A 45,104-nucleotide genomic window follows, 5' to 3' on the forward strand; every position below is an offset into this window, starting at 1 on the left:
TCGAACTCGGTGCCCATGTGGATCTCGGGGACGCGGGCGGCGTAGTCACCGCTGGCGACCTGGGCGGCGGCCTGCCGCACCCGCTCGAGTGACCTGGCGATGCGCCGGGTGAGGAAGACGCTCACGACGACCGAGGTGAGGAGGGCGGCGAGCAGCGCCAGGGACAGCGAGAGTGTCCAGGCCGTGGTGAAGGCCTCCTCGGCGTGGGTGATGACCGAGGAGTCGGAGGGCTGGGCCATGAGCATGTGGTCGTGGAAGATCTCCGGGCCGATGGCCGAGGCGACCGCCCACGCGGTGCCAGCCGCGACGAGGATGACGGCGACGATCGCCGCGAGAAGCCGGGCGCCGAGGCCCCACCGGCGGCGCGGTGCGGGACTCACTGCCCGGCGCCCATCCGATACCCCACGCCGCGCACTGTCCTGACGAACTTGGGCGCGGAGGCGTCGTCACCGAGTTTGCGCCGCAGGTGGGCGATGTGGACGTCGACGAGGTGCTCATCACCCACCCAGCCCGGTCCCCACACCGTCTCGATGAGCTGACGGCGGGAGAAGGCCATGTTGGGGCGGGACGCCAGGGCCGCGAGGACGTCGAACTCGGTGCGGGTCAGCGCCACGGGCTCCCCGTCGACGAACGCCTCGCGGCCCAAGAGGTCGATGCTCAAGGGCCCGAACGACGCGCCGGCGCCGTGCGGCCCGGTGTCCTGGCGTGGGCGGCGCAGCATGGCCCGCACCCGGGCGACGAGCTCGCGTGGGCTGAAGGGCTTGGTGACGTAGTCATCGGCGCCGACCGAGAGCCCGATGAGCTTGTCGACCTCCTCCACGCGGGCGGTGAGCATGATGATGTAGCAGTCGGAGAACGTGCGCACGGTGCGGCAGACCTCGATGCCGTCGGCGCCGGGAAGCCCCAGGTCGAGGACGATCACGCCCGGGTGCCACTGCCGGGCCCGGGCGATCGCGTCGCTGCCGTCCCCGGTGACCTGAACCTCGAAGCCGTGCCGTTCCAGGTAGCCGGCGACCAGTCGGGCCAGTGGGGCTTCGTCATCGACGACGAGCACGCGGGGCAGGTTCACATCAGTAGGGGCCGAAGTCATGTCCCTCATTCTCACAGCCGGCGTGGCCATCGGTACCAGGCTCGCGGCACAAGCGCCTGCCAGGGCAGCTACTCGACGCGCGAGTTGCCCTGGACACCAGACGCGACAGGGCGTGAGCATCACGGCTGCTCTCGCGCCCGGGTGCATGTCCCAGCGTCAGGAGGGTTGGAACGCCCAGTGCCAGGGCTCGCGCGGGGTGTCCTCGACGAACCCGAACCGTGCGGCGTTTGTGCGCATCCATGCCTGCGCTGATGCGTCCAGGTCCAGGTCCACGGCCATTCCCCAGCCGTGCTGGCTAGTGCCCGGCTTGGCGCCCAGGCCGCCCTGCGAGTACAGGTCCTTGCGCCGCACGACGTCGACCTGCACGTCGTAGGAGCGGTAGGAGTCGGTGACGCCGATGGCTACGCCCTCGGCCGCAGCTGCCGACAGGAGCCTCTCGAACGACTGGGCGGTGGGCGCCCAGAGTCGGTGGCCGGTGGCGCCCACCGGTTCGAGAGCCTCACGGGGGATGCGGCCGTTGCCGTAGGCCGCGAGATCGACCGGCACGCCGTCAGCGTTGACCTGGAACCGAGACCCTCCAAGGTTGGAGGTGCCGGCAGCCGAAGTCGGGGCAGTGTCGGCGACGGCGCTGGCAAGGACCTCGGAGAATGGCCGTGCCAGAGCCTGCGCCTGGCCGTACGCGCGGGACCGAGATCAGGCTGAGGGTCGCCTCGATCTGTGCCATGCGCTGAGAGATGGCGAGGATCCCGTCCATCGATGCTCCGTTCGTCGCCTACTGCTTCTATCGACGTCAATCACGTTTTCATTAGCGAAAGCCAGCCTCCAATCGCACTGCCCGGGGGCAGGTAACGCCGCTATTACGCCGTTACCGTGGTGGATGACCTGGTGATGGGAGCCGGATACCGCTCCGAGAGCAAGGCAGCCGGCGCGCTGGGGTTATGCAGCGTTGAGCTGCGCGCCCAAGGCGGCCATCGCGTGGTCCAGCGCGGGGTCGTGGCCGGGTCGAGCGCGAAGAGGTGCCCACCGAGCCGCTGAAAACCGAGGGACTACCACGCGGGAGCCAGGGCCTGCGCGGCTGCCTCCCAGAAGTCGTCCGCACGTCCCCATCCCCGAACTGCTACCGCAGCTCGAACGGCGAGAGGCGTGGAGCGCGACGAGCGCCACACTCCCGCCGAGCTGACGCCCACGGGTGTTCGCGGCCGTTGGCTACGGCCTGATCGCGGACCGCGGTGATGTAGTCCTCCACGCTCATGCCGATGGCGTCAGCGTCGGGCCTGCAGGGCGACTCGGGCGGCCCGGAAGTCCTAGAGAAACGCGGTGGTGGCCCGCTCGGCGAAATAGACGGTGCGCCCGATGGTGTCGAAGCGCGGCCGCGCCGGTCGGGCAGCTCCGCAGGGAGCGGTCCGACGTGCTCGTTGACGCGCACGGCCAGGATCTCGCCCGAGCGGGTGTAACGCTCCTGGGCGACGCGCCACCCGTCCTGTCCGGCGTGCGGAACGAGATAGAGCCCCGGTGCGGGGACAAACCCGGGCACGTGGAGCGGTGCTCACGCCGCCGGGGAGCCGTCGATGAAGGCCAAGGCGGCGCCGATGACCTCGGCGCTCTTGAGGTCGCGCACCGCGGAAACGGGGGTCGTCTCCCCGAGGCGCGGGTTGGCGCCTACCAGCCAGGTCAGGGCGACGTCAGGCCCTTCCGCCTGCGCCATAAGGTGCCAGACGCGGTAGCCCAGTCGCAGCTGGTTGACGGTCTTCAGACGCGGCTCGGGGCCGTCGGGGCGGGCCACCTGGCGGGCTGGCCCCGGTCTTTGGTGCCGGTCATCGCCTGCACGACCGAGGTGCCCACGTTCTCGTTGAGTATCCGCACCAGGTCGTGGATGTCGAGCCTGGTGGCGTCGGCGTGCGTGGCAACCACATTGGATTTCATGCCGAAACTACGCGCGAAGCGACCTAAAAACCACTGCGAATCTGTCCACAAACCCGGGAAAGTCGCAAGCCTGATGGCTGCTCATCCCGCGCTTCAAGGGCCAGCCAGGCGGTCCCGACGAGCCATCGGTGGGTTACAGCTGGCGACCGCCGCGGCTGGGGGCACCGCGGGTGGGCGGGTGGTCCCGCCGACGTTAACGGCCCTGCTGCTGTCGCCGGGGAGAGCCTCTCGCGAGCTTGGGCGAGGCGCTCCGCAGAAGCGAGCTCGGGTTCATGCTTATGATCCGACGCCGTGACGAGGACTCGCCCGTCACGTGTGGCGGCCCGCATCGTGGTTAGCGCCGCGCCTGCGGCGCTGTAATCGTCCCCCTGAGACCTTCCTCCACCTGTGGCCCAAGAGGGTCGGTGGTGGTGATGGACCAGCGGTCCCGGTAGCGGGCGACGACTCGCGCATCCAGCGCCCGCCACCGTGTGTGACGCTCGTTTTCGGTTCCTGTCGCGTGGCTCCTTCGTCTCGGTGGCGAGAATCAGTTGCGGTGTCACCAGGTTTGCGGCGTGGGCGGACTACGACACCGAAGTGAAGGTTCAATGAAGAGATCGGGAGGTTGTCACTTCGGGCGCTGAACCGAACGTAACGTGGTGCTCAGACTGAACCGCCCGTGAGATCTTGCCCGGCCTTCTGCGGCCGTGCTGTGTCCGCAGAAGGAGCTTCTTGAGCGTGCCTCACATGCCAGCGCAGGGACTGCGTCCTACTCGTCGTGAGTTGCGCCAGGCGAGCCAGCAGGTGACTGGAGGGGCGGCAGGCGCCGCAGTGGCGGTCGAGCATCCGCGCAGGCGGGACCTGCACCGCGGTTCCGACACGAGTCGTGCGCAGGCCGTGAGGTCCGAGCCGCCACAGCGAGTACGCAGGAAGGACCTGCGTACTCGTCGCCGGCCCGTTCGGCGGCGCGGTGCGCTGACGTCACTTGCCTCGGCTTTGGGTGCTGTGGCATTCGTGGCTGCTCCAGTGAGCGTGTCATCCCCCCAGGCCGAGGTGGTCATCCCCGATACCGTCGTTGTGCCTGCGGAGATAAGTGCCCTGGATGCTCTTCACGGTGCAGCGGACCGTTTCGCGCTGGAGTCGGCCAGTGCTACTTCGGCAATACTCGATCGGCCCGCCGAGCGAGAGATGGCGGCGGCGGTCCGAGCCTCGCGCGCCGCAGAGCGGTCACTCCTAGCGGCAGACGGCAGCCCCACCGCCAATGGCATGGCCGCGGCGCTAGTGCCTGCACGCCAACGGGTTGTCATGCCGTTGGCCGAAGGCAATTACCGGATCACCTCGAGGTATGGCGCGCGGCAGAACCCGTTCGGCGGGGGCGCGCAGTTCCATTACGGCGTCGACCTGGCAGCGCCCCTGGGTACCCCTATCCACGCCGTCGCCGACGGCGTCGTGACCTATGTCGGGCAGGGACGCGCGGGCCGGTCGAGCATGCTCATCATCATCGAGCACGAGATCGAGGATCAGATGGTGTACACCTGGTACAACCACATGTACGCCTCTGGCCTCTACGTCGAGCCCGGGCAAGCCGTCGAAGCGGGCCAGGTGATCGCGGGGGTGGGTAACAACGGGAACTCCACCGGCCCGCACCTGCATCTTGAGGTCCACACCGACGACCAGCTCTCCACGGTGAACCCCCTCACCTGGCTCCAGGAACAGGGAGCCGTCGACGTCGGCCAGCTGTAACAGGTAAGCCGTCTGCCCCGCGATCTATCCGGAGGGTCTGCTGCACGGATAGGTGACATCTGATCTGTGATGCCGAACGGTGCCACCGGAAGGATGTGCACGGTGCCGAAGCCGTACCCCAAGGAATTCCGCGACGACGTCGTTCGTGTCGCGAGGAACGGTGAGCCGGGCGTCCACCGGAAGCAGACCGCTGCCGACTTCGGCATCAGCGAGTCGTACTATCGGTCTCCCGGGCCGTCGAGCTCCTGGGCGATCTCATCCTCAGGTACAAGTCCACGACCCCCGCGGGGCCAGCGTTGATGACTCATCCGGGCGCTGACCCCTGACCCGCGCGGCGACCCTAGATGGACGGCGCGGGCTTCGGAGAACTCAGGGCTCGGTAGAGTGGTCAATGGTGGGTGCGCTGCCCACCGAGACCACGACGTTAGCGTCAGGGTCTCGCCACCTCCGTCTTGGCGGGGGAGCGCACACGGCCCGATTCCCCCATGGTTCCCCCACAGCCCCCCGGCTAACGGCGAACCTGCAGGTGAGGGTTGGTTCGAAGAGTTCAACGTCTGACCCCTCGGCGAGAGGCGGTAGCCCCTCTCCCGCCGAGAGCGGAGTCGTTGCCGCCCCCTCGCGCCGAGAGCGGAGTTGTTGTCAGCCCCGCTCTCGCCGAGAGCGGAGTTGTTGCTGGCCCCCATCTCGCCGAGAGCGGAGATGTTGCCGGCCCCCATCTCGCCGAGAGCGGAGTTGTGTCGGGACTGCTTTCCGGGGGCCGGCCGCTGCCGGCGGGCCGCGTCTCGGCTACAGGTCCCGAACCCAGTCCTGACCCACGAGCTCGACGCCGAACCGGTCGTGCCGCTGCACGGCGGACAGCGTGAAGCCGGCGGCCTCGTAGATGCGGCGCGCCGACACGAGGACGTCATTGGTCCAGAGCGTCATCCGGCGGTAGCCGCGCGCCCGGGCGAAGTCGATGCACGTGTCGACCAGCCGGGTCCCGACGCGGTGTCCCCGGGCAGCGGGGTCGACGAGAAGGAGGCGGAGCTTGGCCGTCTCGTCGTCGGCGGCGACGCAGAACACGCACCCGACCCGCCGCCCGTCGAGCTCCGCGATCCACGCAGCCTCCCGGCGGGGGGCGCGGCCCTCGGCGTAGGCAGCGACGATGCCCGCCACGAGGACCTCGAAGGCGGTGTCCCAGCCGAACTCCTCGGCGTAGAGCTCGCCGTGGGCCATCACGACCCAACCCAGGTCACCCGGTCGGTTTAGCGGACGGATCTCGACCCGGTCGCCGACGGGCGCCCCGCGAACAGCGTCGTCCATGGCTCCTCCTTCGGGTATGCACCGTAGACCTCCGTGTCCGGTGAGTCATCAGCCCACATGAGAGATCGCCCGCCGTCGATCTGCGGCGGCCCGACCGACGACCCCGCGGCCCGGCTCGGGCACGATTGGGGAGTGGACCGCCCCTTGCTCATGCTCGATGTCGACGGCGTCCTCAACCCGTACGGTGCGTCTCACCCGCCGTCGAGCTATGCGGACCACCACATGTTCCCCGGTGAGGAGCCGGTCCGCGTGAACCCCGAGCACGGGGTGTGGATCACCAAGGCCAGCAGCGTCCTGGACGTCGCATGGGCCAGCAGCTGGAACGACGACGCCAACACGCTCCTCGTCCCCCTGCTGCAGATGGCCCCGTTGCTGGTGGTGCGCATGCCGCCACCGCCCTTCGAGCCCAAGGAGAAGGTGCCGGCCATTGCTGCCTACGCGCAGCAGCGGCCGGTGGCGTGGATCGACGACCTGCACACACCCGAAGCCCACCGCTGGGCCACGGGCCGCGGCGTGCCGACCCTGCTGATCACCATCGACCCGGCGATCGGGCTCACCCGCGACTCCATCGACCGCGTCATCGCCTGGGCCACAGCCAGCACCCGATGAGTCCGCGGACGCGGCAGCTGCTTCCGCACCTTCCCACGAGAGCCGGATTGTATGCACGCTCCCTCGCCGAGAGGCAGGCCGCTGCCGGCGCTACGCTCGCGAGCATGACGTTCAACGAGGGTGTCCGCGCGGACTCGGGCCGGGTCCGTACCTCACGTGGAGGCGGACGCGGACTCGCCATCGGCGGTGGGCTCGGCGGTGGCGGACTCGTCCTCGTCGTCGTCGTCATGCTCCTGACGGGGCAGAACCCCGCGAGCCTGCTCGGCGGCGGTGGTGACACGACCGGCCAGGGAGCCGAGCCCGGTATCGACCTCAGCCACTGCCAGACCGGCGCCGACGCCAACGAGCACACCGAGTGCCGGATGGTGCTGACCGCCGATGCGCTCGACGTCCACTGGGACGGCGTCATGGCCGAGCAGACCTCCCAGGACTACGTCATGCCGGGCTTCGAGATCTTCCAGGACTCCGTCGCCACGGGCTGCGGGTCCGCGACGGCCGCAGTCGGCCCCTTCTACTGCCCGCCGGACTCCTCGGTCTACCTCGACCTCGGCTTCTTCGACCAGCTCGAGACGCAGCTCGGCGCGCAGAACGCCCCGCTCGCGCAGATGTACATCGTCGCGCACGAGTGGGGCCACCACGCGCAGCACTCCCTGGGCACCATGGAGGGCGCGGACCGCACCGACACCGGCCCGAGCGGTGACGCCGTCCGGCTGGAGCTCCAGGCCGACTGCTACGCGGGCATGTTCATCGGCGACGCCGCAACAACCGTCGACCCGGACTCAGGAGAGACCTTCCTCCAGCAGCCCACCGCGGCCGAGGTACGCACCGCCCTCGACGCCGCGGCCGCCGTCGGCGACGACCGCATCCAGGAATCCGCGGGCCAGGAAGTCTCGCCCCACTCGTGGACTCACGGCTCCGCCGAGCAGCGGATGAACTGGTTCGTGACCGGCTACGAGCAGGGCACGCTCCAGGCCTGCGACACCTTCGCCGTCCAGACGCCCTGACAAGCGGCGCGCGGACAGTCCGGCCGTCGGCGGGTGTGGCGTCGCGGGTGGACACAATCCTGCTGTCGGCAGGTGTGGGGTGCGCGCGTGTGGAAACAATCCCGCTGTCGGCGGGGGAAGCGTCCGCGCGCGCGAACAACCCTGCTGTCGGCGGGGGTGTGGGGTGCGTGCGCGTCGAAACAATCCTGCTGTCGGCGGGGGTGTGGGGTGCGTGCGTGGAAACAATCCTGCTGTCGGCGGGGGAGGGGGCGGTCAGGTGCTGAAGGCGTGGGTGAAGCCGAGGTGCTTGGCGATGATGGCGAGCTGCACCTCGGTGGAGCCCTCGCCGAGCTCGAGGACCTTGGAGTCGCGGTAGTGCCGGGCGACGACGTTCTCGTTGAGGAAGCCGTTGCCGCCCCAGATCTGGCAGGCGTCGTGGGCGTTTGCGACGGCTGCCTCACTGCCGACGAGCTTGGCGAGTGAGGCCTCGCGGGTGAAGGGCATCCCGGCGTCGATCCGGCGGGCGGCCTCGTGCATCAACGAGCGGGCGGCGGCCACCCGGGCCTGCATGCGGGCGATCGTGAAGGCGGTGTGCTGGTTGTCGCCGAGTCGGCGGCCGAAGACGATGCGGCGGGTGGCGTACGCGACGGCCTGCTCGAGGCAGCCCTGGGCGGCGCCGACGCACAGCGCGGCGAAGGCCACCCGTCCCTCGTCCAGGATCGAGAGGAAGTTGGCGAACCCGCGTCCCTGCTCGCCGAGGAGGTTCTCCTCGGGGACCCGGACGTCGGTGAGGAGGAGTGGGTGGGTGTCGGAGGTGTGCCAGCCGACCTTGTCGTAGGCCGGCAGCACCGTGAGTCCTGGCGTCCCGCTGGGGACGATGATCGTCGAGAGCTCCGGGGCGTCCCTCCCGTCGCGGCCGGTGCGCCTACCGGTGACGGCGGTGACGGTGACGAGTGAGGTGATCGGGGTGCCGGAGTTGGTGATGAACTGCTTGGACCCGTTGATCACCCAGTGGCGGTCGACGAGGTCGGCGGTCGTCCGGGTGGCTCCGGCGTCGGATCCGGCCTCCGCCTCGGTCAGCCCGAAGGCGGCCAGCGCCTCACCCCGGGCGAGGGCGGGCAGGTACCGCTCCTGCTGCTCCCGGGTGCCGAAACGCAGGATCGGCATGGCCCCCAGGCCCAGACCGGCCTCGAGGGTGACCGCGATCGACTGGTCGACCCGCGCCAGCTGCTCGACGGCCACGCACAGCGAGAGGTAGTCGCTGCCCTGCCCACCGAGCTCGACGGGGATCGGCAGCCCGAACAGGCCCATCTCGCCCATCGCGGCGATGATCTCCAGCGGCAGCCGGCGCTCGGTGTCGTAGGCGTAGCTGGCGGGGGCGACGACCTCGTCGGCGAAGTCGCGGACCCGCGCGGCCAGCTCCTGGTGCTCGGGGGAGAGCAGCTCGGTGCCGGCAACGGGGGTGATCGTGCTCATGCTCACGGGGTCTCCTCGGTGGTCGAACGGGACGCCAGGCGGCGCGCATGGCGCAGGATCGGCTCGTCGACCATCCGGCCGTCGAGCTCGAACACCCCGCCACCGGCCGCTGCCGCGGCGGCCAGCACCCGGCTGGACCAGTCGGCCTCCTCCTCGGTGGGGGAGTAGGCGGACCGGATGACCGGGACCTGCGCGGGATGGATGCAGGCGGTGGCGGTGAAGCCGCTGGCGGCGGCGTCCTCCGCCTCGGCGCGCAGTCCGGCGGAGTCGGCGAGGTCGGCGTGGATCGCGTCGACCGCGGCGCGGCCGTGCGCGCGGGCGGCGAGCAGGACGGCGGACCGCGCGTGCCGGACGACGTCACGGTAGCCACCGTCGGGCCGCCGGGACGAGGCCCCGCCGAGCGAGGCGACGAGGTCCTCCCCGCCCCACATGAGCGCCACCACCGCCGGGTGGGCGGCCAGGTCCGCCGCGGCGAGCACCCCGCGAGCGGTCTCGCACAGGACGACGACGCCGGCCGCGGGCAGGTCGGCGACGAGACGGTCGACGTCCTCGCTGTGCTCGGCCTTGGGCAGCATCACCCACCGCACCTCGGTGCCCGCAAGAGCGGCGACGTCGGCGGCGACGTCCTCCGTGCCGGGAGCGTTGACGCGCACGATCGTGCGGGCCGGGTCGAGGGCGGCGCCCGCGCCTGTGGCACCGGCAGCGGCAGCGTCGATCGCGGCGGAGCCGCCCGCACCGGCCGCGCCCGCCGAGCTGCTCCCGGCCGTGCCGAGCGCATCCACCACCGCGTCCCTGGCCGACTGCTTGTGCGCCGGGCCGACGGCGTCCTCGAGGTCGAGGATGACGGCGTCGGCTCGGGCGGCCGCCTTGGCGAACCGGTCCGGCCGGTCGCCGGGACAGAAGAGCAGCGCCGGCCCGAGTGGGAACGGCTCGACGACGGCGCTCACGGTGCCTGCCGGTACATCAGCGTGGTCCGCACGGCGCGCGCGACGACATCGTCGTGCTGGTTGCGGCCGGTGTGGACCAGGGTGACCACCGCCTGGCCCGGCCGGGACTGCGAGCGGCGGACTGAGAGCACCTCCGTCTCGCTGTACAGCGTGTCGCCGATGCGCAGCGGGCGCGGGAAGGTGACCTCGCTGAAGCCGAGGTTCGCCACCAGGGTGCCCTGGCTGAGCTGGCTCACCGAGGCGCCGACGATCGTGGCGAGCGTGAACATCGAGTTGACCAGCCGCTCGCCGAACTCCGACGCCTCGCTCCAGGCGGCGTCCAGGTGCAGCGCCTGCGGGTTCATCGTCATGGTCGAGAACACCACGTTGTCCGCCTCGGTGACGGTGCGCCCGGGGCGGTGCGCGTAGACCACACCGGTCTGGAGCTCGTCGGCGTACAGGCCGCGCTGGACGACCCGGGGCTTGTGCTCAGACACCGTCCACTCCCGTCGTCGGCAGCACCTGCGCCAGCTGCTCCCCGCGCCGCACCGTCTGCCCGGTGGTGACGTGCAGGCGGAGGGACCCGGCGCTGGGCGCGCGCAGCACGTGCTCCATCTTCATCGCCTCCACCGCCAGCACCGCGTCGCCCGCCAGCACGTGGCCGCCGTCGTCGACCAGGACGGCGACGACGGTGCCGGGCATGGGCGAGTCGAGCGTGGGGGCCCGTCCGTCGTCCCCGGAGGACCGGGCGGCGACGTGGGTCACGAGCTCCCGGTCCCCGTCGTCGGTGCCGATCCAGACGGAGCGGTCCGAGCTGTGCCGGCGCAGCGGCTCTCGGAGTCCGTCGACCGTCACGGCGTCGGGGTGCAGGGAGAGGGAGAAGCACGCGCCGTCGACCCGTGCCTCGGCGTGGTCGGGCGACCCGGTGAGGCGGACGACCACAGGATCGCCCGCCGGCCCGCCGAACCGGACGACGAACGGTGCGGGGCCGCCCAGCCGCCAGCCCGAGGGGGTGTGCCACAGGTCCGTCGTCGCCCGCTGGTGGACGTCGTGCCACCGCACGAGCGCGGCAACGGCGTACTCGCGCGCCGTGACCGGGGGACGCGTGAGGCGCTCCCGGTGCCGGTCGATGAGGCCGGTGTCCATCCGTCCTGCGGCGACGTCGTCGTCGGCGAGCAGCCTGCGCAGGAACGCGGTGTTGGTGACGACCCCGAGGACGTGCGTGTCCGCCAGTGCCCGGTCGAGCCGGGCCAGCGCCTCGGCCCGGGTGGGGGCGTGGGCGACGACCTTGGCCAGCAGCGGGTCGTAGGCGCTGGACACGTGCGTGCCGTCGCGCAGCGCGTGGTCCACGCGCACCCCGGTGGGCAGCGAGAGCCCGAGCACCGTCCCGCCGGTCGGCACGAACCCCGCGTCGGGGTCCTCGGCGTAGACCCGTGCCTCGACGGCGTGCCCGACGGTCCGTACCTGGTCCTGGCCCAGACCGAGCGGCTCGCCGGCGGCGATCCGCACCTGCGCCGCGACCAGGTCGATCCCGGTGACCGCCTCGGTGACCGGGTGCTCGACCTGCAGCCGGGTGTTCATCTCCATGAAGTACGGCTCCGCGGGTGCGTCGGCGGAGACGATGAACTCCACCGTGCCGGCACCGACGTAGTCGACCGCGCGGGCGGTGGCGATCGCGGCCCGGCCGAGGTGCTCGCGCTGCTCCGCGGTGAGCAGCGGGCTGGGGGCCTCCTCGACCACCTTCTGGTGCCGGCGCTGCAGGGAGCACTCCCGCTCGCCCAGGTGCACGGTGGTCCCGTGGGCGTCGGCGAGGACCTGCACCTCGATGTGCCGTGGAGAGCTGACGAAGCGCTCGAGGAACAGGGTGTCGTCGCCGAAGGCGGCGGCCGCCTCCCGCCGTGCGGTGGCCAGCGCTGCGGGCAGGTCCGCGGGATCGTCCACCCGGTGCATGCCCTTGCCCCCACCTCCGGCGGACGGCTTGACGAGCAACGGGAAGCCCACGTCGCGGGCGCCGGCCAGCAGGGCGGCGTCGTCCAGGCCTGACTCGGCCAGCCCGGGGACCGTCGCCACCCCGCGGGCAGCGACCGCGGCACGGGCGGCGATCTTGTCGCCCATGGTCTCGATCGCCTCGGGGCTCGGACCGATGAAGACCACGCCGGCGTCGGCGCACGCGCGGGCGAAGGAGGCCCGTTCGGCGAGGAAGCCGTACCCGGGGTGCACCGCCTGGGCTCCTGCCCGCCGCGCTGCCGCGACGATCGCCGCGCCGTCGAGGTAGGAGGGGATGCGGACTGCCGCCCCGGCGGCCGTGACGTGCGGCGCCCGGGCGTCCTCGTCGGTGTGGACCGCGACCGAGGCGATGCCGAGGGTGTCCAGCGTGCGGATGACCCGCAGCGCGATCTCAGCGCGGTTGGCGACGAGCACGGAGGTGAACATCGCCGTCACATCCGGAAGACGCCGAAGCGCGGGTCGGGGAGCGGGGCGCGGGACACGACGTCCAGGGCCAGGCCCAGGACGGTGCGGGTGTCCTCCGGTGGGATCACACCGTCGTCCCACAGCCGGGCGGTGGAGTAGTACGGGTTGCCCTGGGCCTCGTACCGGGCCTTGATCGGGGCCGTGAACGCCGCCTCGTCCTCCTCGCTCCACGTGCCGCCGGCGGCCTCGATCTGGTCGCGCTTGACGGTGGCGAGCACGGAGGCGGCCTGCGACCCGCCCATGACGGACACCCGGGCGTTCGGCCACAGCCACAGGAATCGTGGGGAGAAGGCGCGCCCGCACATCGAGTAGGTGCCGGCGCCGAAGGAGCCGCCGATGACGACGGTGAGCTTGGGCACGCGGGCACACGCGACAGCGGTGACCATCTTGGCGCCGTCCTTGGCGATCCCCCCGCGCTCGTACTCCGAGCCGACCATGAAACCGGCGATGTTCTGGAGGAACACGAGCGGGATCCCGCGCTGGTCGCACAGCTGGACGAAGTGCGCCCCCTTGAGCGCCGACTCGCTGAACAGGACGCCGTTGTTGGCGACGACGCCCACCTGGTGCCCGTGGATGCGGGCGAACCCGGTGACGAGGGTGGTGCCGTAGGTCGGCTTGAACTCGGCGAGCTCGCTGCCGTCCACCAGCCGGTCGATGACCTCGTGGACGTCGTACGCCGTCGCGAGGTCCCCCGGGACCACGGTGCCGATCGACCCGGGGTCGGCCACCGGCTCGCGGACCTCCGCCCGCGCCCAGATCGGCTCCGGGCGCGGCAGCGTCGCCACGATGTCCCGGACGATCTCCAGCGCGTGCTCGTCGTCGTCGGCCAGGTGGTCCGCGACGCCGGAGACCTCGGTGTGCAGCTGCCCGCCGCCGAGCTCCTCGGCGGTGACCACCTCGCCGGTCGCGGCCTTCACCAGCGGGGGTCCGCCGAGGAAGATGGTGCCCTGCTCGCGCACGATGACGGTCTGGTCGCTCAGCGCCGGCACGTACGCCCCGCCGGCGGTGGAGGAGCCCATGACGGCGGCGATCTGCGCGATCCCCGCGGCGCTCATCCGTGCCTGGTTGTAGAAGATGCGCCCGAAGTGGTCGCGGTCGGGGAAGACCTCGTCCTGCATCGGCAGGAACGCGCCGCCGGAGTCGACGAGGTAGACGCACGGCAGCCGGTTCTGCTCCGCCACCTCCTGGGCCCGCAGGTGCTTCTTCACCGTCATCGGGAAGTAGGTGCCGCCCTTGACGGTGGCGTCGTTGGCCAGGACGAGGCAGTGCCGTCCGTGGATGAGCCCGATCCCGGTGACGATCCCCGCTGCCGGGGCCTCGTCGTCGTACATGCCGGTGGCGGCGAGCGGCGAGAGCTCGAGGAACGGGGTGCCCTCGTCGATGAGCCGGTCGATCCGGTCGCGGGGGAGCAGCTTGCCGCGGGCGAGGTGCTTCTCGCGGCTGGCGGCCGGACCTCCGGCGGCGACGGCGGCGAGCCGGGAGCGCAGGTCCTGGACGAGGGCGGTCATCGCAGCGGCGTCGCCGGCAGCGGCCGTGGTCCCGAGCACCGCTACCTCACCAGCGCGATCGCCGGGTCGGACAGGACGTCGGTGACGTCGGAGAGGAACGCCGCGGCCTCCGCGCCGTCGAGGACCCGGTGGTCGAAGGACACCGTCACGGTGACGACCTCCCGCAGCGCGACCTCGCCCCGGTGCTCCCACGGCCGGGTGCGGACCGTGCCCAGGGCCACGATGACGCTCTGGCCGGGGTTGAGGATCGGCACCCCGCCGTCGACGCCGAACACCCCGACGTTGGTCACGGTCAGGGTGGAGCCGCTGAGCTCGGTCGGGGCGAGTGTCCCCTCCCGGGCGCGGGCCGCCCGGTCGGCGATCTGCTCGGCGAGGGTGCCGGCGTCCAGGGTGTCCGCGTCGGGGACGGTGGCCACCACCAGTCCGCGGTCGGTGGCGACGGCCACCCCGAGGTGCAGGTGGCCGAACAGCTCGATCCGCCCCTCGTCGGCATCGAGGCGAGCGTTCGCCTGCGGCGTCCGTCGCGCGGCGAGGACGACGGCCCGGCAGGCCAGCGACAGGAACGTCGGGGCGGTCGCAGCGGTTGCCGCGCGCCGGGCCAGCGCCAGCGTCTCGGTGACGTCGACCGTGGAGAACACCGCGGCGTGCGGCGCGGTGAAGGCCGAGTCGGTCATCGCCCGGGCCGTGTGCTTGCGCAGGCCGGTGAGCGGGACGTACGTGGAGCCACGGTCGGGGCCGGTCTCCCGGGCAGCCGACGTGCCTCCCGCGACCGCCTCGACGTCGGTGCGCCGGATGAGGCCGTCCGGTCCCGACCCGGGCACGGTACTCAGGTCCACGCCGAGGTGGCGGGCCAGCATCCGGACCGGCGGCATCGCCCGGGGGGTGGTCTCCCCGGGGCCGGTCGTGCCGTGCCGCCGGTAGGGGACCGTCGCGAAGGCGCGTGCCCGACGACGCGGGCGGGCATCACCCGCCGCCTGCGGCCCGTAACCGACGAGCACGGCGTGCCGCTGCGTGGGTGTTTCGGCCGTGGTCGACGACGACGGCGCCGCGGCGGGGGCGGGAGCGGCGGTGGGCTCCGGGGCGGACGACGACGGCGCCGCGGCGGGGGCGGGAGCGGCGGTGGGCTCCGGGGTGGACGACGACGCCGCCTTGGCGTGGTCGGGGGCGGCGGCGGGCTCCCGGGTGGACGACGACGGCGCCTCCGCGGGGGCGGGGGCGGCCGGGCTGTCGGCGGACCCTGCGACGACGTCGAACTCGACGAGTGGTGCCCCGACCGGGACGACGTCGCCCTCCTGGGCGTGGAGCTCGAGGATGCGCCCCGCGTACGGGCTGGGGAGGTCGACCACCGCCTTGGCGGTCTCCACCTCCGCGAGGATCTGGTTGAGCTCCACTTCCTCGCCCTCGGCGACGTGCCAGGTGATGATCTCGGACTCGGTGAGGCCCTCACCGAGGTCCGGCAGCCGGAACGTGGTCATGACGCCGCCCCCAGCGAGTTCCGGCGGCCCAGGGTGTGGTCTACGGCGTCGAGGATCCGGTCGAGGTCGGGGAGGAAGGTGTCCTCCAGGCCGGCCGGCGGGTAGGGGGTGTCGTACCCGGTGACCCGCTCGGGGGCCGCCTCGAGGTGGGCGAAGCACTCCTCGACGACGGCGGTGATGACCTCCGTGGAGACCGAGCAGCTGGCCTGCGCCTCGTGCACGACGACGAGCCGGCCGGTGCGCCGCACGCTCGCCGCGACGGTGTCCCGGTCGAGGGGGGAGATCGCCCGCAGGTCGATGACCTCGACGCTGATGCCCTCGTCGCTCGCGGCGATCGCGGCGTCGAGCGCGGTTGCCACCATCGGGCCGTAGGCCACCAGGGTGACGTCGCGCCCGGGTGCCACGACGCGCGCCGTGCTGAGGTCGGCGCGGACGGACCGGTCCACCTCGCCCTTGGTCCAGTACCGGCGCTTGGGCTCGAGGAAGACCACCGGGTCGTCGCTGGCAATGGCCGCCCGCATGGTCGAGTAGGCCTCCTGGGGGCTCGCCGCCGTGACGACCCGCAGGCCGGCGGTGTGGGCGAAGTAGGCCTCGGGGGACTCCGAGTGGTGCTCGACGGCGCCGATGCCGCCGCCGTAGGGGATGCGGACGGTCAGCGGCATCCGTACCGCACCCCGGGTGCGGTAGTGCAGCCGGGCGACCTGGGTGACGAGCTGGTCGAAGCCGGGGTAGACGAACCCGTCGAACTGGATCTCGCACACCGGCCGCATGCCCCGGTAGGCCATCCCGACCGCGGTGCCGATGATCGCGGACTCGGCCAGCGGTGAGTCGATCACCCGCGACCGGCCGTACGTCGCCTGCAGGCCGTCGGTGACCCGGAAGACCCCGCCGAGCGTGCCGATGTCCTCACCGATGAGGACGACCTTCTCGTCCGCCGCCAGCGCGTCGTCGAGCGCGGCGTTCAGGGCACCGGCCAGCGTGAGGCTCACGGCTGCTCCTCGGCCAGCGACGCCGCGAAGGCCTCCTGGGCCGCGCGCTGCCGGCTGATGGTCGGGTGCTCGCCGGTGTAGACGTGGTCGAAGAGCGTCTGCGGCTCTGGGGGGGCCATCGTGGTGACCGCCTGCCGCAGCTCGGCCGCGACGGCGTCGGCGCGCACGGTCGCCTCCTCGCGGATCGAGGCGACCGGTGCACCGAGCTGCTCGAGGTGACGCTCCAGGCGCCGGACCGGGCAGCGCCGCTGCCAGCGCTCCAGCTCGGCGTCGTCGCGGTAGCGCGTGGGGTCGTCGCTCGTCGTGTGGGCGCCCATCCGGTAGGTGACCGCCTCGATGAAGGTGGGGCCGCCGCCGGCTCGCGCACGCCGGGCAGCGAGCAGGCTCGCCGCCCGGACGGCCAGGACGTCGTTGCCGTCCACCCGCAGCGCCGGGATCCCGAAGCCGGTCGGCCGCAGGGCGATCGGCACCGTCGTCTGCACCGTGACGGGCTCGGAGATGGCGTACTGGTTGTTCTGGCAGAAGAAGACGACCGGCGCGTCGAACGTGGCGGCGAAGACCATCGCCTCGTTGACGTCCCCCTCGCTGGTGGCGCCGTCCCCGAAGCAGGCGACGGCGATCTCCTGCCCGCCCTGCGCTGCCGTCGCCATCGCGTAGCCGGTGGCGTGCAGCGCCTGTGCGCCGATGATGATCTGCGGGGTGGCCATGTGCCGCTCGTGCGGGTCCCAGCCGGAGAAGGTGGTGCCGCGCCACACGCTGAGTAGCTCGCTGGGTATCACGCCGCGGCACCAGGCCAGGCCGTGCTCCCGGTAGGAGGAGAAGATGAAGTCGGTGGGGGCCAGCGCGCGGCCGAGCCCGATCTGCGCCGCCTCCTGGCCCAGCAGCGGTGGCCAGAGCCCGAGCTCGCCCTGGCGTTGCAGGGCGACGGCCTCGTGGTCGATGCGCCGGATCACCGCCATGTCGATGTACAGGTCGGTGAGCAGGTTCTCGTCGACGTCGCCGAGGTGCTCGTCGAGGGGCGGACAGGGGTGCCGGGAGCCGGTCGGGTCGAGGACCTGCAGTGGTTCCGCGAGACCGTCGACCAGCGGCTGCTCGGGGGGTGACATGGTCGTCGACATCCTCGAACCTCCATGTTCGAAAGGCGCCTCGTGAGCGCCCGAGTGGCGCGGGTGTGGCCGGTTTCGACGGTACTCCGGTAGCGCAGGAGGCGCAATGAACGCGGCGTTCGTCGAACATTATGCTCAGCAAAGGCGTGGCGGCGTGGATATGATTGGGCACCATGCGCAGCGTGGACGACACCGACCGGCGGATCCTGCTGGCGATGACCGCCAACCCCCGCTCGACGATCGTCGCGATCGCGGACGAGCTCGGGCTGGCCCGCAACACCGTGCAGGCGCGGCTGACGGCGCTGGAGGCCGGGCCCGCCCTCCAGGGGTTCGACCGCCGGCTGCACGCGGCCTCGCTGGGGTACCCGCTGACCGTCTTCATGCTCACGCAGGTGGACCAGCCGCGGCTGGAGCACGTCGTGGCGCAGCTGCGTGAGATCCCGGAGGTGGTCCAGGCGCACGGGCTCAGCGGCCCCGGAGACATCCTCGTGCGCTGCGTGTGCACGGACACCGACGACCTGTACCGGGTCAACCGGCTCGTGCTGGCCTGCGACGGCGTCATCCGCACCGAGACGTCGCTGGCCATGGGGGAGCTCATCCCGTTCCGGCTCGCCCCGGTGCTCGAGCGCGACCTGGAGCACTGACCGCACCCGCTCCCGACCGGGGTGGTGACACTCACCGCAAAAGAGGATGCGCCCCGCCGTAGACTGGACGCCGCCGTCGCAGCGAGTGCTGCGCTGCATCCCACCCACCACCACGCTTTGAGGTCTGCCTGTGATCACCGCCCACGACGTCTCGATGCGCATCGGCGCACGGGAGCTGCTCCACGAGGCGACCTTCCGCGTCGACGCCGGCATGCGGATCGGACTCGTGGGCCGCAACGGTGCGGGGAAGACCACCCTGACCAAGCTGCTCGCGGGCGAGGAGGCGACCTCCGGCGTCGTCCAGCACACCGGGACCATCACGCGGACCGGCGAGATCGGCTACCTCCCGCAGGACCCGCGCACCGGTGACCTCGACGTCCTGGCGCGTGACCGGGTGCTGTCCGCCCGCGGCATCGACGGCATCCTGCGCCGCATCCGCCGCTCGGAGGCGGACATGGCGAGCAGGACCGGGGACGCGCAGGCCAAGGCGATGGAGCGCTACGTGCGCCTCGACGCCGAGTTCACCGCCCAGGGCGGGTGGGCGGCCGAGTCCGAGGCCGCGCGGTTCACCTCGAACCTCGGCCTGCCGACGCGGGTCTTGGACCAGCCGCTGCACACGCTCTCCGGCGGCCAGCGCCGCCGGGTGGAGCTCGCGCGCATCCTGTTCTCCGGGGCGCAGACACTGCTGCTCGACGAGCCGACCAACCACCTCGACCACGACTCGATCGTCTGGCTGCGCGACTACCTCGCCTCGTTCTCCGGCGGGCTCATCGTGATCAGCCACGACGTCGAGCTGCTCCGCGACACCATCAACACCGTCTTCCACCTCGACGCGAACCGCGGTGAGCTGGACGTCTACAACCTCGGCTGGGACGCCTACCTCAAGCAGCGGGAGCAGGACGAGCGCCGTCGTCGTCGGGAGCGGCAGAACGCCGAGAAGAAGGCGTCCACGCTGATGGCCCAGGCGGAGAAGATGCGCGCCAAGGCCACCAAGGCCGTTGCCGCGCAGAACATGATCCGCCGCGCCGAGCGCATGGTCGCCGGCCTCGAGGACACCCGCCGCGCCGACAAGGTCGCCAACCTCCGCTTCCCGGACCCGGCGCCGTGCGGCAAGGTGCCGCTGACGGCCGAGGGGCTGTCCAAGTCCTACGGTTCCCTCGAGGTGTTCACCGACGTCGACCTCGCCATCGACCGCGGCTCCAAGGTCGTCGTCCTCGGGCTCAACGGTGCCGGCAAGACGACGCTGCTGCGGATCCTCGGCGGTGTCGAGGAGCCGGACACCGGCGAGGTCGTGCCCGGGCACGGGCTGAAGATCGGCTACTACGCCCAGGAGCACGAAACCCTCGACGTCGAGCGCACGGTGGTGGAGAACCTCCGGACTGCCGCGCCGGACCTCACCGACACCCAGGTGCGCTCGGTCCTCGGGTCCTTCCTCTTCTCCGGCGACGACGCGGACAAGCCCGCCAAGGTGCTGTCCGGCGGAGAGAAGACCCGCCTCGCGCTGGCCGTGCTCGTCGTCTCCTCGGCGAACGTGCTGCTCCTCGACGAGCCGACGAACAACCTCGACCCGGCCTCGCGCGAGGAGATCCTCGGCGCGCTGCGGACCTTCACCGGCGCCGTCGTCCTCGTCACCCACGACGAGGGCGCCGTCGAGGCGCTCGAGCCCGAGCGGGTGCTCCTCCTGCCCGACGGCGACGAGGACCTGTGGAGCGAGCAGTACTCCGAGCTCATCGCGCTGGCCTGACGGGGGAGGCACCGCGGCGCTGAGCGGTTGAGTAGGCCGCCGTGTGTCGCACGACGCGCCCTCACCGGGCACTTGACCGGGCAGGTCTTCCGGGACTGTCGGAGCCGAGCGGGGGTGTTGGCGCAGGTCAGGCACGGTCCGTCCGATGCGGGTTGGTCTTGTGGGACGTTCAGCACGCCCACGGGGTTCTCGTCCCGAGCGCAATCAATCGAGGATGGAGCCGCGAGATGTCGGGATGGACGACACCACAGCGCGTCTGCTGGTCGCTTCCCTCGGTGTGACCGTGACACTTGCCGCAGCACTGCTGACTCAGTTGCTGGCGGGCAGGGCCGGGCGGCAGCGTCGCCTTCGAGAGGATCGGTCTCGGTGGTTGACCGACCGCCTCGGCGTCAACACCACGAGCGGTTGCGCCACGGGCGATGCGTCGCCGTAATCTCTAGTCTCTTGCGCTCGGTACTGGCGGTCTAACGCTGGTCAACGGGCGCCCGTGAGTGCCCCGCGTCGGATGTGAGGCGTGTCGCTGACAACGTTCGTGGAACGTACTAACTTGGAGAAACGGAAGCGGGCCGCGCGGCAACGCGACCCGCTCCCAAGCCTCTAAGACGAGGCCTCACCTAGTCGCCCGGACTAGACGGTCCGCCTCACGGTCTTCCTGACCGTGGGGCGACCAGGCACGCGCACGGTGCGCGTGACCTGGATGGTGATCTTGGGCCTCTTCATCGTTCTCACCTCCTTCCCGTAGTGCTAGCGCTGGCGCTCACTTGCGGCGCTCAACGACCGTGGTGCGCGGGCTGCGGGCGGCATGCTTCTTCGTGACGTAGCGACCGCTGATCGCAGACCTGGCGCTGGTTCCCTTGCTCTTCCCCTTAGCCATGGCTCTCTACCTCCTTCCTAGGGCACCGTGCCCACGCCTTCGATCCTAAATCACAACGACGTAATTTGGTGGGATCCTCTGGTCCTGGGACCACTACCCCTAGTCCCTGTGGACACGGTGACCTACTAGATGTTGTGGATCACGGGTTATCCACAGGTGCCGGACACCTTCCCACCGTCCATCCACAGATTTGACGGGACTGCCCACAGGGGGGTAACGGAGCTGTGGGCGACGCGCGGGAGTGTCGGAGGCAGACCCGACGCGGGTGATGTCCGCCGGCACCCGATCACCCGGACGTCATCTGCCCGATCAGAGGGATCGGCCAACGGAACGTCAGCTGGCACGCCCGCCGCCCGCACACCCGGTGGGAGATGGCGACCTAACGATGTCTAGTTGCCGGAGACCCGGCCGACGACAACGAACTTGCCCCCACGTTCGCCTCAGACCGGATGACGACGACGAAACGTGCGCCATCTGCGGCGATGGACATTTCGTCGTGGGGAGCGTCCCAGGCCACGGGAGGACTATGGACCCCGATGTGGCTCCTCGACCTTCGCTTCGGGCGGCCGGTCTATTCGTCAGAGCTGACGTCTAGAGTTGCATTATGACAGACACTCAGCATACTCGGCCGCCGGCCGAGCGATTCATCGCGGCCTACGAGAGCGCTCTCGACCATCTCTCCCACCAGTATGAGGAGTCCTTTCACGGCTTTGGTGCCGTACTTCGACACGAGAAGGCCAGGAGAAATCAGGTCGTCGAGCGCAACCAAGCTGTCCTCCGTAGATTAGCTGAGCTCCGCAACGTTATTGCCCACAACCCCTCCCGTGACGGAGAGCCGATCGCGATTCCCAGGCCGCACGCGGTCGAGCAGATGGAGCGGATCGCGCAGCTGATCCAGCGCCAGCCGCCGATCAAGGACTTCATGGTTGTGAACCCGATCCGCCTCTCCCGGGACAGCACGCTGGCAGAGGTCGCGGCCACGGTGGTCGAGCTAGACATCTCGCAGATGCCGATCTACGAGGGCGACGAATATGTTGGGCTGTTCACGACGAATGCGATGGCTCGATGGCTCAGTGCTTCGATAGCCGAGGACGGGATTCTTCTGGCTGAGGACGTCACCGTCGCGAAACTTATTGAGCATGCTGAAGAGCACGAGCAAGCCGCGTTCGTGAAGCCCACGGTCCCGGCGCTCAGGGCGGCCCAGCGGATGCTGAACCCGACTGCTCCGCCCGCGCTGCTGATTTCCACTGACGGCACCGAAGCGGGCCAGTTACAGGGGATTTTCACCCGATTTGAGGTGGCCGCCGTCCTCAAGGAAGTGACAGTCCCGTTGCCTTGAGGGGACCCTTGAGGACCGCGGTTCGCAGATCTCGTTTATACAAGCTGGCTAGCCCGGATCTTTCATGGGGCGGCCGGGCTGGGTGATGACCGCGCGGGGAGCGTGGTCTGAGTCGATTCTTTCAGCGGGGTGTGACAGTGCGCCGAGTGTCGTCTCGGTTGTCGCGGGTTCCGTGGCCGGGGGCTTGCTGAAAGGTCGTCGGGACGGGAGCCTGCGGGTCAGCCGGGGGCGGGGAGGCGGCGCAGGCGCGTGATGCCGTGGACGGCGAGGTGGGCCCAGGGCGCGGTGCTGGCCAGGTGCAGGACGGTGCGCCGTGCGTGGCGGGCGATGGTGGCCGGAATGGTGAAGATCCGCAGTCGTAGTCGCTTGGGTTCCCAGCGCCGGGCCTCCACGTCGGTGAGAGCGAGCAGCTGCATCCAGGCGGTGAGTTCGGCGGCGAGAGCGACGATGGCGAGCCAGATCTGGTTCTGTGCGAAGTCGTCCAGCGGGAGCGCGCGCAGTCCGGTGTCCTTGGCGGTGCGGATGCGGTCCTCGCAGCGTGCTCGGCGGCGGTGACGGAGCTCGAGGTCGGCGAGCTGGGTGCCGGGTCCGCCGGGGCGGGTGTTGGTGGCGAAGGCGGTGATGCGGTGGCCGTCGATGTCGGTGATCCGCAGCTGAGCGCCGGGATGGGGGCGTTCTTTGCGGGCGATGACGCGCATCCCGGCGGGCCAGCCGGTCAGGTCGAGCAGGTCGGTGAGCTCGGCGACCCAGGCCCCGTCACGAATCTGGTCGTGGGCGTCATAGGCCGGGGTCCAGACGTGGTCAGGGATTACCGCGAGCAGCTCGGGGGTGTTGGCCGGCAGGGTGAACCCGACGGAGTAGGACAGGCGATGGCCGGTCATCCACTCGATGACGTCGTGGGTGCAGCCGGCGCCGTCGGTGCGGATGAGGACTTTCCTGCCCGGGCGGGTGCCGCGCCGGTAACCGGGTAGCTGACGCAGTGCGTCCTTGATGACGGTGATGTGGTCCGCGGCGGTGTTCGAGCCGGCGTTCCCGGCGCGCAGCATGAGAGCGAGGGGTTCCCCGCTGCCCTCGTGACCGTGGTCGAGGAACGCGCACAACGGGTGGAAGCCGTAGCCGCGTTTGAACGTCGCCCCGGCGCGCTCCTTGTCGGAGTGGGAGGTCACCAGGGTGGCGTCCACGTCGATGATCAGCGGCGACTTGGCGCTGATCTCGTGGTCCGGGGAGTGCTGCCCGGCCAACGCCCACGCCGCCTTTCGAGCAGCGGCTCGCGCGGTGTCGATCGCGCGCAGCGCAGCGGGGGCGTCGGTGGCCAGGGCGTCGATGGTCCGCGAAACCGTCGGGTCTGAGGCCACGGGCCCGTAGAGGTCGGGTTCGGCGCGCAGCAGCGCGACGTCCGAGAGCGTGTCTCCGCCCAGCGCCAGGCACAGCGCCAGATCCGTGATGACCTTCGCCGGGTCGTGGACCGCCAGCGGCTTGCGCCACGGCGACAGCGCCACCGACAACTCCGCTCCCAGGCCGGTGGCCGCGATGGTCTCCGTCAGCAGCACCCCGCCGGCCTGACCGATCGCCGGGACGCTGGCCGTGTCGACCTCGACACGTGGATAGACGCGGGTAGTCTTCACCTTGAAGGTGCTCCTCGAACTGATACGACTTGGATCTCGACAATCCCTATCGTCCCTGTTCAGGAGCACTTTCTACGTCACCGACACGGCACCGCCGCCGCTCCACCGTGAAAGCACCGGGCTAGCGCTGGCTGGCGCCACATCCCTCAGGGGCTCAACGGTCAGCATTTGGCGTCTCTACCTGATGCAGGTCGTCGATGATCACCGGGTAGCGCACCTACACCTCTCGCTGGCCGGCAGTCATCCGCAGGGGCCGAACAGTTGGCATTCCGCGATGCGCTTCGCGCTGCCCCGCTGCCCTTCCGGCGCTATATGGAACCGAAGCGGTCGATGGCCGCGGAAAGCGCACCGTCCGTGAGGCGTGCACGGCTGACAAGCGGACTTCGTCTGAAGTCTCATCCGCGAGCGATCACGTCCAGACCGGGGATGCAAGCGGTCTCTTAGCCGGATCCCCGGCGGGTGCGCGAGTCGCCGGCCGAGGCTCCCGGACCGCACACGGGACGGAAACCGCACCAGGGCTGTGCAGCGATGGCCGTCCCGCCACGTCCTGCATGGCGGTGGGGATCGTGAGGTTCGGCGACGGGAACCAGGCTTGGACGGCCCGCTCGGCACACTGCCATGAGCTTGCCGTTCTCTGGCAAGCTCATGGGCGAGGTCGCCCCGCGCGTCTCGTTGCCGGCGGGCATGAGCGGGAGACGGCGTCCCGCTGGCGTCCTGGCATGATGCACCTCATGGATCCTCAGCTGCTAGCGACCGCCCTAGGTGGTGTAATCGCAGCTGCTGCCGGCGCGGGAACTTCTGTAATGCTAGCTCGACAACGGCATGTGCATGAACGGCGGGAGAAGCGATACGACGACGTGAAGTCGGCGTACGTGCAGTTCTACTCGACTATGCGCAGGATCGTCGGTAAGGCCGAACTGGATGCGTATTACGAGGGGGGCACGTACGCGGATCGGGACGGCGGCACTGACCCCATCACCCACCTCCTCGCCGGTGCCGATGCCGATGCTGCACTGGCTCACTTGCGCCTGTTCGCTGATCAAGCGCTGTACGCGGCGGGGCGGGAGTGGCTCGACGCGTACTACGCCCGTTTCTGGAATGAAGGCAGGACGAAGTCCCCGCGCGACATCCATGCCGCCGAAGACCACTTCGTGACGGAAGGCAAACGGGCGCTCGGCGTCACCACGTAGCACCGCTACGGACATCCTGCGGGCTCACGGCAAGGCGCCGGCGAATGCGGAGTCACCGAAGCCTCCGTCGAGGATCCACCTAAACCTCAAGGATGTTGGTGTCGTTTCTCAGCCTGATCGGAGCTGACGTTACGGTTAGCCATGAAGGCAACGCCGATTTGCCGCCTCACCGCCCGGAGGGTCCATGTCCCACACCACCCGCTGCCCCTTCTACCCGCAGCGGCCACCCACGCATAGCGACGACGGTTACACGACCTTCCATCTCCCTGGGCCTGTGTTCCGAAACCATGCCGACTGCGTCTGTCCCGCCCAGGAGAGCCAGATCAGGGACCTGCACTACGTCGAGTCGTGGAAGGACATGGTCTGCCACCACTGCGGCGTGGACCTTGCTGTCCAGGCGCAGCGTGAATGCGAGGAGTACGATGAATGGCTAATGGGTGGCCCCTGGATGTACGGCTCGGGACGCAAGAGTCCATGGAAGTTCTTCTGTCCCCACGGCGGCGAACACCGCGACAACCTCTGGGAGCACGAGTTCGGACGCCCGCATCGACCGGAGCACCCCAGTGAAAATCCGGACACCTCCGTCTGACGTTTTTGATTCCAGTCACTCAAGGCATTAGAGCTCACTACTCGGGGGCTCACGGCTCTAACAGGGCCACTCCTATGCGAGCTCATGAACGAAACGTGACTCCGACCCCGTTCAGGGCCTGGCACCGTAGGGCTGAAGACCCAAATCGGTATCCGTGCTCCATCAGGTTCTCGGATACGCCCGCGCCGAAGCGTCCCGCAAGGCGAACGTGCCACGGCGCCCGAGCCCTGCCGCACCTGCGCGGGCGACGGGCCGCAAGGGGATCCTCTGCGGAACGTGGCTGGCGTCCGGTTCGCGGAGGCTGTGAGCCGGCGGCGGGGACCCGCGACGGGTTCCTCCTACGGGACGGACAACTGGACCGACCGCAACCGCTGCGAGGGCGGACCACTGAGCGTTAGGGGGTCCCGTCCGGCTCCGATGCCCTCTCCAGGCTTCGGACCGCTGCCAGGCGGTGGAGCTCAGACCGTCGGATGAGGAGTGCGGCAACGGGCGCCCGCGATCGCGCTGGCGGCGTGATGATTGGTCGTCATTCGCGCCCTTTGGTTCCTTCGCGCACCATCCGACGATGTTCGCCGCGGCCGGCGGCGTGCCCGCGTTGCGGGCGGAGTCGTTCAGTCGCGAGCGATGCGAAGGGCGACCCAGAGCGCGCACCTTCGGCAGATGTAGGCCGGTTCGCTCCCGAGTGCGTGGAGCGACCTTCGTGGCCGCTGGCGGCCGCAGCACGAGCATCGTTGCTGGGTGTCATCGGCCATGTCGCGATGGTGCCACGGGCCGGTGACCTTCGCGGGTCACAGGTAGCGGCAGACGTCCTCGGGGGAGCATGTGGCCGGGTCGCCGGTGGTGGCGTGCTCGCGCAGGATGGCGATCGTGGTGCGTAGCTGCGCGAGCTCGGCGAGCTGCCGGTCGATGACCGCGAGGCGGGTGTCGAGCAGGTCGGTGACGTGCTGGCAGGGGGCCTGGCCCCGGTCTCGGATGGCCAGCACCTGGCCGATCTGGGCCAGGGTCAGCCCGGCGGCTTGGCCCCGGCGGATGAAGTGCAGCCGGTCGAGCACCTCGGGGCCGTAGTCCCGGTACCCCGCCGGGCTGCGGTCGGGGTCGGGGAGGAGTCCGACGTCCTCGTAGTACCGCAGGGTCTTAGCTGTCGTGCCCGACGCCTGAGCCACCTCACCGATCCGCATGCCACTCATTCTGCCTTGACCTTCCAGTGCACTGGAAGGTCGATCCTGGTCCTGAGGCGCGGCAACAAGGGAGGACTTATGACGGCAACGGACAAGGGCAGGTCGTATGACCTGGCAGTGATCGGGTCCGGTGGGGCGGCGTTCGCGGCCGCGATCCGCGCCACCACCCTGGGCAAGCGGGTGGTGATGATCGAGCGCGGCACCATCGGCGGTACCTGCGTGAACACCGGGTGTGTGCCCTCCAAAGCCCTGCTCGCGGCCGCCGAGGCCCGCCACGTCACACTCGACGCCGCCCGGTTCCCCGGTCTGCCACTCCCCGACGCCCCACCGGTCGACATGCCCGCCATGGTCGCCGGCAAGGACAAGCTCGTCGGATCGCTGCGCAGCGAGAAGTACGCGGCCCTGGCCGCCGAGTACGGGTGGGCCCTCCACCCCGGCGAGGCCACCTTCGTCGGCACACCGACTGAGCCGGCACTCCGCGTGACCGGCCCGGACGGCACGGCGGAAACCGTCCGGGCCGCGCACCACCTCATCGCTACCGGCTCCACGCCCTGGGCGCCGCCGGTCCCCGGCCTGCAGGAGGCCGGTTATCTGACCTCGACGACCGCGATGGAGCTGGACCACGTCCCGGAGTCGCTGCTGGTCATCGGCGGCGGCTACGTCGCCATGGAGCAGGCCCAGCTCTTCTCCCGCCTCGGTGCCCAGGTCACCATGCTCGTCCGCTCACGGCTGGCCTCCCACGAGGAACCCGAGGCCGCCACCGCCCTGGAAGAAATCCTCGCCGACGAAGGCATCGAGATCATCCGCGGCGCGGTGCCCACCGCGGTGCGCCGCGACCCGGCCACCGGCGAGGTCACGGTCACCGCCACCACCGCCGACGGCTCACACGAGCTCCGCGCGGCCGAGCTCCTCGTTGCCACCGGCCGCCGCCCGGTCACCGGCACGCTCGGCCTCGACACCATCGGCGTGCGCGCCGGCAAGCGCGGCGAGGTCATCATCGACAGCCACCTGCGCACCACGAACCCGCGGATCTGGGCCGCGGGTGACGTCACCGCCCACCCGCAGTTCGTGTACGTCGCCGCGGCCCACGGCGCCCTGGTCGCCGACAACGCCCTCACCGGAGCCGGCCGGGAGGTCGACTACCGCCACCTGCCCCGGGTCGTGTTCACCAGCCCCGCCCTGGCCTCCGTCGGAATGACCGACCAGCAGGCCCGCACTGCCGGGATCCGCTGCGACAGCCGCGTCCTGCCCCTGGCGCACGTCCCGCGCGCCATCGTCAACCGTGACACCCGCGGGCTCATCAAGATCGTCACCGACGCCGACACCGGCCGCATCATCGGCATCACCGCCCTCGCCCAGGACGCCGGTGACCTCGCCGCCGCCGGCGTCTACATCCTCGAGGCCGGCATGACCACCGACCAGGTCGCCAACCTCTGGAGCCCCTACCTGACCATGGCCGAAGGCCTCAAACTCACCGCCCAAACCTTCACCACCGACATCACCAAACTCTCCTGCTGCGCAGCATGAACCCGCACAGGGATCCTTGGACGGGACAAGCGACGGCCGTCACCAGCCGCGGGTGCTGGCCTCGCCCTTGAATGGGCCGACCACACGGTGGGTGCACCAGCCGCCGTAGAAGGCCCCGGGCTGCGGCCGGACCGGTTCGCCGTCGACGGTGCACAGAGTCATTCGGCCCGGGTAGAACGCGACGTGTCCGATCAGCGCCTGGTACCCGGGTGAGGGCTCGGGGTAGGTCCAGGCGCCGGCCGGCGCCACCACCCTCCCTCCGTCCTCGTCGCGGCCGACGACGTCCGCGTACGTGGCGCGTCCCTTGAATTCACACACGGTGGTCGGCGCGGCCACGGCGACGAGGGCACCGTCAGTGATGTCGGCGACCGGCAGGTAGTAGGTCGGCGGGTGGGAGGTCTCCAGGACCCGCAGGGCACGTCGGGTGTCGGCGACGACGGTCGTCCCGAGCAGCACCAGGACATGCTCCGTGCTCGGCTGCACCGCGGGTGGGCGGGGGTAGTCCCAGACCGACTCCTGGCCCGGGTCCGGTGGGACGGCGAGCCGCCCGCCCGGGGGTGGCGTGCGGGGACTCCAGGCCGGGCGGTCATGGTGCGTCATGCAGTCGACAGTAGACCGGGGCGCCGCGACCGTGATGGCAGACGATGCCCAGCCCATGCTCCCCGCCGGCTGCTGGTGCTCCACCCGCGGTTGGCCGTGCACCGAGGCCGGGACCTTCGCCGGCGCCCGGGTTCGGCTCACCGCTCACCCGACGCTGCATGGCCGGGCGCCATGGGGCAACCAAGGGCGGCCAGAGTCTCCCGGCGAGGTATGGACGCGAGCCTGTCGCCGCTCAACATTCTGGGCAGGGCTCGCCGCGGCGAGCCGGTCGCGGGAGGATCGCAGTCATGTCCGGCGAGACGCGTGAACTTGCGATGTTCCCGCTCGGTTCTGTGCTGTTGCCTGGCATGCCGTTGCCGCTGCGAATCTTCGAGCCGCGCTACATCGCGATGCTCGCCTCGGTGCTCGGGGAATCCGACCGTGAGTTCGGCGTGGTGCTGATCGAGCGCGGCTCGGAGGTTGGCGGTGGCGACGTCCGGTTCGGGGTGGGCACAGTGGCACGCATCCATTCGGTCGAGATCGCCGAGGAGTCGATCGGCTTGCTCGCGACGGGTGCGGCACGGTTCGAGGTCGTCCGCTGGCTCCAAGACGACCCGTTCCCACGCGCCGAGGTGCGCGAGCTCGAGACGTTGGAACTCGACCCACCTACCGTGTCGGCGCTCGCCGCGGCCGAGGCGCTGGTGCGCGCGACCTTGACCAGAGCGAGCGAGTTCGTCGAACTGCCGTGGTCGCCCGACATAGAACTCTCAGCTGAGCCAGCGAAACGCATCTGGCAGGTCGCCGGTATCGCGCCGCTCGGCCCGTTGGATCACTACGAACTGCTGCGCTCGGCGACTGCGGCGGAGCTGCTGACCACGCTGGTAGACGAGACACGCGTCGCGGATCTCCGCTTCACCATCGGTTGGCCGGACCACCCGTAGGACGACGAGGACCTATCACCGTGAGTTGCCGAAACGGACAACGGACCGTGAGTTGAGGAGCGGTTCGGCCCGGCGCACCGGATGCGGCAGATCCGGATGTCGGCGGGGTGCCCGGACGGCGGACGAGCGGACGTCGAACCTGGCTCCGGCGCGTAGGCGCCCTCAACGGGTGGCGCTCGGTATCCGTGGCCGCCTCTTGGCTGTTCTTCCTGCGGGCGTCTCAAGCTGCGCAGGGCGGCCCGTCGGCCTCCTGCGGCTTGTGCGCCCAATGGATGACTTCACCCAGGATCCGCTTGTCGTGAGATGGGCCGCCGCGGGCGTCGGTGGTGTCAGCCATCGAGCTGCGCATCGATGAGGGCGTCCTCCTCGTCGGCGTCCGTCCGCCGCCGGGTGGTCCGCTCCGGCCGCGTCGGTTCGCCGGCGGCCTCGGCGGCGATGTCCGCGGCCTCGCGTCGCGCGAGGACGACGTAGCCGATGAGGAAGCCGACGGCGAACACCCACCACTGGAACGCGTAGGACAGGTGCGACCCGGGGGTCGTCTCGGGCCGCGGGAACGCGTGGAGACCGTCGACGGGTGCGCCGTTCTCCGTCGTTGCCAGCACGTACCCGGTGAACAGGTCGGTGCCCTCGACGCCGGCCGCCCGCGCGACCGTCGCCGGCTCGATCGCGTAGACCTGCCCGTCCGGTGCCGTGCGCGAGTCCACGGGCTCGGCCTGCCGCAGCCGTCCGACAACACTCACCTCGCCGTCGGGGTAGACGGGCGGCACCGTCTCCTCCTCCCCGAGCGGGAGCCAGCCGCGGTCGACGACGACGAGCCGCTCGCCGTCGTCGTCGTCCTCGGCCCGGAGCACGGCGAGGACGCGCGCGGCGGGGTTGCCGTCCACGGGCCGGTTGCGGACGAGGACCTGCTCCCCGACGTAGCTGCCCTCCACCTCGACGCTGCGCCACACGAGGTCGGCAGGGACGGCGTCGTCGACGAGCTCGGAGATCTCCTGCGCGGGGGCGCCGTAGTTCGCGTTGACGAGCTCGTTCGCGGAGGCGCGCGACTCGTGGCGGGTCCACTGCCACATGCCGAGGAGGACACAGGCGGTCGCGGCGAGGACGACGACGAGCGCCAGCCCCACCCAGCGCCGGGTCCGCAGGAAGCGGTAGCGGCTCATAGCGCGGAGACCGGCACGACCTCCCGCAGGAACGACCGCGTCCCGAGGAAGGACTCCAGGTGCGCACGGTGCGCGTCGCAGGCGAGCCACGTCTTGCGGCGGTCCTCGGTGTGGAGCTTGGGGTTGTTCCACAGCAGGCCCCACGCCGCCTCCTCGCGGCAGCCCTTGGCGCTGCAGACCCGCTCGACCGGGCCGTCGCCGTCCGGCGAGGCGAACGTGCTCACCTCAGGTAGCCACCTCTCAGGTCGATGGGCGGGAAGGTCGGGGGACCGGAGCCCGGGGGGCCCTCGATCTCGGGGAGCCCCTGTGACGTCCCGATCAGCGTATCCGCTTCCTCGGGCCGCTCCTGCCCCGCGTTGGCGAAGATCACGGCGACGTAGGGGAGGAGGATCGCCCCGATGGCCATGACCCAGCGCAGCCAGCCCTCGGTGAAGAAGATCCCGACGAAGCACCCGGTGCGGATCGACATGGAGATGAGGTACCGCACGACCCGGTTGTGGACGTCCTCGCTCAGCGGTCGCCCCACCGAGGTGATCGCCTGAACGTCGCGCTTCCGGCCCACCGAACAAGGGTAAGGTGCGGATGCCTCCGACGCCGGACCGGCACCGTCGGCTACCGTGCCATCCGGACCACATCACAGGAGGACACGTGAACGACACCGACGCACGCAGCGTGCTCGTCACCGGCGCCAGCCGCGGCATCGGCCGCGCCGTCGCCGAGGCGTTCGTCGCCGCGGGGGACCGCGTCGCCACGATCTACCGCGGCGGCGACCTGCCCGACGGCGTCCTCGGCGTGCACGGGGACATGCGCGACACCGAGGCGGTCGACGCGGCGGTCGGTGAGATCGAGGCGGCCCACGGCCCCGTGGAGGTGCTCGTCGCCAACGCCGGGATGACCCGCGACCAGCTGCTCATGCGGATGAGCGACGACGAGTTCACCGAGGTCCTCGACGTCAACCTCACCGGGGTCTTCCGCTGCGTGCGCCGGGTGTCCAAGGGCATGATCCGCAAGCGCGCCGGCCGCATCATCCTCATGGGCTCGGTCGTGGGGATGTACGGCAACGCCGGACAGGTCAACTACTCGGCCACCAAGGCCGGCCTCGTCGGCATGGCCCGCTCCATCACCCGCGAGATCGGCTCCCGCGGCATCACCGCCAACGTCATCGCCCCCGGGTTCATCGACACCGACATGACCCGCGCGCTGCCCGACGCGCAGCAGGACAAGCTCCGGGCCGCGATCCCCGCCGGCCGCTTCGGTGACGTCTCCGACATCGTCGGCGCCACCATGTACCTCGCCTCGCCCGCCGCCGCCTACGTCACCGGGGCCGTCATCCCCGTCGACGGCGGCCTGGGCATGGGCCACTGACCCTTCCGACTAGGAGAGAACAGACGATGGGACTTCTCGACGGCAAGACCCTGCTGGTCACCGGCGTGCTCAAGGACAACTCGATCGCCTTCCACGTCGCGCGGCTCGCGCAGCAGGAGGGTGCCACGGTCATCCTCACGTCCTTCGGGCGCCAGCTGCGGCTCACGCAGGTGACCGCGCGACGGCTGCCCACCGAGGCGCCCGTCGTCGAGCTGGACGTGACGAACGCCGAGGACCTCGCCGCCCTCGCCGACCGCGTCCGCGAGCACACCGACCACCTCGACGGCGTCGTCCACTCGATCGGGTTCGCGCCGCAGTCGGTCATGGGTGGCAACTTCCTCGCGGGGGAGTGGCCGGACGTCGCCACCGCGATGGAGGTCTCCGCCTTCTCGCTCAAGTCGCTGGCCGTGGCGACCCAGCCGCTGCTCACCCGCGGCGCCGGGATCGTTGGCCTCACCTTCGACGCCTCCTTCGCCTGGCCGGTCTACGACTGGATGGGGGTGGCCAAGGCGGCCTTCGAGTCGACCGCGCGCTACCTCGCCCGCGACCTCGGCCCCGAGGGCATCCGCGTCAACCTGGTCTCCGCCGGCCCGATCCGCACGACGGCGGCGACCTCGATCCCCGGTTTCGTCCAGATGGAGGAGACCTGGGACGAGCGTGCGCCCCTCGGCTGGGACGTCAAGGACGCCGAGCCCGCGGCCCGCGCCGTCGTGGCGCTGTGCTCGGACTGGTTCCCCGCGACGACGGCGGAGATCGTCCACGTCGACGGCGGCGTCCACGCGATGGGGCAGTAGGTGACAGCCCGCACCCTCGTCCTCCTGCGACACGCGCACGCGGAGCCGGAGAACGGGCTAGGCGACGCGCAGCGCACGCTGTCGGCCCACGGCCGCCGACAGGCCGCGTCCCTGGGGCCGCTCCTCGCGGAGGAGGTCGGCCGGGTGGACGTCGCGCTCGTGTCCAGCGCGCTGCGCACCACCGAGACCTACAAGCTCATCGCCTCCGGCCTGCCGGACGCGCCGGCCGCCGACGTGCGCGACGAGCTCTACTCGGCCGGGCCGCGCGACGTGCTCGCCCTCCTCGCCGAGCTCCCCGACGACGTGAGCCGCGTGCTCGTCGTCGGCCACGAGCCGACGATGTCCTCCCTCGCCCACCTCGTCGACGGCGAGCGGAGCACGCTGGCGGAGATGGTCTCCCTCGGCATGGGGACCGGGAACGCCGCGGTCATCGAGGTCCCGATGAGCTGGTCCTCGCTCGACCGCTCCACCGCCCGGCTCCGGACGGTGCTGCGCCCGGAGTAATCGGCGGGGCGCGGACGCGGGCGGGCCCGCCGGGCGATACGGTACGGGCAGCAACGTGAGCGAAGGAGCCACACCCGTGCGTCGAGCTGCAGGAGCGGTCGCCACGGCCGTCGTGCTCCTCACGGCGTGCGCTCCCGCGCAGGAGGTCCCGGCGGAGGAGGAGGTGGCCGAGCTCCTCGACTCCGCCTACGTCGCCCGCACGGAGCCGGAAGAGCTGTGCGACCTCGCAAGCTCCGCCGAGAGCTGCCGGGCGTCGTTGGAGGACGCGCCACCGGCGCCGGAGGAGGTGCCGACCCTCCACTGCAGCGACGTCGTCGAGGAGGCCGACGTGGAGGCCAGGGCGGTCCGCGTCTCCGGAGTGGCGCGGGACGGCTCCGACTACGACGCCACGCTGCTCGTGATCGCGACGCCGGAGGGCGCGCGCTTCGTCGACCCCGTGTACTGGTCGGCCGCTGACCTCTCGAGCGAGGACGTCGCCGACCTCAGTTGCTGAGCGAGGTCGGGCTCGCCGTGCCTCAGCCGTCGAGCAGCCCGAGCACGGCGTCGAGACGCGGGAAGGTGATGGCGGCGTCGGCCTGCTCCTGGACCACGGGCTTGGCGCAGTAGGCCACCCCCAGGCCGGCGGCGGCGAGCATGTCGAGGTCGTTCGCGCCGTCGCCCACCGCGACCACCCGGGCGAGGTCCACGCCGTCGTCGTCGGCCCACTGCCGAAGGTGCTGCTCCTTGGCGGCCCGGTCCACGACCGGGCCCGCGGTGCGGCCGGTGAGCCGACCGCCGTCGACCTCGAGCCGGTTGGCGGCCACGTGGTCGATGCCGAGCCCTTCCGCGAGCGGCCCGACGATCTCGAGGAAGCCGCCGGAGACCAGGCCGACCCGCCCGCCCCGGTCCCGGACGGTGGAGACGAGCTCGCGGGCGCCGGCGGAGAGCTCGACGGCGGCGCGCACGTCGTCCAGGACGGAGACGGGCAGCCCCTCGAGCGTGGCCACCCGCTCCCGGAGGCTGGCGGCGAAGTCGAGCTCCCCGCGCATCGCGCGCTCGGTCACCTCCGCGACCTGCGCGCGGGTGCCGGCGTGCTCGGCGAGGAGCTCGATGACCTCCGCCGTGATGAGGGTGGAGTCCACGTCCATGACCAGCAGGCCGACGCCGTCGTCGACCAGCGCGCCCGCGGTGGCGGCGACGTCCACGCCCAGGGCGGTCGCGGGACCGCGGAGCTCGGCGGCCAGCGCGACGTGCGCGTCCGGTGCCGCGTCGGCACGCGCGGTGCCCGTGAGGGCGAGCGCCGACCAGCCGGGCCGCGAGGTGTCGGCGGACGTGACGTCCTCGGCCACCGTGGCGAGCAGGCCGCGGGCGTGCTCGACGAGTGACGGCGGGAGGGGACGGGCGGAGACGAGGGCGAGACGGATCACGCAGCCCAGGTTACGGGGGACCGCCGCAGGGTCGTCCCTTCGGCTCAGGACCGGGCACTGGAAGGGACGACCGGTGATCGAGAAGGGCGACCCACCGGCGCGGGAGCCCGGCGAACCTCAGCGCCGGACTGTCGCGCCCTTCGGGACCACGGTGATGCCGGACTCGGTCACCGAGAACCCGCGCTCCATGTCGTGCTCGGGGTCGACGCCGATCTGAGCGCCGTCGGCGATGCGCACGTTCTTGTCGATGATGGCGCGGTCGACGACGGCGTTGCGGCCGACGTCGACGTTGTCGAAGAGCACCGAGTCGCGCACCGAGGACCAGGAGTTGATCTTCGTCCCGGGGGAGATGACCGAGCCCATGACCTCACCGCCGGAGACGATGACACCGGGGGAGACGAGGGAGTCGAGGGCGTGTCCCAGCCGCTCACGGTGGCCGTAGACGAACTTGGCCGGCGGCATCCCGGTGTTGCCCGTGAACAGCGGCCACTCCTGGTTGTAGAGGTTGAACACCGGGGAGACCGAGATGAGGTCCTGGTGGGAGTCGTAGTAGGCGTCGATGGTGCCGACGTCGCGCCAGTACCCCCGGTCCCGGTCGGACGCGCCGGGCACGATGTTGTCCTTGAAGTCGTACACCCCGGCCAGGCCCCGGTCGACGAACCACGGGACCAGGCTGCCGCCCATGTCGTGCTTGGACTCCTCGTCCTCGGCGTCCACCCGCAGCGCCTCGATGAGCGCGTCGGTGGTGAGGACGTAGTTGCCCATCGAGGCCAGGACCTCGTCGGGGGAGTCGGGAAGACCCTGCGCCGTCGCCGGCTTCTCCAGGAACGCCCGGATCCGCTGCGGGTTGGCGGGGTCGACGTCGATGATGCCCAGCTGGTCGGCGAGCGAGATCGGCTGCCGGATGCCGGCGACGGTCATCGCGGCGCCGGAGTCGATGTGCTGGTCGACCATCTGGGAGAAGTCCATGCGGTAGATGTTGTCCGCACCCACGATGACGACGATGTCCGGCTGCTCGTCGTCGATGAGGTTGAGGGACTGGTAGACGGCGTCGGCGCTGCCGAGGAACCAGTGCTTGCCCACCCGCTGCTGCGCGGGCACCGGGGCGACGTAGTTGCCCAGGTGGGTCGACAGCCGCCACGTCTTGGCGATGTGGCGGTCCAGGCTGTGCGACTTGTACTGGGTCAGCACGACCACGCGGAGGTAGCCGGAGTTGACGATGTTCGACAGGGCGAAGTCGATGAGGCGGTAGATCCCGCCGAACGGGACTGCCGGCTTGGCGCGCTCCTCCGTGAGCGGCATCAGTCGTTTTCCCTCGCCACCGGCGAGGACGATCGCAAGGACCCGGGGGGAATGGGTACGCCGAGGGCTCATACCTGGACTCTAGGGCTGCTTAGATGGTCCTGCAGATCTATTGGTCGCTTGACTGACGAGGGGGCCGCGATGCGTGTCGACATGCTGACGAGGGAGTACCCCCCTCATGTGTACGGCGGGGCCGGGGTGCACGTCGCCGAGCTCGCCCGGGTGCTGCGCGCACGCGTGGACGTGCGGGTGCACTGCTTCGACGGGCCGCGTGAGGAGGCCGGGGTGCGCGGGTACGGCTCTGTCGCCGAGCTCGCGGGGACCAACCCGGCGCTCCAGACCTTCGGTGTGGACCTCGCCATGGCCGACGCCGTACGCGGGACCGACATCGTCCACTCCCACACCTGGTACGCGAACCTCGGCGGTCACCTGGGCGGGCTGCTGCACGACGTGCCTCACGTCCTGTCGGCGCACTCGCTGGAGCCGCTGCGGCCGTGGAAGGCGGAGCAGCTCGGTGGCGGGTACGCCCTGTCCTCGTGGGCGGAGCAGACCGCCTACGAGGGCGCCGCGGGCGTGATCGCGGTCAGTGCGGGCATGCGCAACGACATCCTGCGCAGCTACCCCGCCGTCGACCCGGAGAAGGTGGAGGTCATCCACAACGGCATCGACCTCGCCGGGTGGCAGCGGCCGGCGGGCGAGGAGGCCGCGCGTGCGGACGAGGTGGCCCGCTCGCACGGCATCGACCCGAGCCGTCCCGCCGTCGTCTTCGTCGGGCGGATCACCCGGCAGAAGGGCCTGCCGCACCTGCTGCGGGCCGCCCGCTCGCTTCCCGAGGACGTCCAGCTCGTGCTGTGCGCCGGTGCCCCGGACACCCCGGCACTGGCCGCGGAGGTGCAGGCCGGCGTGGCCGAGCTGCGCGCCACCCGCTCGGGAGTCGTGTGGATCGACAAGATGCTCTCGCGCGCGGACCTCATCGCGGTCCTCACCGCGTGCACCGTGTTCGTCTGCCCGTCGGTCTACGAGCCGCTCGGCATCGTCAACCTGGAGGCGATGGCCGTGGGGCTGCCCGTGGTCGGGTCCGCGACGGGCGGGATCCCGGAGGTCGTCGACGACGGCGTCACCGGCACCCTCGTCCCCATCGACCAGGTCGCGGACGGCACCGGCACCCCGGTGGACCCGGCTCGCTTCGAGGCCGACCTCGCCGAGGCGCTCACCGCGGTGCTCGACGACACCTCCCGCGCCGCCGAGATGGGGGAGGCCGGCCGGCGCCGCGCCGAGGAGCACTTCTCCTGGGAGTCCATCGCCGACCGCACGCTGGAGTTCTACGAGCGCGTCATCGCCGGGTGAGGCCGGCTACCGCGAGCGGCTGACGCCACCGGACACGTGGCTCACGCTCGCGGCGGCGAGGGCCCGGCGGGCGGTGTGCTCGAGGCCGCGCAGCACCTCGGCGCGGGCCGCACCCTGCCGGGCGACGACCGCACCGCCGTCGTCCTCCAGGGCCAGCTGGACCACCGCGAGCAGGCGCGCCGCCCGGGTGAGCACCTCCACCCGCGTGGGCTCGAGGCCCGGGGGGAGGAGATCGCTCGAGACGTCCTCCCGGAGCAGGTGGGCCGCCTCCCGGGCGGCGTCGGGACGCCACCCGGCGAGGTCGAGCTGCTCCAGCGCCTCGCCCGCGGTCACCAGCGCCTCGACGATCTCCTGCCGTGCCTGGCGCAGCGAGCCGACGAGCCCGAGCAGCGTCGGCACCGGCCGCTCCGCGAAGGGGAAGGGGTGCAGCACCCAGCGGACGAGGGTGCCCGGCTCGAGGTCGCTGCCGAACCGCTCGACGTGGGGGACGACGGCCCAGGAGCCGCCCTCGGCGCGGATGAGGAGGCACTGGCCGGCGTCGACCGCGTCGAGCAGCGCCACCCCGGGAAGACCGGCGACGTGCCCGGGCGCGGGGAGCACAGCACCGACGTCGGTGATCTGCTCACCGACGATCCGGCCTGCCATCTCGCGGGCGGAGCGCACCGCGCCGTCCGGGCGGTCGATGACGTGGGTGTCCTCGCCGGTGATCGCGCGGAGGGCCGCATCGATGACGTCGCCGCCCTCCCCGCTCCGGGAGGGGCCGGCGGCGGCGAGCTTCGGGAGCCAGAGCGCGGCGAGAACGGCGTGAGGCAGTACAAGGTCGGGCACGCCCCCACCGTAGACGTCCGGCACCCCGGGTGCCGGATAGGCTCGGAGCATGAGCGATGTGCTGGAGCTGTCGGACGTGACCCTGCGGCGCGGGTCGAAGACGATCCTCGACCGCGTGAGCTGGTCCGTGAGCGACGGCGAGCGGTGGGTCGTCCTGGGCCCCAACGGCGCGGGCAAGACGACGGCGCTGCAGCTGGCGGCGGGACGACTGTTCCCGAGCGAGGGCACCGTCGACATCCTCGGTGAGCGGCTCGGCACGATCGACACCGCGGAGCTCCGCACCCGCATCGGCCTCGCCTCGGCGGCCCTCGCGGACCGGATCCCGGGAGGTGAGGCGGTGCTCGACGTCGTGCTCACCGCCTCGTACGGCGTCACGGGGCGGTGGCGGGAGACGTACGACGAGTACGACACCGGCCGGGCCCGCGACCTGCTCGCGGCCTTCGGCGTCGAGCAGCTGAGCGACCGCACCTTCGGCTCGTTGAGCGAGGGCGAGCGCAAGCGCGTCCAGATCGCCCGGGCGCTCATGGCGGACCCGGAGCTGCTCCTGCTCGACGAGCCCGCCGCCGGCCTGGACCTCGGTGGCCGGGAGGAGCTCATGGGCGCCCTCGGCGAGCTGGCGGGCGACAGCCGGTCCCCGGTCATCGTGCTCGTCACCCACCACGTCGAGGAGATCCCGCCGGGCTTCGGCCACGGCCTGCTCCTGCGCGACGGCGCCGTCGAGGCAGCCGGTCCCATCGACGACGTCCTCACGCCGCAGCACCTGTCGCGGACCTTCGGGCTGGACCTCGAGGTCGAGCGGCACCGCGGCCGGTGGAGCGCCCGCGCCGCCGGCAGTGCCCGCTAGCCTCCGCGCCGGCATAACCGTCCGTGGCGTCCGTCACGGTCGGTAGGATCGACCTCAGGAGGAGGACGGACGATGGCGTGGTTGTGGTGGCTGGGCGGAGCCCTGGTGCTCGGCGTCGTCGAGATGCTCACCGTCGACCTCATCTTCCTCATGTTCGCGGGCGGCGCGCTGGCGGCCGGGGGAGTGGCACTGCTCGGGGCCCCCTTCTGGGCGCAGCTCCTCACCTTCGCCGTCGTCTCGACGGTCCTCCTGGTGGCCGTGCGCCCCTGGGCACTGGGCTACCTCAAGCGCTCCACACCCGACAGCCTGACCAACATCGCCGCCCACGTCGGCCGCACCGCCGAGGTCCTCATGGACGTCACCGACCACGCCGGGCGGGTCAAGCTCGTCGGCGAGGTCTGGACGGCCCGGACGGCGGAGCCGGGCACGGTGCTGCCCGTCGGCACCACCGTCCAGGTGGTGCGCATCGACGGGGCGACCGCCGTCGTCGCGCCCATCCCCGTGACCTACCCCGAAGGAGCCTCGTGACCGACAACACCGGTGGCATCGTGCTGACCATCGTGCTCGTCCTGCTCGCGCTGTTCGTCATCGTCGCGATCTGGCGGGCCGTCCGGATCGTGCCGCAGGCCGTCGCGCTCATCGTCGAACGGCTGGGCAAGTTCAACACGGTGATGTACGCGGGGCTGCACTTCCTCATCCCGTTCGTCGACCGGGTCCGCGCGGGCGTCGACCTGCGCGAGCAGGTCGTCTCCTTCCCGCCGCAGCCGGTGATCACCTCCGACAACCTGGTCGTGTCGATCGACACCGTCATCTACTTCCAGGTGACCGACCCGAAGGCCGCGACCTACGAGATCGCCAACTACATCACCGGTATCGAGCAGCTGACCGTGACGACGCTGCGTAACGTCATCGGTTCGATGGACCTCGAGCAGACGCTCACCAGCCGTGACCAGATCAACGGCCAGCTGCGCGGGGTGCTCGACGAGGCGACCGGGCGCTGGGGCATCCGCGTCAACCGCGTCGAGCTCAAGTCGATCGACCCGCCGCAGAGCATCCAGGGTGCGATGGAGCAGCAGATGCGGGCCGAGCGCGACCGCCGCGCCGCGATCCTCACCGCCGAGGGCGTCAAGCAGTCCCAGATCCTCACCGCCGAGGGTGAGAAGCAGTCCTCGATCCTGCGGGCGGAGGGCCAGGCACAGTCGGCGATCCTCAGGGCCCAGGGTGAGTCCCGCGCGATCCTCCAGGTGTTCGACGCCATCCACCGCGGCAAGCCGGACCCGAAGCTGCTCGCCTACCAGTACCTGCAGATGCTGCCGGAGCTGGCCAACAAGGAGTCGAGCAAGTTCTTCGTCATCCCCACCGAGTTCACCGCCGCACTCGGTGCCATCTCCAAGGGCTTCGGCGGCGGTGCTCCCGGCGGAGGCTCCGACGACGACGACTCCGGTCCTGCACCCCAGGTCGACTTCGGCCCCCACGGCAGCGCCATGGCGGCCGGACTGGCCGAGGCCAGCCTGCAGGACCCGGACGAGGCGCTGGCAGCCGCGCGCAGCGAGGCCCAGCAGGCGACGTCCGAGGCGAACGCCGCGGGCGAGCGGTCGGGCCGACCGTTCTCCGACTCGGCCGAGCGCGGGCAGCGCCCCGCCGAGGGCGAGCCCCGCCGGCGCCCGCGCGCGGACGACCAGACGCGCTTCGCGCCGCCGCCGTCGGGCACGCCCGCCGTCCCTCCGCCGGCCCCCGGCGCCCAGCGTCAGCCCCCGCCGCCCAGCGCGAACCAGCCCGGCCCCACCGCCGGTCCGCCGAGCACGGCCGAGCCGGTCACGGGCGAGGAGCCGGAGCAGCAGCAGTAGCCCGACCGACGACGACGGCGCGCACTCCCGGACGGGGGTGGCGCGCCGTCGTCGTCCGCGCTGCCCTGAGCGAAAATTGTCGCCGCGTGTCGGAGGGCCGTCCTAGGCTGTGCAGGCGCCCAGCGAGGCGTGCGTGGCGGCCGTCCGGCGGCCGGCGCGATGCGAAAGGCTGTCATGCTGCTGCCCGTCCTTCGGCGTTTCCTGCGCCCGTACCGTCGCGACGTCGTCGTGGTGGTGCTGCTCCAGTTCCTGCAGACGATCGCGGCGCTCTCGCTGCCCAGCCTCAACGCCGACATCATCGACAACGGCGTGGTCGTCGGTGACACGGGCTACATCCTGCGGGTCGGCGGGATCATGCTGCTCATCAGCGCGGTGCAGGTCGCGTGCGCGGTCGGCGCCGTCTTCCTCGGGGCCCGCACGGCGATGAGCGTGGGCCGGGACCTGCGGCGCTCGGTGTTCACCCGCGTCCAGCGCTTCTCCGTCGCGGAGGCGGGACGCTTCGGCGCACCGTCGCTCATCACCCGCTCGACCAACGACGTCCAGCAGGTCCAGATGGTCACCCTGATGACCTTCACCATCCTCGTCATGGCGCCGATCATGATGGTCGGCGGCGTGGTCATGGCCATCCGGCAGGACACCGGGCTGTCGGCGCTGCTGCTCGTCATCGTGCCGGTGCTGCTCGCGGTCATGGTGTTCATCGCGCTGCGGATGGGCCCGCTGTTCCGGCTCATCCAGGGGCGCATCGACCGCATCAACCTCGTCATGCGGGAGCAGATCTCCGGGGTGCGCGTCATCCGCGCGTTCAACCGTCAGCCCAACGAGCGCGAGCGGTTCGAGAGCGCCAACACCAACCTCATGGTGACCAGCCTGAGCGTCGGCTACCTCATGGCGCTGATGTTCCCGGTGGTCCAGGTGATCATCAACGCCTCGCAGGTGGCCGTCGTGTGGTTCGGCGCGGGGCGCATCGACTCCGGTGCCATGGAGGTCGGTTCGCTGGTCGCCTTCCTCAGCTACCTCATGCAGATCCTCATGTCGGTGCTCATGGCCTCGATGATGTTCATGATGGTGCCGCGCGCCTCCGTGTCCGCCGAGCGGATCGACGCGGTGCTCGCGACCGAGCCGAGCATCGTCACCCCGGCCCGGCCCCGGCGCCTGCCGGAGGGGCGGGTTGTCGTCGAGCTGGACGACGCGAGCTTCGGCTACGCCGGCGCTGCCGAACCGGTGCTGCACGGCGTCTCGCTGCGCCTCGAGCAGGGGCGGACGACGGCGGTCATCGGCGCCACCGGCTCGGGCAAGTCCACGCTCGTCAACCTGCTGCCGCGGCTGGTCGACACCACCGGCGGCGTCGTGCGCGCCGGCGGGATCGACGTCCGTGACCTCGACCCCGCGGAGCTGCGCGCCCGGATCTCGATCGTGCCGCAGCGCGCCTTCCTCTTCTCCGGCACCATCGCCTCGACGCTGCGGTTCGCCCGCCCGGGGGCGACCGACGATGAGCTGTGGGCCGCCCTCGACGCCGCCCAGGCCAGCGAGTTCGTGTCCGACCTCGGGCTGGACGCCAGGGTGGAGCAGGGCGGCTCCAACTTCTCCGGGGGGCAGCGCCAGCGGCTGGCGATCGCCCGCGCGCTGCTCAAGCCGGCCGACCTGTACGTCTTCGACGACTCGTTCTCGGCGCTCGACTACGCCACCGACGCGCGCCTGCGGGCCGGCCTGCCGGCGGCCACCGCCGGGGCAGCCGTGCTCATCGTCGCCCAGCGGGTGGCCACCATCCGCGACGCCGACCAGATCGTCGTGCTCGACGAGGGCCGCGTCGTCGGCAGGGGAACCCACGGGGAGCTGATGGAGGGCAACACGACCTACCGCGAGATCGTGCTCTCCCAGCTCAGTGCGCAGGAGGCGGCATGAGCGGCCACCGTCCCGGTCCCGGCATGGGCATGGGCGCCGGCGTCCCGCCGGGCCAGAAGTCGGCGAACTTCGGTGCCTCACTCCGCCGGCTGCTGCGCACGATGAGGCCCGAGCGCGTGCGGCTCGTCGTCGTCGTGGTCCTCGCCGTCCTCGCCGTCGCGCTGCAGGTGACCGGCCCGGCCCTGCTCGGACGCGCGACCAACATCGTCTTCGACGGCGTCGTCGGCCGGACCCTGCCCGACGGCGCCACCCTGGAGCAGGCCGTCGCCGGGCTGCGAGCGGCGGGGGAGAACCAGGTCGCCGACATGGTCAGCGGCATGGACGGCGTCGTGCCCGGGCAGGGCATCGACTTCGGTGCGCTCACCACGGTGATCCTCACCGTGCTGGTCGTCTACGTGGCCTCCGCCGCCTTCCTGTGGGTCCAGGGGCGGATGCTCGCCGGTGTCGTCCAGCGCACCGCCTACCACCTGCGCCGTGACGTCCAGGGCAAGATCGACCGGCTGCCGCTGCGCGAGCTGGACTCCCACGCCCGCGGGGACGTGCTGTCCCGCGTGACCAATGACATCGACAACCTCTCCCAGACGCTCCAGCAGACGCTCTCGCAGGTCGTCACCTCGCTCGTCACCGTCGTCGGGGTGCTCGTCATGATGTTCGTGCTGTCCTGGCAGCTCGCCCTCATCGCCCTCGTCACCGTGCCGGTCTCCGCGTGGGCGACCATGACGATCGCCAAGCGAGCCCAGCCGCACTTCGTCGCCCAGTGGAAGTCCACCGGTGACCTCGGCGGCACGGTCGAGGAGGCGTTCACCGGGCACGAGCTCGTCACCGCGTTCAACGCCCAGGACGGCGTGCGGGAGGGCTTCGACACCGACAACGAGCGGCTCTTCCGGGCCAGCTTCCGCTCCCAGTTCATCTCCGGGACGATCATGCCGATGATGGGGTTCGTCGGGAACCTCAACTACGTGCTGGTGGCCGTCGTCGGCGGGCTCCGGGTCGCCTCCGGGGACCTCAGCCTCGGCGCGGTGCAGGCCTTCATCCAGTACTCGCGCCAGTTCAGCCAGCCGCTCGCCCAGCTCGCCTCGATGGCCAACCTCGTGCAGTCCGGGGTGGCCTCGGCCGAGCGGATCTTCGAGGTGATGGACGCCCCGGAGGAGTCGCCCGACCCGGAGCCGGGGCAGCGACCGGACGTGGTGCGCGGTGAGGTGCGCTTCGAGGACGTCACCTTCAGCTACGACCCCGAGCGTCCGCTCATCACGCGGCTCGACCTCGACGTGCAGCCGGGGCAGACCATCGCCGTCGTCGGGCCGACCGGTGCCGGCAAGACGACGCTGGTCAACCTGCTCATGCGCTTCTACGAGATCGACTCCGGTCACATCTGGCTCGACGGCGTCGACACCCGCACGATGACCCGCCAGGACCTGCGCGACCCGATCGGCATGGTGCTCCAGGACACCTGGTTGTTCGAGGGCACGATCGCGGAGAACATCGCCTTCGGGCGGGACGGTGCCACCGTGGACGAGGTGCGCCGGGCCGCGGAGGCGGCCAGCGTCGACCGCTTCGTGCACAGCCTCCCGAACGGCTACGACACCGTCATCGACGCGGAGGGCGGGGGCGTGTCAGCCGGCGAGAAGCAGCTCATCACGATTGCCCGCGCCTTCCTCTCCGACCCGCAGCTGCTCATCCTCGACGAGGCCACGAGCTCCGTGGACACCCGGACCGAGATGCTGGTCCAGCAGGCAATGGCCGAGCTGCGCAAGGGACGGACCTCCTTCGTCATCGCGCACCGGCTGAGCACGATCCGCGACGCCGACGTCATCCTCGTCATGGAGCACGGCGACATCGTCGAGCAGGGCACCCACGAGGGGCTGCTCGCCGCCGACGGCGCCTACGCCCGCCTCTACCGCAGCCAGTTCGCCGCCCCCGTCACCGCCGCCGAGTAGCCCGTACTCGTTCTCGCCGAGAGCGGAGTTGTTGCGGCGCGGTCATCCCCCAACCGT

43 protein-coding genes are annotated in these 45,104 nt (G+C 71.1%); 20 read left to right on the forward strand and 23 right to left on the reverse strand.

What is annotated here, in order from left to right:
* The 5 genes from VR894_RS14530 to VR894_RS14550 form a co-directional block, all read right to left on the reverse strand.
* On the reverse strand, window positions 1-380 hold a 380-nt coding region (locus VR894_RS14530; protein ID WP_324652669.1), incomplete at its 3' end, for a HAMP domain-containing protein.
* Window positions 377-1,090, reverse strand: coding sequence for a response regulator transcription factor (locus tag VR894_RS14535; RefSeq protein ID WP_242892508.1), 714 nt, complete (start codon window positions 1,088-1,090; stop codon window positions 377-379). The genes VR894_RS14530 and VR894_RS14535, both read right to left, overlap by 4 nt.
* 156 nt (window positions 1,091-1,246) lie before the next feature.
* Complete coding sequence (locus VR894_RS14540; protein WP_324652672.1) at window positions 1,247-1,636, reverse strand: M15 family metallopeptidase; 390 nt, start codon at window positions 1,634-1,636, stop codon at window positions 1,247-1,249.
* Between the two features lie 1,000 nt (window positions 1,637-2,636).
* Window positions 2,637-2,873 (reverse strand): hypothetical protein, encoded by a 237-nt coding sequence (locus tag VR894_RS14545; protein ID WP_242892502.1) that lies wholly within the window; start codon window positions 2,871-2,873, stop codon window positions 2,637-2,639.
* On the reverse strand, window positions 2,840-3,013 hold the full coding sequence (locus VR894_RS14550; RefSeq protein ID WP_242892500.1) for a hypothetical protein: 174 nt from the start codon (window positions 3,011-3,013) through the stop codon (window positions 2,840-2,842). The genes VR894_RS14545 and VR894_RS14550 overlap by 34 nt, the downstream gene beginning before the upstream one ends.
* Window positions 3,014-4,018: 1,005 nt before the next feature.
* Here VR894_RS14550 and VR894_RS14555 point away from each other — a divergent pair.
* Window positions 4,019-4,735: a M23 family metallopeptidase gene (locus tag VR894_RS14555; RefSeq protein WP_324652675.1), complete on the forward strand. Its 717-nt coding sequence runs from the start codon at window positions 4,019-4,021 to the stop codon at window positions 4,733-4,735.
* Between the two features lie 786 nt (window positions 4,736-5,521).
* Here the strand turns inward: VR894_RS14555 and VR894_RS14560 are convergent.
* Window positions 5,522-6,037: a GNAT family N-acetyltransferase gene (locus VR894_RS14560; protein WP_324652676.1), complete on the reverse strand. Its 516-nt coding sequence runs from the start codon at window positions 6,035-6,037 to the stop codon at window positions 5,522-5,524.
* Between the two features lie 132 nt (window positions 6,038-6,169).
* Between VR894_RS14560 and VR894_RS14565 the strand changes: the two genes are divergently transcribed.
* Together VR894_RS14565 and VR894_RS14570 are read left to right on the forward strand one after the other, a co-directional pair.
* Entirely contained in the window at window positions 6,170-6,646 is a 477-nt protein-coding gene (locus VR894_RS14565) for an HAD domain-containing protein (protein ID WP_324652678.1), read from the forward strand.
* 104 nt (window positions 6,647-6,750) lie between these two features.
* The gene (locus tag VR894_RS14570; protein ID WP_324652680.1) at window positions 6,751-7,650 is read left to right on the forward strand and encodes a neutral zinc metallopeptidase; all 900 of its coding nucleotides are present in this window, start codon (window positions 6,751-6,753) and stop codon (window positions 7,648-7,650) included.
* Window positions 7,651-7,902: 252 nt separating this feature from the next.
* Here the strand turns inward: VR894_RS14570 and VR894_RS14575 are convergent, their stop codons facing one another.
* The 8 genes from VR894_RS14575 to VR894_RS14610 are packed head-to-tail and all read right to left on the reverse strand — an operon-like array spanning window position 7,903 to window position 17,593.
* The gene (locus VR894_RS14575) at window positions 7,903-9,105 is read right to left on the reverse strand and encodes an acyl-CoA dehydrogenase family protein (RefSeq protein WP_324652682.1); all 1,203 of its coding nucleotides are present in this window, start codon (window positions 9,103-9,105) and stop codon (window positions 7,903-7,905) included.
* A 2-nt stretch (window positions 9,106-9,107) separates the two neighbouring features.
* Entirely contained in the window at window positions 9,108-10,052 is a 945-nt protein-coding gene (locus tag VR894_RS14580; protein ID WP_324652685.1) for a CoA ester lyase, read from the reverse strand.
* Window positions 10,049-10,528 (reverse strand): MaoC family dehydratase, encoded by a 480-nt coding sequence (locus tag VR894_RS14585; protein ID WP_324652687.1) that lies wholly within the window; start codon window positions 10,526-10,528, stop codon window positions 10,049-10,051. The genes VR894_RS14580 and VR894_RS14585 overlap by 4 nt, the downstream gene beginning before the upstream one ends.
* On the reverse strand, window positions 10,521-12,464 hold the full coding sequence (locus VR894_RS14590; RefSeq protein WP_324652689.1) for a biotin carboxylase N-terminal domain-containing protein: 1,944 nt from the start codon (window positions 12,462-12,464) through the stop codon (window positions 10,521-10,523). The genes VR894_RS14585 and VR894_RS14590 overlap by 8 nt, the downstream gene beginning before the upstream one ends.
* A 5-nt stretch (window positions 12,465-12,469) precedes the next feature.
* On the reverse strand, window positions 12,470-14,011 hold the full coding sequence (locus VR894_RS14595; protein ID WP_324652732.1) for a carboxyl transferase domain-containing protein: 1,542 nt from the start codon (window positions 14,009-14,011) through the stop codon (window positions 12,470-12,472).
* A 41-nt stretch (window positions 14,012-14,052) separates the two neighbouring features.
* Entirely contained in the window at window positions 14,053-15,486 is a 1,434-nt protein-coding gene (locus VR894_RS14600; RefSeq protein WP_324652691.1) for a dihydrolipoamide acetyltransferase family protein, read from the reverse strand.
* A complete protein-coding gene (locus VR894_RS14605; RefSeq protein WP_324652693.1) occupies window positions 15,483-16,475 on the reverse strand; it encodes an alpha-ketoacid dehydrogenase subunit beta in 993 nt (330 codons plus the stop codon). Before VR894_RS14605 ends, VR894_RS14600 begins: the two co-directional genes overlap by 4 nt.
* On the reverse strand, window positions 16,472-17,593 hold the full coding sequence (locus tag VR894_RS14610; protein ID WP_324652694.1) for a thiamine pyrophosphate-dependent enzyme: 1,122 nt from the start codon (window positions 17,591-17,593) through the stop codon (window positions 16,472-16,474). Before VR894_RS14610 ends, VR894_RS14605 begins: the two co-directional genes overlap by 4 nt.
* A gap of 161 nt (window positions 17,594-17,754) precedes the next feature.
* On the opposite strand from VR894_RS14610, the gene VR894_RS14615 reads away from it, so the two are divergent.
* From VR894_RS14615 to VR894_RS14625, 3 genes are all read left to right on the forward strand, one after another.
* Window positions 17,755-18,225, forward strand: coding sequence for an Lrp/AsnC family transcriptional regulator (locus tag VR894_RS14615; protein ID WP_324652696.1), 471 nt, complete (start codon window positions 17,755-17,757; stop codon window positions 18,223-18,225).
* Between the two features lie 130 nt (window positions 18,226-18,355).
* Window positions 18,356-19,969 (forward strand): ABC-F family ATP-binding cassette domain-containing protein, encoded by a 1,614-nt coding sequence (locus tag VR894_RS14620; protein WP_324652697.1) that lies wholly within the window; start codon window positions 18,356-18,358, stop codon window positions 19,967-19,969.
* A 1,478-nt stretch (window positions 19,970-21,447) separates the two neighbouring features.
* Window positions 21,448-22,182, forward strand: a complete 735-nt coding sequence (locus VR894_RS14625; RefSeq protein WP_324652699.1) for a CBS domain-containing protein — start codon at window positions 21,448-21,450, stop codon at window positions 22,180-22,182.
* Between the two features lie 218 nt (window positions 22,183-22,400).
* On the opposite strand, the gene VR894_RS14630 is transcribed toward VR894_RS14625, so the two are convergent.
* Entirely contained in the window at window positions 22,401-23,807 is a 1,407-nt protein-coding gene (locus tag VR894_RS14630; RefSeq protein WP_324652700.1) for an IS1380 family transposase, read from the reverse strand.
* 857 nt (window positions 23,808-24,664) lie between these two features.
* On the opposite strand from VR894_RS14630, the gene VR894_RS14635 reads away from it, so the two are divergent.
* Together VR894_RS14635 and VR894_RS14640 are read left to right on the forward strand one after the other, a co-directional pair.
* Window positions 24,665-24,997, forward strand: coding sequence for a hypothetical protein (locus VR894_RS14635; RefSeq protein WP_324652701.1), 333 nt, complete (start codon window positions 24,665-24,667; stop codon window positions 24,995-24,997).
* A 184-nt stretch (window positions 24,998-25,181) separates the two neighbouring features.
* On the forward strand, window positions 25,182-25,586 hold the full coding sequence (locus VR894_RS14640) for a hypothetical protein (RefSeq protein WP_324652702.1): 405 nt from the start codon (window positions 25,182-25,184) through the stop codon (window positions 25,584-25,586).
* 788 nt (window positions 25,587-26,374) lie between these two features.
* Here VR894_RS14640 and VR894_RS14645 read toward each other — a convergent pair.
* Window positions 26,375-26,764 carry a heavy metal-responsive transcriptional regulator gene (locus tag VR894_RS14645; protein WP_028708020.1) on the reverse strand — a complete coding sequence of 130 codons (390 nt, stop codon included), beginning with the start codon at window positions 26,762-26,764 and terminating at the stop codon, window positions 26,375-26,377.
* 78 nt (window positions 26,765-26,842) lie between these two features.
* On the opposite strand from VR894_RS14645, the gene merA reads away from it, so the two are divergent.
* Window positions 26,843-28,291 carry a mercury(II) reductase gene (gene merA / locus VR894_RS14650; protein WP_030153508.1) on the forward strand — a complete coding sequence of 483 codons (1,449 nt, stop codon included), beginning with the start codon at window positions 26,843-26,845 and terminating at the stop codon, window positions 28,289-28,291.
* Between the two features lie 39 nt (window positions 28,292-28,330).
* Here the strand turns inward: merA and VR894_RS14655 are convergent, their stop codons facing one another.
* The gene (locus VR894_RS14655) at window positions 28,331-28,891 is read right to left on the reverse strand and encodes a DUF427 domain-containing protein (protein ID WP_324652705.1); all 561 of its coding nucleotides are present in this window, start codon (window positions 28,889-28,891) and stop codon (window positions 28,331-28,333) included.
* 287 nt (window positions 28,892-29,178) lie between these two features.
* Here VR894_RS14655 and VR894_RS14660 point away from each other — a divergent pair, with 287 nt between their 5' ends.
* Window positions 29,179-29,811 carry an LON peptidase substrate-binding domain-containing protein gene (locus VR894_RS14660; protein ID WP_324652708.1) on the forward strand — a complete coding sequence of 211 codons (633 nt, stop codon included), beginning with the start codon at window positions 29,179-29,181 and terminating at the stop codon, window positions 29,809-29,811.
* 329 nt (window positions 29,812-30,140) lie between these two features.
* Here VR894_RS14660 and VR894_RS14665 read toward each other — a convergent pair whose 3' ends face one another.
* The 3 genes from VR894_RS14665 to VR894_RS14675 are packed head-to-tail and all read right to left on the reverse strand — an operon-like array spanning window position 30,141 to window position 31,533.
* On the reverse strand, window positions 30,141-30,971 hold the full coding sequence (locus tag VR894_RS14665) for an SURF1 family protein (protein WP_324652710.1): 831 nt from the start codon (window positions 30,969-30,971) through the stop codon (window positions 30,141-30,143).
* Window positions 30,968-31,195, reverse strand: coding sequence for a hypothetical protein (locus VR894_RS14670; protein WP_324652712.1), 228 nt, complete (start codon window positions 31,193-31,195; stop codon window positions 30,968-30,970). Before VR894_RS14670 ends, VR894_RS14665 begins: the two co-directional genes overlap by 4 nt.
* Complete coding sequence (locus tag VR894_RS14675) at window positions 31,192-31,533, reverse strand: DUF3099 domain-containing protein (protein ID WP_324652713.1); 342 nt, start codon at window positions 31,531-31,533, stop codon at window positions 31,192-31,194. Before VR894_RS14675 ends, VR894_RS14670 begins: the two co-directional genes overlap by 4 nt.
* A gap of 86 nt (window positions 31,534-31,619) precedes the next feature.
* On the opposite strand from VR894_RS14675, the gene fabG reads away from it, so the two are divergent.
* The 4 genes from fabG to VR894_RS14695 all read left to right on the forward strand — a co-directional run bounded on the left by fabG (window position 31,620) and on the right by VR894_RS14695 (window position 34,127).
* On the forward strand, window positions 31,620-32,336 hold the full coding sequence (fabG, locus tag VR894_RS14680; protein ID WP_324652714.1) for a 3-oxoacyl-ACP reductase FabG: 717 nt from the start codon (window positions 31,620-31,622) through the stop codon (window positions 32,334-32,336).
* A 26-nt stretch (window positions 32,337-32,362) separates the two neighbouring features.
* On the forward strand, window positions 32,363-33,130 hold the full coding sequence (gene fabI, locus VR894_RS14685; protein ID WP_324652715.1) for an enoyl-ACP reductase FabI: 768 nt from the start codon (window positions 32,363-32,365) through the stop codon (window positions 33,128-33,130).
* Window positions 33,131-33,634 (forward strand): SixA phosphatase family protein, encoded by a 504-nt coding sequence (locus VR894_RS14690; protein WP_324652716.1) that lies wholly within the window; start codon window positions 33,131-33,133, stop codon window positions 33,632-33,634.
* Between the two features lie 76 nt (window positions 33,635-33,710).
* Complete coding sequence (locus tag VR894_RS14695) at window positions 33,711-34,127, forward strand: hypothetical protein (protein ID WP_324652717.1); 417 nt, start codon at window positions 33,711-33,713, stop codon at window positions 34,125-34,127.
* A gap of 22 nt (window positions 34,128-34,149) precedes the next feature.
* Here the strand turns inward: VR894_RS14695 and serB are convergent, their stop codons facing one another.
* Window positions 34,150-35,040, reverse strand: coding sequence for a phosphoserine phosphatase SerB (gene serB, locus VR894_RS14700; RefSeq protein ID WP_324652718.1), 891 nt, complete (start codon window positions 35,038-35,040; stop codon window positions 34,150-34,152).
* A 117-nt stretch (window positions 35,041-35,157) separates the two neighbouring features.
* Window positions 35,158-36,414 (reverse strand): glucose-1-phosphate adenylyltransferase, encoded by a 1,257-nt coding sequence (gene glgC / locus VR894_RS14705; RefSeq protein ID WP_324652719.1) that lies wholly within the window; start codon window positions 36,412-36,414, stop codon window positions 35,158-35,160.
* 69 nt (window positions 36,415-36,483) lie between these two features.
* Between glgC and glgA the strand changes: the two genes are divergently transcribed.
* Entirely contained in the window at window positions 36,484-37,689 is a 1,206-nt protein-coding gene (gene glgA, locus VR894_RS14710; protein ID WP_324652721.1) for a glycogen synthase, read from the forward strand.
* A 6-nt stretch (window positions 37,690-37,695) separates the two neighbouring features.
* Here glgA and VR894_RS14715 read toward each other — a convergent pair whose 3' ends face one another.
* Window positions 37,696-38,517, reverse strand: coding sequence for a hypothetical protein (locus VR894_RS14715; RefSeq protein WP_324652722.1), 822 nt, complete (start codon window positions 38,515-38,517; stop codon window positions 37,696-37,698).
* A 49-nt stretch (window positions 38,518-38,566) separates the two neighbouring features.
* Here VR894_RS14715 and VR894_RS14720 point away from each other — a divergent pair, with 49 nt between their 5' ends.
* The 5 genes from VR894_RS14720 to VR894_RS14740 all read left to right on the forward strand — a co-directional run bounded on the left by VR894_RS14720 (window position 38,567) and on the right by VR894_RS14740 (window position 45,047).
* Complete coding sequence (locus VR894_RS14720) at window positions 38,567-39,361, forward strand: ABC transporter ATP-binding protein (protein ID WP_324652724.1); 795 nt, start codon at window positions 38,567-38,569, stop codon at window positions 39,359-39,361.
* A 72-nt stretch (window positions 39,362-39,433) separates the two neighbouring features.
* Window positions 39,434-39,889: an NfeD family protein gene (locus VR894_RS14725; RefSeq protein ID WP_324652726.1), complete on the forward strand. Its 456-nt coding sequence runs from the start codon at window positions 39,434-39,436 to the stop codon at window positions 39,887-39,889.
* Entirely contained in the window at window positions 39,886-41,208 is a 1,323-nt protein-coding gene (locus tag VR894_RS14730) for an SPFH domain-containing protein (RefSeq protein ID WP_324652728.1), read from the forward strand. The genes VR894_RS14725 and VR894_RS14730 overlap by 4 nt, the downstream gene beginning before the upstream one ends.
* Window positions 41,209-41,382: 174 nt before the next feature.
* The gene (locus VR894_RS14735) at window positions 41,383-43,110 is read left to right on the forward strand and encodes an ABC transporter ATP-binding protein (protein ID WP_324652734.1); all 1,728 of its coding nucleotides are present in this window, start codon (window positions 41,383-41,385) and stop codon (window positions 43,108-43,110) included.
* Window positions 43,107-45,047 (forward strand): ABC transporter ATP-binding protein, encoded by a 1,941-nt coding sequence (locus tag VR894_RS14740; protein WP_324652730.1) that lies wholly within the window; start codon window positions 43,107-43,109, stop codon window positions 45,045-45,047. The genes VR894_RS14735 and VR894_RS14740 overlap by 4 nt, the downstream gene beginning before the upstream one ends.
* The last annotated feature ends 57 nt before the right edge of the window (window positions 45,048-45,104 follow it).

It is taken from the genome of Georgenia sp. H159 (assembly GCF_035607575.1).
In the GTDB taxonomy this organism is placed as follows: domain Bacteria; phylum Actinomycetota; class Actinomycetes; order Actinomycetales; family Actinomycetaceae; genus Oceanitalea.

Coding starts and splice junctions, on each gene's coding strand:
- VR894_RS14570 (WP_324652680.1), top strand. CDS start 6,751: ATGACGTTCAACGAGGGTGTCCGCGCGGACTCGGGCCGGGTCCGTACC.
- VR894_RS14590 (WP_324652689.1), bottom strand. CDS start 12,464: ATGTTCACCTCCGTGCTCGTCGCCAACCGCGCTGAGATCGCGCTGCGG.
- VR894_RS14535 (WP_242892508.1), bottom strand. CDS start 1,090: ATGACTTCGGCCCCTACTGATGTGAACCTGCCCCGCGTGCTCGTCGTC.
- VR894_RS14735 (WP_324652734.1), top strand. CDS start 41,383: ATGCTGCTGCCCGTCCTTCGGCGTTTCCTGCGCCCGTACCGTCGCGAC.
- VR894_RS14720 (WP_324652724.1), top strand. CDS start 38,567: ATGAGCGATGTGCTGGAGCTGTCGGACGTGACCCTGCGGCGCGGGTCG.
- VR894_RS14625 (WP_324652699.1), top strand. CDS start 21,448: ATGACAGACACTCAGCATACTCGGCCGCCGGCCGAGCGATTCATCGCG.
- VR894_RS14575 (WP_324652682.1), bottom strand. CDS start 9,105: ATGAGCACGATCACCCCCGTTGCCGGCACCGAGCTGCTCTCCCCCGAG.
- VR894_RS14640 (WP_324652702.1), top strand. CDS start 25,182: ATGTCCCACACCACCCGCTGCCCCTTCTACCCGCAGCGGCCACCCACG.
- VR894_RS14600 (WP_324652691.1), bottom strand. CDS start 15,486: ATGACCACGTTCCGGCTGCCGGACCTCGGTGAGGGCCTCACCGAGTCC.
- VR894_RS14560 (WP_324652676.1), bottom strand. CDS start 6,037: ATGGACGACGCTGTTCGCGGGGCGCCCGTCGGCGACCGGGTCGAGATC.
- VR894_RS14655 (WP_324652705.1), bottom strand. CDS start 28,891: ATGACGCACCATGACCGCCCGGCCTGGAGTCCCCGCACGCCACCCCCG.
- VR894_RS14725 (WP_324652726.1), top strand. CDS start 39,434: ATGGCGTGGTTGTGGTGGCTGGGCGGAGCCCTGGTGCTCGGCGTCGTC.
- fabI (WP_324652715.1), top strand. CDS start 32,363: ATGGGACTTCTCGACGGCAAGACCCTGCTGGTCACCGGCGTGCTCAAG.
- merA (WP_030153508.1), top strand. CDS start 26,843: ATGACGGCAACGGACAAGGGCAGGTCGTATGACCTGGCAGTGATCGGG.
- VR894_RS14615 (WP_324652696.1), top strand. CDS start 17,755: ATGCGCAGCGTGGACGACACCGACCGGCGGATCCTGCTGGCGATGACC.
- VR894_RS14740 (WP_324652730.1), top strand. CDS start 43,107: ATGAGCGGCCACCGTCCCGGTCCCGGCATGGGCATGGGCGCCGGCGTC.
- glgC (WP_324652719.1), bottom strand. CDS start 36,414: ATGAGCCCTCGGCGTACCCATTCCCCCCGGGTCCTTGCGATCGTCCTC.
- VR894_RS14550 (WP_242892500.1), bottom strand. CDS start 3,013: ATGAAATCCAATGTGGTTGCCACGCACGCCGACGCCACCAGGCTCGAC.
- VR894_RS14660 (WP_324652708.1), top strand. CDS start 29,179: ATGTCCGGCGAGACGCGTGAACTTGCGATGTTCCCGCTCGGTTCTGTG.
- glgA (WP_324652721.1), top strand. CDS start 36,484: ATGCGTGTCGACATGCTGACGAGGGAGTACCCCCCTCATGTGTACGGC.
- VR894_RS14595 (WP_324652732.1), bottom strand. CDS start 14,011: ATGACCGCCCTCGTCCAGGACCTGCGCTCCCGGCTCGCCGCCGTCGCC.
- VR894_RS14610 (WP_324652694.1), bottom strand. CDS start 17,593: ATGTCGACGACCATGTCACCCCCCGAGCAGCCGCTGGTCGACGGTCTC.
- VR894_RS14645 (WP_028708020.1), bottom strand. CDS start 26,764: ATGCGGATCGGTGAGGTGGCTCAGGCGTCGGGCACGACAGCTAAGACC.
- VR894_RS14665 (WP_324652710.1), bottom strand. CDS start 30,971: ATGAGCCGCTACCGCTTCCTGCGGACCCGGCGCTGGGTGGGGCTGGCG.